Below are 57671 nucleotides of genomic sequence, written 5' to 3' on the forward strand. Positions count from 1 at the left end.
TCTCCGGCAACGTATTCTGTCTTATCCGCCGCCGCTGTCACCAAAAATTCCGGCGGGCGGAACTCTGCCACTTGGAAGGAGAGATAGCCGTATTCGTTGCCTTTCCAGTAAACCTGAATGCTGTAGTAGCCAAGCGGCGCTTCCCCTTGCGGAAGGAGGTCAAACTGCCCACTGAACGCGCCATACTCGTTGAGGATAACGTCCTTGCGGTTCACCTCGTTTCCGTTCGGGTCATTGATGGTGAGCGTGATCTTTTCCCCCGCCGGAACGGTATACGTCACATCGTCTTGCCCACGCACAATACCCCGGTAGTAAACAGGACGCCCCGGACGGTAGATTGGCTGGTCGGTATACAGGTAGATATTGCTCTTGCGCAGGCTGTAATCTGCCGGCTGCTCAAAATTCCATGCCTCGGCATCGCCCGACCACCCCGTGTTCGAGATACTAAAGACATCCCCGCCCGTTGCAACAACCCAATAGAAACGGTAGTCATTGGGCGTGGTGGGGGCTTTTATCCGGGCAATACCCGTTTCGTCCGTCGTCCCCGTGCCAGCAACCTGTCCACCAGCATTGTAGTAAAGCTGAACGGTCACATTCGGCAGCGGCAGCCCCGTCTTTAGATCGGTAACGAATGTCGTGGTGTTGCCGTAGACATCCATCTTCGTCACGAGGTTCGCCGTCGCCACCACAAGGATCGTCTTCGATGGCTGCTGGATGGGACTCTGCAAGAAGCGGGCAAACTGGGGCGAATTCGCTTCAAGGTAGTAGATACCCGCTGGCAGAGCGTCCTCGTTTTCGGCAAGGGGGATGCTGTAGGAGGCGGGTTTGTTCTTCTCTGTCCCCGTCTTGAACGTCCATTGGCGGGTGAGGCGCGGCGGCGTGTAGTTGGAAAGGTTGACGCCGCGATAGCTATCGCCTATGGCAACCAATTCAGCGGGCGTGAGCATTGCCAACTTCAGATCAATCTGATCGACATTCACCGATGAGGTCAGGATGCGCGTCAGTGACTTATAGGCGCTGGTCAGGTTGATCTGATCGCGCAGGGCAAGGCGCATATAGGGAAGGTAATCTTGGGTGGTGAAGCCAAAGATGAATGACTCGTTGATCGTGTTGCCGTAAAGGTCTTTCGCGCCAGGGGCAAGGGTGATTGTATAGCGCGTTGACGCAGCAGCAGCAAAGTTGATGTAGAGCGAGTCATAGCTTGGCGAGAGGGTGAACTCGGTTGGGGGATCAATGGTGATCTTGCCGGCGAAACTCTCGCGATCCATCGGCGTGTTGAAGTAAATCGCCGCGCCGCTGCCGGGATAGACCTGATCAAAGGGGCGGGGACTCACATCGCGCACCTTTGGGTAGGGGTAGGTGCTGAAGTTTTCGGTGCGTGGGTTCGTCAGCGTCGCTTCGCCGCTGGCGCTTTTTGCCACCCCTGTTACCGTGATTTGGTAGGGTGTTTCAAGACTAAGTAGCGAACTTGGCTTGAACACGATCACGCTGTCGTTCGATTCAAAGCGGAGCGCCCCGGCAACATCAACCCCCGTTTGGGCGTTGCGAAGGGTGAAGGCGGATCGCACGCTGTCGCGGTTCATCGGCTGGTTAAAGCTCACCTGAATCTCACGATCCAGAGCCACTATCTCCCCGCCGTAGGGATATATGCTAAGGATTTGCGGGCGCACCGTGCGGAAGGTCCACGAATAGCCTTCCGTCATCGGGCTGCCGTCCACATCCTTCAGATCGCCGCTGACGGTGACGGTGTATTCTGTGCCACCGGCAAAGGCTGGATCAGGGGTGAAGGTGTAGATTGCCGTGCCAAGCCATTCTCCCTTGCCCGTCACCGCCGGAGAAAAGGTCAGCGGTTGGGGAAGGTTTTTCTGATCGCCCGTCGTCACTAGGGGGACTACCGGACGGTCAAAAACGACGGTGATTGTCGCCTCGGCTTCTACTTCGGTGGCTTTTGGGGAGGGAATCACCTGACTCACGCTGAGGTTAGGGGCAACCTGAAAGGTGAAGGCTGCCGTATCCCCAAGCGCCACGCCCGCTGCTGATTGTGCGGCGGCGTCGATGCGCACGGTGTATTCAGCACCGCGTTGGAGTGCGCCAGTCGGATCGAATTGGAGGGTGGAATCATCTTTCCACGTCAGCGCTCCCTCAAGGGTAGGGATCGTATAAAAGGCGGCTTCGACGCTCCGTTTGTCCATCACCTGATCGAAGGTGATTTCAATCGTGGCGTCAGGACCAACCACCTCGCGGCGGGCGGGGTAGGTATTGATGATGCGCGGGGCGTTCGTTTCGCCCTCGCTGCGGGCGGTGAGCGTGGCGGGGAGTATCAATCCAACCACAATCACTACAAGGATTAATTTACGGAAAAAGGGGTGCATGTCCTGTCCTCGTTTCGTCTCCTGCACGGTGACCTAAAATCATTGTAGTACAAGTCCTGAGACGAAGGACGCTCCCAAAATGTTCCCATCCGCTTCCCTTAACCTTATGCACAGCCCTGACCTTGCGCAGTGGGCTGAGGGGGCGACAGCAGCGTTTACCCTCATTCCCCCCTACGACCCGCCTTCGGCGTGTACCTGCTCCGCCCTCATGCGGGCAAAAGGGAAATTGAGACTCTGATGGGTAACCCTCTCACACGACCCACTCTGGGGGTGTGGGGGGACGCCCCCCACACAATAATCCCCCTTCTCTCCCACGATGTGGGAGAGAAGGGGGCAGGGGGATGGGAGGGCTGTCGCTATCGTCTATGACGTGGTGTCGCCCCCTCAGCCCTCGAAATGAGGAGAACTGCCTAACCTCTCAAAACTTCCCTCTTGCCAAAATTTATTCGTATCCGTATCATTTGCATTCAAATCATTTGCCTGCGAAAGGATATTCATGACTGAGGAGGAACTACGCGCCATAGCGTTAGATGTACGCTTGTTGATGGTCATTAGTCTGAAGATGATGGGGCGAGACATGGACAGCCGCCTAGAAGAATACCGCGTCCCCGTCAGCGGCTTAGGGATCGGCGTGATCGGAATGTTGGAGCATTACCAACACTGCGCCGTGAACGAGATTAGCCGGAACATGCTGCTGACTTCGGCAACGCTCATCCCCGTCTTGGATGGTTTAGCGAAAAACGGTTACATCAGCCGCGAGCGCGACCCCCAAGACCGCCGCCGCGTATTGGTTTCTTTGACAGATAAGGGACGCAAGCTAATCCGTATTGTCCATGATATGTACACAAACAATGCGCTAGTGAAAACGATTCAGGCGATGGGTGGAGAGAAATGCCGCATCTTCATCAGCCTTTTGGATGAGTTTTCACAGCACATGTCCGAACACAGCGATTCGGGCGAGTTCTATCATAATTTCCAACAAAATCACCCCCTGAAAACCCGCCTAGAGGCGGATAAACCAACGACGGAAAACACAGGAGAGTAGGGCTATTATGCAAGGGTCTATGGCAGGGATGCCCTCGCGTGGCGCACGCGGGAAGCGCCCTAAGGGGAAGGGCGGACTCCGGCGGGCAATTGCCTATTTAGGGCGGCAGCGCCGCATCGCGTTTTATGCCTATGGAGCATTGGTGGTTGCTACTCTTGCTCAGCTTGTTGTGCCGCAGCTTGTCCAGAACATGACCGATACCATCACACGGGGCAGCACGGCAAACACCATTTTGGGGTTGCCCTCACTGGCGCAGGGAATTGCTGCCAACGCCGCCGGTACCACGATTGATCAATTAAAATTGGACGCCGCCAACGCGCCGAATTTCTTGATCACCGCCGCGCTGATCGTTGTTATTTTTGCCGCTGTGCGCGGTATCTTCTCCTTTATTCAGTCCTTCATGGGAGAGCGCACCTCGCAAGGCATTGCCTTTGACTTGCGAAACGAAATCTTCAGCAAGATTCAAACGCTCTCCTTCAGCTACTATGACCGCAACCAAACGGGGCAGTTGATGATCCGCGCCACCGACGACGTGGAAAAGGTGCGCTTGTTCATTGCCCAGGGGCTTGTCCTCGCCGCTCAGTCGATTCTGCTGCTGGTGGCCACGCTGATCATCCTTTTTGTGACAAACTGGCGGCTGACGCTCTCCATCCTGTGGATTCTGCCTGTCGCCTTTGTCCTGTTTGGGATTTTTGGCGCGGTCAGCACACCGCTCTTTGTCCAAGTTCAGATGCGCATCTCGAACCTGAACACCATCCTTCAAGAAAACCTAGCCGGAATCAAGATTGTCAAAGCCTTTGCCCGCGAAAAGTACGAGCAAAAGCGCTTCAACGTCTCTGTTGAGTCCGTCATGCGGCAGCAGTTGAAAGTGAGCCGGACGTTCTCCTTCTTGTTCCCGTTGGTCTTTCTTTTGGCGCAGATCGGGCAGGCGGTGATCATTCACTCTGGCGGTATCCAAATCATCAGCGGCACGCTGACGATAGGCGGCTACCTCAGTTTCAGCCTGTACCTTGCCTACATCTTCTTCCCCGTTGGTCAGTTGGGGTTCATCATCTCCCTCATGGCGCAGGCGTCCGCCTCGGCTGACCGGATTTTCGAGATTTTGGATGCCAAGAGCGATGTCACCGATAAGCCGAACGCTTCCGAACTCCCCCAAATCAAGGGCGATGTCACCTTCAAGAACGTCACCTTCCGCTACTTCAGCAGCAGCGAGGCAGTCTTAGGCGGTGTCAGTTTTGAGGCAAAAGCGGGGCAGACTATTGCCCTTCTGGGGGCGACGGGCAGCGGCAAGACGACGATCATCAACCTGATCCCGCGCTTTTACGATGCCACCGAAGGGCAGGTCTTGATCGATGGCTACGATGTCCGTGATGTGGTGCTGGAAACACTCCGCGAACAGATCGGGATCGTCCTCCAAGAGACAAACCTGTTCAGTGGCACAATCCGCGACAACATCGCCTTTGGGCGTCCGAACGCCACCTTAGACGAAGTGACAGCTGCCGCCAAAGCCGCTGCTGCCCACGACTTCATCATGGGCTTTCCCGAAGGGTATGATACGCCTGTGGGCGAGCGAGGGGCGACACTCTCTGGCGGGCAAAAACAGCGCATCGCTATTGCCCGCGCCTTGCTCTTGAATCCGCGATTGCTCATTCTGGACGACTCGACCAGCAGCGTCGATATGGTCACCGAATACAAAATTCAAAAGGCATTGGACAACCTGATGAAAGGGCGGACGAGCTTTGTCATTGCCCAACGGATCAGCACCGTCCTAAACGCCGATTTGATCCTCGTCCTCGACAAGGGGAAGGTCGTCGCCAGTGGGAAGCATGAAGACCTCATGGAAACCAGTGAACTCTACGCCGATATTTATCAGTCACAGCTTGTGGGCGATGCCGAAGTTGACGAAGCCGCCCTCGAAGCCGCGACTCTAGCGCAAGGGGAGGGTAAGTAGCTCCTATGATGGGAGGGTTAGACGGCGCACGCCGTCTCATGGAACGCGATGTGATCAAACCGAAGAACGTCGGGACAACCATCCGTCGTTTCGTGGGGTACATCGGCAAACAATGGGTAAACCTGATTATCGTTGTTGTGCTGATCGTGTTTGCGGCGTGGACGCAAGTCACCGCCCCCGATTTGATTGGGCAGGCGATTGACTGCTACGTGTTCGTTCGCCCGCAAAGCAGCGGCACATCGGCTTGTTGGTATGCCGCCGAGGATTCTCGCGCTATTGATGCCCGTGTCCAAGCCGATGCCAGCATTCCCGATGCCCAGAAGCAGGATGCAGCCAACAGCGCCAAAATTCAAGGGTTGGGCAGCATTGCCTTGCTCTTGGTGGGGTTGTTCATCGCCGCCTCGGTGGTGAATGGCGCAGCCTTTTACCTTATGGCGCGGACGGGGCAGCACGCCCTCGCCGGAATCCGCCGCGATCTGTTCAAGCACATGCACGAACTCTCTATCGGCTATTACGCCGAAAACGAGGCGGGCAATCTCATGAGCCGTGTCACCAGCGATACGGATACCATTCAGCAGGTTTTGAACTTCGCCCTGCTCAGCGTCTTTAGCGGCTTGCTACTGATGACTTGGATTGGGATTAAGATGCTCAACGCGAACGTCCCCTATGCCTTGCTCAGTTTGGCAATTGTCCCCCTAATGATCTGGGCGACCAGTTATTTTTCGGGGCAGGCACGGCGTGCCTTCCGCAAAAGCCGCGAGGTGATGGGCAGCGTCAATGCCGACCTTCAAGAGAGCATCTCCGGCGTCCGCGAATCACAGGCGTTCAACCGCGAACGCGAGAATATCGCGCAGTTCCAGCGGGTGAACGCCCAAAACCGTGATGCAAACGTCCGCGCCGCCAGTTTCACCGCCGCCCTGACGCCCGTCCTAGAGGCGCTTGGCTATGTGGCAATCGGCGTCGTAGTTGTTGTTGGTGGGCTGTCTGTCCTCCGCAACGAGCCGCTCCTCGGCGCGACAACGATCACCTTAGGGACGGTCTTTGCCTTCGTCCAATATGTTCAGCGCTTCAACCAACCGATCCAGCAAATCGCTATCTTGTGGACGAACATCCAAAGCGCGATTGCCGGTGCGGAACGGATTTTCAACCTGATCGACACTCCCGCTGAGATCACCGATAAGCCGAACGCCAAGCCGATCCCAGAGATCAAGGGCGATGTCGTCTTTGAGAATGTCACCGCTGAGTACAAACAAGGCGAACCCGTCTTGCGTGGGGTGAGCTTTGCCGCCAAGCCCGGCGAATCAATTGCCATTGTCGGACCCACCGGCGCGGGCAAGACGACGATCATCAATCTGATCCCCCGTTTCTATGATGTAACGGGCGGGCGGGTGACCATTGATGGGCTTGATGTGCGCGATGTCGATAGCGAAAGCCTCCGTTCCCAAATCGGAATCGTCTTGCAAGACAGCTTTCTGTTCAGCGATACGATCTTGAACAACATCCGTTATGGGCGCTTGGATGCCACCGATGAGGAAGTGATCGAGGCGGCGAAACTCGTCAGCGCCGACACCTTCATCGAGCGCCTACCCGAAAAATATCACACCGTTCTGGGTGAACGCGGCGGTGGGCTAAGTCAGGGGCAGCGGCAATTGATCAGCATCGCCCGCGCCGCCCTGAAGAACCCGCGCATCCTGATTTTGGATGAGGCAACCTCCAGCGTGGATACCCGTACCGAAAAGCTCATCCAACGGGCGTTGGAGAAGCTTCTGGCGGGACGGACGGCGTTTATCATTGCCCACCGCCTCAGCACGATCCGCAATGCGAACAACGTCTTGGTGATCAACGCGGGCGAGATTGTCGAAAGCGGCACACATAACGACCTTTTGGCAGCGAAGAGCGCCTACTACGACCTCTACATGAGCCAGTTCCGGCGCGAAGAAGACATGGCAGCAGTGAACACCAGCACCGAGATGGTCAACAAACGGAACGGGCAGTTAAACCCGCTCACGGCGGGCGGATAAAGACTCTGAGAAGGGACGCCCGACACAGGGCATCCGACAGGGTGTCCGCGTCCCTAGCGCGGGTGGGTTAAACCCACCCGCTAGACTACCCCTCGTGGCGTACCCCCGCCGATTCGGGGGACAACCCCACATCCCCCGTGATCAAGCGTGCCGCCCGATTCCGCGTGAGGTAGCTCCACCCCCACTGCATAAAGACGAGGATGCGGTTTTGGAAGCGCACCAGCGTCATCAGGTGAACAAAGAGCCACACCAGCCAACCGAGAAAGCCCGTGAAGTGGATGACGCGCAAGTCAACCACCGCCGCCGCCCGCCCGATGGTTGCCATCGTCCCTTTGTCGAAATAATGGAAGGGTTTCGCCTCCGATGTCCCCGCCGCCCGCGCTGCGATCACCCCCGCCACATAGCGCCCCTGTTGCTGCGCCACCGGGCAAAGTCCAGGCAAGGGCTTGCCTTCCTTGCCTTTGCAATGCGCCATATCCCCGATTACGAAGATGTTCGGGTACTTTGCTATGGTTAGATCGGGCTGGACAATTACCCGTCCGGCGGGGTCACGCTCTACGCCTGTCGCCCGTTGCAGCGCATCGGCAAGAGGCGTCGCCTTGATTCCCGTTGACCAAATCACGTTGCGGGTGGGGATCATCTCCACCCCTGCTCCCGTTTTCAGCGTCACCGCCGAGGCGGTCACCTCAGTGACCATCGTCCCTACTCGCGGCGTCGCTCCCAATTTTTCCAGGGCGCGGGCGGCGGTTGCCGAAAGCTCCGGCGGGTAGCTCGGCAAGATGCGCTCTCCCCCCTCGGCAAGAAGAACGCGGGCGGTGGCGGGGTCAATCGTCCGAAAGTTCCCTTTCAGCGTGTGGCGGGCAATCTCGGCGATTGCCCCTGCCATTTCCACGCCCGTCGGTCCCCCGCCAACGACGACGAAGGTCAGCCATTTTGCCCGCTCTGCCGCGTCGCTCTCGCGTTCCGCCGCTTCAAAGGCATAAAGAACACGGGCACGAATGCGCGTGGCATCTTCAATTGTTTTCAGACCCGGCGCGTGTGCTTCCCACGATTCATGCCCAAAATAGTGCGGGCGCACCCCCGCCGCCAAGACAAGCGTATCGTAGGGGATTTCTTCCCCATCGGTGAGGATCACGCGGCGGTTGGCAGCATCAATATCGGTCACTTCCCCCAAAATGACCTGCACATTCTTGTTTTTCTTCAGGATAGCACGCAGCGGGGCGGCGATGTTCGCTGGCGAAAGCGCCCCTGTCGCCACCTGATAGAGCAGCGGTTGAAAAAGGTGGAAATTACGCCGGTCAATCAAGGTAATTGCCGCCTTTGCCCGTTGGAGACGTTTTGCCACCTCCAAGCCCCCAAACCCCCCGCCAACAATCACAATTCGCTCAGTTGTCTGCTGTGTTTGCATGGTTCTCCCCTTCTTTTGCTGGTTCTCGCCTCTGCCTCGGCTGCCTGTGGTTGGTGGTGTTCTTCGTCATTTCTTTGACGCATCGCTCATCGTGAAATTTACCACAATATTGTGATAAAAGTCACTAGAAATAGTAATAAAGACTATAGCTACGATTTTAAGCTATGGTTGCGGTGTCTTTTCACGAATAGCCTTGCTGCCTTTCTATCTCTTTCAGGATCATCGGCTATACTTGCTAAGGATAGTGAGATGAGTATCCCTCAGAGCATCGATGGGCATGGAGATGTTTTGTTATGGCGCGTAGGACATACACGGGTAAACAGATAGGGGTGGCAGCGCTGATAGGAATCATGGCGCTCGTTTTAGCGGCGTGCGGCGGCGGTGGCGCGGCAACCCCCACAGCCGGTGCAGGGATTCCTCCCACTATTGATCCGGCGGCGACGCTCGTGGTGACCTCAGCTGTGCCAACGGCAGTGGCGATGGTGAACGAAGTTTTGCCCACGAACAGCCTGATTCTCACCCAACTGAGCCGCCCCCTTGCCCAACTCCCCGATGGACGGGTGGTCACGCTCAGCGAGGATCGCTTCGGGGCGCAAGGCTCTCCTGATGGGCGCTATGGCGTGCGGACAACCCTTATCAACAGCACCTTCACTCTTGAACTTGTCGATTACAGCGATGGGCAAGGCGGCACGGTGACAGCTATTCCCGAAGGGGCAAATTTCTATGGTCCGGGCATTACTTGGAAAGCCGATTCGTCGGGGTTTGCCTTTTTCGATTTTCCGCCACCAGGGGGAGCAAACCGCACCACTAGCAAAACAATCTTCTATTTTGACGTTGCCAGCAAACAAACCCGCCGCCTGATTCCCGACCTGAAAACGCCGGGGAAAATCGCCGCCTCGTTCGCCTTTGCCCCCAACGGCAGCCTACTGCTTTATGTGGTGGGCGATGCCAATGCCGAGGGGATAGGCGGTCCAGACTCGCAGCCCGTCGTTCTCGATTTGGCAACCAGCCAAAGCACATCGATCTCTACGGAATCGTTCTTAGGGTTTAGCCAATGGCTGCCCGATTCCAGCGGCTTTGTCACTCTGAAATTTGATGACACAGGCGCAAGCGGCGTCTATCTTTACAAGCTGAACGATACGGGCAGCCCCAAACGCTTGACTCCCACAACCGATTCGGATTTTCTGGTCGATGTCTCGCCCGATGGCAAGTTCATCGCTACCACCTCGGTGGGGACAAGCGGGAACGTTGTCAATGTCTACCGCATGGGGATTGATGGTGGCGGACGGACGCAACTGACGAGTTTTGAAGACCCGCAACAGACGATCACCGGGTTGGTGTGGGGTGTCGATGGCGTTTATTACAGCCTGACCGGGGGGGATGGCGAAGATACCATTTGGCGCGTTGACCTTGACGGGCGAAACCCTACGCAGGTTGCTACCGGAACGCTCTACCGCATCGTTGGTGTAGGTTAAATTAAAAGGGAGAGACGTGCTGTATGTCGGATGCAGAAAGCCGCTTTCGTGGGCTGTGGTTTGAGGAATTCACCCCAGGGTTGATGATCCAAACGCGGGGACGGACGATCACCGAGACAGACCTTGTGAATTTCGCTGGTGTCTCTGGGGATTACAACCCCATGCACACGAACGCGGACTATGCCCAAACCACCGATTTCAAGGCACGGGTCGCACACGGCGCGTTGATCTTCAGTGTGGCAACCGGGCTGGCATACCAACTGGGCATTTTAGAAGGAACGGTTATTGCCTTTCGGGAATTCGGAATGAAGCTAAGCCTCCCCGTGTTCATTGGCGATACGATTCATGTTGACCTGACGGTGAAGGAAAGCAAGCCGATGGCGCGTTTGGGCGGCGGTCTGGTCGTCCTTGATGTGCGCGTTATAAACCAGCGTGATGACGTGGTTCAGCGTGGAGATTGGGCAATTTTGATGAAAGCAGCCCCAAAAACACCGAAATGAGTAAAGGATGCCAACGCCGGATCAACAACACCTGATTGATGCCCTTTTTGATATGCGGCGCACGCCCCCCGAACGCGCCGAAATTGGCGTTCGCCTCGCCACATTGGGGGATTCGCGTCCCGGCGTGGGTGTTCGCCCCGATGGACTTCCCGATCTCCTTTGGACAGTCGTTCCAGAGGGAGTTTTTCTCTACCGCGCAGATCGGAAACGCGAGCATTTGCCCACCTTTCGGATCAGCATTTATCCCATTACGTACAGCCAATTTGAAACCTTTTTGGACGCTCCCGACGGTTTTAGCGAGCCACATTGGTGGATGGGCTTGGCGCGGACGGAAAAAATGCCCGGCAAAGCCCATAATACATGGGGAAATCACCCGCGTGAGTCCATCAATTGGTTTGAGGCAGCCGCCTTTTGCCGCTGGCTAAGCGTGAAAATGAACATGACCATCCGGCTTCCCCACGAGCGCGAATGGGAGAAGGCAGCGCGGGGCATCGACGGGCGCTTGTACCCCTGGGGCGGCGATTACGTCAGCGGCTATGCCAATGTGGACGAAGTGACCAGCCAAAGCGGAAGCTATCATTTAGGGCGTACAACGGCGGTGGGGATTTACCCGCCGACAAGCGCCTCCCCTTATGGCGCGTTTGACATGGTGGGCAATGTTGCCGAATGGTGTACCAACGGCTTTAGTGATGAGGATACGACGGGCGTCAGTGATCGAGTCGTTCGCGGCGGCTCATACGAGGATCAACCCCTCAATGCGACCATCCCAAGCCGTGCAATGGTGCCAAGCCGCTTACGCTATGAACGGATCGGCTTTCGCGTGGTGGCAGAGACTACCTAAGTGTATCGTCCCATGATCACTAGCACGACAAACCCCCTCATCAAACGCCTTCGCGCCTTACGCACCCGCAAAGGGCGCGACGAGGCGGGCGCATCGTTAGTGGAGGGTATTCGGCTTGTCGCTGCTGCTGCCGAAAGCGGTGCTATCTTAGAGTCAATCATTATTGCCCCGGATCGGCTCACCAGCCTCTTTGCCCGCGATCTCATCGCCACCCAAGCGGCACGAGACATCCCTATCGCAGAGGTTTCGGCGGCTGTTTTCGAGAGCTTTTCTGGCAAGGAAAATCCCCAAGGGATTGCTGCCATCGTCCGCCAATCATGGACACCCCTCACGGCGATCCAACCAGAGAATGCCCTTTTTTGGGTGGCGCTACGGGCGGCACAAGACCCAGGCAACATCGGGACGATCCTCCGCACCTGTGATGCGGTGGGCGCGGCGGGGGTGATTTTCCTTGACGGTGGCGCTGATCCCTATGACCCCTCAGCCATCCGCGCCAGCATGGGGGCGCTCTTTGCTCTGCGCGTGGCACGGGCATCCTTTGAGTCATTCGCGGCGTGGGTTCAGGGCGGCGGATGGCAGGTTGTTGGGGCGGCGGATCATGCCGCGCACAGCTACCGCGCCTATGCTTACCCCGCTCCCTTGATTCTGCTTATGGGCAGCGAACGGGAAGGGTTGACCACCGAACAACAAGCGCTTTGCACGGCGATGGTGGCAATTCCCCAAGTGGGAAGCGTCGATTCCCTGAATCTGGCGGTGGCGACAGGCATCTTGCTCTATGAGATTTTTCACCAGCGCCGGACTGTGCGTATCGAATGACCCCAGCGCGGGTTTTTCTTCCCGAATAATATAGACTGGAATACGTTAGCGAAACCGTGAACAATACGGAGACACTCTGTGCAGGTGGACGCAATCTCGAAACCCAATGCCTCGAAACTTCGGGGGTTACTCCGGCTTACGCGCTGGACAGAATTTGTCCCTTATGTCTTTCCCCTGACGACCTTCGGGGCGCTTATGGCAACAAAGGCGACAGGAACGGCGATTGATGGGCGATTGATCGTTGCCATTCTCGCCAATCTGTTGGTGGGCGCTTATGCCTTCATGATCAATGATATTGAAGATGCCCCTGACGATGCCTTTGATCCGGCGCGTGCGGCGCGGAATCCCGTTGCCGCCGGAGAGATCAGCGCCCGCGAGGGCTGGCTGGCAACGCTTGCCTGTGGAGCGCTTGCTCTCGTCTTGTTTGCCCTGTTGGGTCTGCCGGTGCTGCTCACTGGCGGCTTGAATCTTGTCCTTGCCCACCTCTATTCGTGGAAGATTATCCGCCTGAAGGCATATCCGGTGGCAGATGTCGTCTCCCACGCCCTCATGTTGAGCGGCTTGGTGTTCCTGATCGGCTATTTCACCTTTCACAATCAACCCGGCGCGGTGTGGTGGATTGTCCTCTCCATGACCCTTGTGTCGTGTTATGGGCAGTTGTATAACCAAGTCCGCGATTTCGAGGCAGACAAAGCCGCCGGCTTGCACAACACGGCAATCCTGATTGGGGAACGCGCCGCACACCTTTTGGGCTATGCCTTTGTTGGGGCGGCTGTCGTCATTTTGATCGGGGTGTTCATCAGCGGACTGATCCCTTGGTGGGTCTTGATCGCCCCGTTGGCTGCTTTGCCATTGTTCCTCATCATTCGCCCCCAACGCGATATGCGCGGCGGCGAGGCGGCAAATCTCAGCGGAAAAATGCAGTGGGCAACGATGCTGCTCTACAACCTTGCCATTGGTGTCTGGTTCATCGCCGCTTTGTTAAAATTGTGGTGATGGTATACCTCTCTCACCGTCACCCTCTGCTCATTCAGATGGTTCAAGGCACGTCATGATTATCGTCACTGGCGGGGCGGGTTTTATCGGGCGTCGGCTTGTGGCGCGGCTGCTCCGTGAGGGGTATACGGTGCGCGTGATCACTCCCCCCCTGCGAACGATTCTTGGTGGTCGCTCCCTCCCCGCCACCTTTGAAGGGCTGGCGGGCGCAGAGCGGCTAACCGTTGTGCCGGGCGCCTTGGAGAATGTTGAGGCGCTTCATCGCGTCATGCTGGGGGTGCATACCGTGTTTCATCTCGCCAGCGCGGGTTGGGAAGGGCGCCCCCGCGACCTGAAAACAGTAGACCTCGGCGGGATGCAGAATATCATCGCTGCCGCGCGTTCGGCGCGGGTGGGGCGGGTGATTGTCCTCAGCCACTTGGGAGCGTCGCCCGCCTCAGGCTTTGCCCTGTTGAAGATCAAAGGGGAAATTGAGGAAGCGGTCAAGACAAGCGGGCTTGCCTATACCATTTTTCGCTGTGGGGTTGTCTTTGGCGAAGGCGATCAGTTTGTCAATGGCATTGCCCGCCTGCTCCGCGCCAACCCGCTGCTTTATTTTCAGCCGGGGCATGGTGAGGGGCTGCTACACCCCATCTACATTGACGATCTGATCGAAGCCCTCATCCGCTCCCTCGATCACCTTGATACGGTCGATGCCCTTCTCTCCGTTGGGGGGCCCGAATACGTCACCTACAACGAGATGGTACGGACGATCATGCGTGTTACACGGGCGCGACGGACGATTGTGAACATCCCTCCCTATCTGCTCCGGGCGATCAACCGCCTGACACACCGCTTGTTTCCCGCCTTTCCGGGGTCGCCCCAATGGTTTGACATCCTCGCCGGAAACCGCACTGCGCCGATGGGGACGCTCTACAATGTGTTCGGTATCCATCCCGTCCGCTTTGAGGATACCATCCTCACCTACATGCCCAAACGCCGTTACCGCGCAGAGTTGATGCGCACCTTGCTGCGGCGGCGGGCATAAAGCGCACCGCCCCCCGCTAAGGATGAGTCGCCGTACAAGACGTAGTACAATAGAGGGCATGATACCCTACCGTCCCACGCTTGATTTAACCACACACCGCGCCCCCCTGCTGGCGATTCTTCGCGCCGTGATCGCTGCTCCCACCCTCTCGCGCCACGCCCTTGAAGGGCTTTTGCGCGTCCATTTAAAGGTGGTTGAGGGGCGGAGGGTGTTCTTCACCAACGATGAGCTTGTCCGCGCCTATCGTGAATTCACAGCGTCGGGCGACCTACCGCCCTTTGATTCTGCCGTCTTAAAACGCCTTCGGCTGAAACCAATCCGCACAGCGTCCGGCGTGACCACCGTGACCGTCCTCACCAAACCCTTCCCCTGCCCCGGTGAGTGTATCTTCTGCCCCAACGATGTACGGATGCCCAAAAGCTACCTTGCCGATGAGCCGGGCGCTCAGCGGGCGGGGCAAAACGCCTTTGACCCTTACCTCCAAACTCACTCCCGCCTGACGGCGTTGGATCGGATGGGCCACCCTACCGAGAAAATTGAGGTGATCATCCTCGGCGGCACATGGTCGTTTTACCCCGAAACCTATCAAATTTGGTTTGTGCGCCGTATTTTCGACGCGCTGAACGACTTTGGGCGTGGAGTTGATCAGAGCGCCGAGGTGCGAACGGCGTTGGCGGTGGGGTCGCAGTTTCAGCCGACGCTTGGCGGGCAAAGCGCCTCCCCCATCACCCTGCACGGGGAAACCCTTACTGAAAGCTACAATCAGGTTGTTCAGGCGCTCTACCGCGAGGAAATACATCGTTCGCGTCAGGGCGCTGAGGCGGTGGCGCGGGGCGACCTCCCCCGAACGCCGATCACCGAATACGCCACATGGTCAGAGTTGGCAGCGGCGCACCGAGCGAACGAAGATGCCCCTTCGCGCTGCGTTGGGCTGGTTGTTGAGACGCGCCCCGATCACCTCAGCGTGGAAGAAGTCCTCCGCATCCGCCGCTTGGGGGCGACAAAAGTGCAGATCGGCTTTCAAAGCCTCTCCGATGACATTCTCCGGCTGAACAAGCGCGGGCATACGGTTGCCGCCACACGCCGTGCGGTGCGTCTTTTGCGGGCGGCGGGCTTCAAGATTCATGCCCACTGGATGCCCAACCTCTATGGGGCAACGCCCGCCTCCGACGCCGGGGAATATCACCGCCTGTTTGCCGATCCCGATTTTCGCCCTGACGAATTGAAACTCTACCCCTGCTCGCTGATCGAGAGCGCCGAACTGATGACACACTACCGCGCCGGACGTTGGCGTCCCTACAGCGAGGATGAATTGATCACCCTGCTGGAGACCTGCTTTCGCCACACGCCCGACTACTGCCGTCTGACGCGGGTGATCCGCGATATTCCCGGCACGGATATTGTCGCCGGAAACAAACGCACCAATTTACGCCAGCTTGTCGAAGAACGGATGGCGGCGCGGGGCGAGCGCGGGACGGATATTCGCGCCCGTGAGATCAGGGGAGATCCCGTCGCCCCCGACGAGCTACGTCTTGACGTTCAAGCATATGATACCAGCATGGGACGGGATTACTTTCTCCAGTTCATCACAACAGATAGGCGCATTGCCGGATTTTTGCGTCTCTCGCTGCCAGACCGTCACACCGCGTCGCTCACCGAGGAACTGACCGACGCAGCGATCATCCGTGAAGTCCATGTCTACGGACAGTCGCTGCGTATTGGCGAGGCGGGCGAAGGGCGGGCGCAGCACACCGGATTAGGGACGCGCCTGATCGACCGTGCGGCGCAGATCGCCACCGAAGGGGGCTACCCACGCCTTGCCGTTATTTCGGCGGTTGGCACACGGGGCTACTATCGTGCGCGGGGCTTTGCCGATGGGTTGCTCTATCAGGTGCGGGCGCTGCATCCGGCTATCTAGGGCGTGTTCACCCCAGTGATCCCGCCGCTAAAGCAGCGGGCTGAAAACAGCCACCCCTTCGGGGCTTGGAAACTCCACCCTTCCCCATAAACAGAGAGGGGGTTAGGAGATGAGGGCAACGACGTGCCACCAGTTTGTAGGAAAACAACAAAGGACAAACATCTACCATGAACCGTGCTGAGGCTTGGGCGACAGTCTGCGAATTCGTTGCCTCCGATAGTCTGCGAAAACACATGCTCTCTGTAGAAGCCGCCATGCGCGGCTATGCCGATCATTATGGGGAGGACGCCGAAAGTTGGGGGCTTGTCGGCTTGCTCCATGATTTTGATTGGGAGATACATCCCTCTCTGGAGCAGCACCCCATGGACGGAGCGCCCATCCTGCGGGCGCGGGGAGTTTCTGAGGATGATATTCGTACCATCCTTAGCCACGCCTCCCGAACGGGCGAGGAACGAATCACCCTGCGCGATAAGGCGCTCTATGCCGTTGACGAACTGACCGGCTTGATCACGGCGGTCACGCTCGTTCGTCCCTCACGGAATATTGCCGATGTCGGCGTCGATTCGATTCGTAAAAAGTGGAAAGATAAAACCTTTGCAGCGGGCGTTATACGGGCGGATATTGAACACGGCGCAGCTCAGTTGGGCGTTGACCTCTGGGGCTTTCATGTGCCGCTCGTCTTGAAGGCGATGCAAGCCTGTGCTGCCGACCTCGGCTTGGCGGGGGATTCCTGACGATGATCGTGAATCCGGCTGAGATTGACAACACCCTTCGCTACAAGGTTTTGATCGGGAGCGTCGTCCCCCGCCCAATTGCCTGGGTGAGTTCGATGAACCGCGAGGGGGCGTTGAATCTTGCCCCCTTTTCCTTTTTCACGGTGGCGTCTACCGACCCCATGACGCTCATCTTCTGCCCACAGTTCGCCATCAAAGGTGGGCGTCCCAAAGACACCCTTTTAAACGTTCAAGATGTTCCCGAATTCGTCATTAACCTAACGAACGAAGACACTGCCGAGGCAATGAATCGCACCGCCACCGAACTCCCACGCGGGGAGAGCGAGTTTGCCTGGGCGGGGGTGACGCCCCTCCCTAGCCAGACCATCCGCGTTCCCCGCGTTGCCGAAGCGCCCATTGCCTTTGAATGTCGTTTGCAGCGGGTGGTGATGATCAGCGATCAGCCCGGCGGGGGGGCGGTGGTCTTTGGTGAGGTGCAGATGATTCACCTCCGCGACGATCTCTATAGCGCTAATGGACGGATTGCCCTCGATCTGCTCAAGCCCATTGCCCGTCTTGCCGGGGCAAGCTATGCGCGGGTGACGGATACCTTTGATCTCGAACGTATCCCCCCGCCCTTAGCCTAACGAACGCAATGCGGCGGGGCTGCCATACCCCCCGCCCGCACCCCTATGGGACTTAGAAGGCAAAAAACGCCCTTCGTCTTTCCCCCTCTCCGTCTGCGGGAAACGGATTAGGGCGTAAAAAGCCACCTGCGATAGGTTTGGAATTTGCCCAAGATTATCCGAACGCCTATACTTTTCTCAGCGTTTTCGGAGAAATTAACCAGAGGATAAGAAGCGACGTGGACGCACCAAAAACCGCCCCACCCCCACGCCAACCGTCATCCCAACCCGGGCAACCAGCCCCACGCCCCCCACAAGGGCAAAGTGGTGGCGAAGCGGATGTCTGGAACATCCTCCGCCCGCGTGAAACCCTGGAAGATTACGGCGTCCCCCCAACAATTATCTATGACCTGCTCATGCGGATGCTGTTCCAAGAAGGGGAAGTCAGCATCAAGCGCTTCATGGATGTGATCCGCATCAGTTTTCCGGTGGTTGATGCGATCATGCTCAAAATGCAGCAGGATCATCAGGTGGAAATTGCCCGTGCGGGCAACCTCGGACGCGCCAGTTACATTTACCGCCTCACCGACGAAGGGGCGGCACGCGCCCGCGATTCGCTGGATCGCAACCAATATGTCGGACCGATCCCCGTTCCAGTGGAAGTCTATAATCAGATGATTCTGATGCAAACCTCCACCCGTGCCAAGATTTCCCCCGATGATGTGCAGAAAGCGATTGCCCATCTGATCCTGCCCGATGGCTTTCACCGCCGTATCGGACCCGCCCTCAACGGCGGTTCGTCACTGTTTCTTTACGGTCCGCCGGGCAATGGCAAGACGACGGTGGCGCAGGCAATCGCCGGCATCCTCGCTGGCACAGACCCCATTTGGCTGCCCTATGCGGTCACAGCAGGCGGGCAGATCATCAGCATTTATGATCGCCTTGTTCACAAACCCTACGAACCAACGAAAGAACAGGCGGAAAACCTCGGTGAATATGACCGCCGATGGGGACTCTTTGATCGCCCGGCGGTGATGGTCGGCGGCGAACTGACGATGGAAGGGCTAGACCTTCGCTATGACGAGGTGAGCAAGTTCTATGAAGGACCGCTCCAATTAAAAGCAAACGGCGGCATGTTCCTCATTGATGACTTCGGACGCCAGCAGATGGAGCCGCAGCAGCTTCTCAACCGCTGGATCGTCCCACTCGAATCCGGGTTTGACTTCCTTCGACTGCGGACGGGGCAGACCATCCAAATGCCCTTCCGCCAATTGATCGTATTCAGCACCAACCTTGATCCCAATCAACTGATGGACGGGGCGTTTTTGCGCCGGATTCAGATGAAGGTGCAGATCGAAAGCCCCGATATTCGGATGTTCCACATCATCTTCGAGTCGATGTGCCGCCGCATGGGGGTTGAGCCGAACACCGATGTGTTCAAACACTTGGTAGAGGAATGGTATCGGAAGCCTAAGCGGACGCTCCAATCTGTCCACCCCCGCGATATTTTGAAGATCGTCCGTTCTCTGTGCGATTATGAAGGGAAGCCCTTCCAACTGACCCCCGCCCTCATTGACGAGGCGTGCCGCTGCTACTTCGTCTGATGGCTGCTCTGCCTAGCCTGCTCTCCCCTTGCCGCTGTGCGGGGCGAGGGTGAGTTAGACCGCTCTGGGAGGCTGTGCCTCCCACCCACCCTCACATAGATACCTGTTGACAGCGCACGCTCTTTTCCCTAAAATACCCCTTAGTGTTGGTGGATGTCTGTTTGAACATCTCCCGCACCTCTCAACCACAGAGTCAAGGATTACCCTCATGAGATTGCTCGGCACAACAGCTTAACCCCACACGGGTCTGCCTGTCTTTTGCCGACGATCTGGCGCGTCTTTTCGCGCCTCCCACCCATCACGCATACGATGCGCCACCTTCGGCATACGGCTAGGTCACCTTTCGTGGGGATCAGTTTCCTTTACCTGATCTACCTTCCCAAACCCGCGAAAGGACTCAGCAGCCATGCAGTTGACTGTTTCTAATCTCTCAAAATCCTACGGTGTTCACACCGTTCTTGATTCCGTCGGGCTAACGCTTGGCACAGGGCAGCGCATCGGTCTCGTCGGCGCAAACGGTGTCGGAAAATCAACCCTCCTGAAGTGCCTCATCGGGGAGATTGAGGCGGATAGCGCTGCGATTACGCTCACCCGTGCGGCGCGGATCGGCTATCTCGCCCAGACGATGGATGGCTTTGGCGGCGCGACTCTAGGGGATGTGATCGAGGCAGCCATTGCCCCCATCCGCGCCTTAGAGCAGCGTCTTCGCCAGCTTGAAGGGGAGATGGCGCTGCGCCCCGCCGCCCTAAGCACCATTCTTGATTCCTACGCCGAATGTCTAGAGGCTTACGAATGGGCGGGTGGGCATGACCTTGCCTACCGCATTGAGCGCGTTCTGAGCGGCTTGGGCGTTGCCCATCTCCCCCGCCAGCGCCTTGTGGAAACGTGTTCTGGTGGGGAAAAAGCGCGTGTCCGCCTAGCGATGCTGCTTTTGGGATCGCCCGATATGCTGCTCTTAGACGAACCCACGAATCATCTCGATGCGCTGAGTTTGGCATGGTTGGAGCGCTATCTGGCTGCCTCCCACAGTGCCATGTTGATCGTCTCTCATGATCGGCATTTCCTCAACCAGACGGTGAACGCCATTTTGGAAATTGATGAACACACCCATGCCCTAAAACGCTACAGTGGGAACTATGACGCCTACCTTGAGGCAAAACGGCTGGAACGCGCCCGCTGGCTTGAGGACTATGCCCGCCAAGAGGAACAAATCAAGGAACTCCGCCATGCAATCAAGGTGGAGGCGCGGCAGGTTGCCCACAACCGCCCCCCGAAAGATGGCGATAAATTGGTCTACAACGGGAAAAAGGCAAATGTCGAATCGACCATCGCCCGCCGCGTCCACAACGCGGAGGAACGCTTGCGGCGGATTGAGGCAGATCCCGTCCCCAAACCGCCCGATCCGTTGATCTTTGATGCCGATTTCGATCCCGCCGCTTTTGCTGGTCAGTTCCCGCTGATCGTCTCTGGAGTAGAGAAGGCATTTGGTGGGCGGTGCATCTTGCGCCATGTTTCCTTCGTCGTGGGAACACAAGCACGTATTCTGATCATCGGTGAAAACGGGGTGGGAAAGTCAACCTTGCTGCGCATCTTGGCGGGGGTGATGCCCCCCGATAGAGGGAGCATCACGCGCCACCCGCAAACACGACTTGGCTACCTTGATCAGGAATGTGAATCGCTCTCGCCAACGCTGACGCTCTTTGACGCCTACCGCGCCGGACTGCTCGGAACAGAACAGCAGCACAAGGCGGTCTTGCTCTCCTCTGGCTTGTTTCGCTATGCCGATCTCGACAAGCGGATCGCCGCGCTCAGCAGCGGGCAAAAACGGAAGGTGCAGATCGCCCGCACCATTGCCGAACGCGCCAACCTCCTGCTAGTGGACGAACCGACGAACTACATCAGTTTTGATGTCTTGGAATCATTCGAGGCGGCACTTCGTACCTTCCCCGGCGCGGTGATCGCCGTCTCTCATGATCGTCGTTTTCGGGAGGCATTTGCCGGAGAGGTATGGGAGTTGCGGGAAGGGGCGCTGCACACCCTTTCATAAGGACGAGAAACCCGATTGTATAGTCTATGGGCGGTTCGATACCGCCCTCCTATGCCTACCCCTTTTTCGAGGGATTCTGTTTAAAAAAGATTTCGCGTCCGGCTTCTTGGGCAAGCAGGCGCAGTTCCAACACTTCGTCATGATGAAAGACGTGTTCTAGGGCAGAAAGCGCGGCAGGGTCGCCCAATAAACGAAGCTGCTCAATTGAGTCTTTGCGAATATCGGGATTCTTGTTCTTCAACCGTTCGAGATGGTATTCCACCAAGCGGCGCGTTGCCATGAGGCTATTTTCCTTTCTTCAGTTGCGCCTTCGCCAAAATATCCGCAGCGCGGCGGCGTTCTTCTTCCGATGCGGGCGTTTCTGTCATCCGTCTTTCCTGTGCGTGGTAAATCGCTTTTCCGGCAAGCTGTGCCAAGCGACGCGTCTCCAGATCGGGATCAAGGGCGAACAAAACCGCCAGCTTTCCCAACGCAGCGGGATCGCCAAGCATCTCCAATTGGCGGATTGCCTCACGACGCACCGCTATTTCAGGGTCACTCAGCCTTCCCGTCCATAATTCCACAAGATCAGGCATCGTTCAACCCCTCGAAAAAATCGTCTGAAAGTCCCGCGTCCAAGAGCTCCAAAAGGGTCATATTCGTCCGCGTGGCAACGGGGGGGCGGCGCGGCTTGCCCGAACTGAGCAGCCCCGTCTGCCCGGTTTTGATCGTCGGGACGGGCGAGACAGGCGGGGGCGCCGGGCGGGGTGTGCTTGCCCCTCCGCGCAGTTCGTCCAAGAGTTCTTGTGCCAAAAGCTGCCCTTGCATCACGCCAAAGGTGCGATGATCTTTTTCCACAAGGCTGGCGAGGAAGGCTTCTTCTGCCGCGCTCATTTCACGAGGGGCAGTTGTTGCCACTTGGCTTTGCTGTTTCAGGGCAGCATAGACAATACGCCCCGCCCATTGGGCAATCTGGCGCACGCCGGGTTCAGGATCGTTCTTGAACACCTGCTCAATATCGCGTAGGGTGCGGGTTTCCTCAACCATCGCCAAAATTCGCAAGGCTTCAACCCGCGCCCATTGATCGGGATCGCGCAGTTTTTCGCGCAGTTCGTCCAGCAGCATGTCCACCCCTTCACACTCTATATTAGTATATGGAGGAATGTCCGGCACGGCAACTAGGGCAGCAGCCCCCGCAGCACTGTTGGCAAATAGGGCTTGAGAACATCAATAAAGAGCGGACCCATCAGCAGATCATTCCCGCGCAAGCCCGGTACATCGCCCCGCAAAATCACCCCTTCTTGCTTCAGGCACAGCCCCAAAATTGCCAGTGACCCATCGGGACGGCTGATCGAAAGCCGAACGTGATCGGGACACGCCGTATCGCGGGCAATGATGAAGTTGGCAATATTCAGCACCTCCACAAATTTCAGCAGTTCGGGCGTGTTTGCCACTAGCGTCACCGTTCGCTGGTACGATCCACTCAGCGGGTCAAGGACATCCAGCGCCAGACCATTCATATTTTCCAACTGGGCATTCGCGTAGGGGTTTAACACCGTCCCAATGACCGATGGATCGCTCACACTCGTTGTTGGCACGAGCGCATCAGGCGTGGAGGTGACGATCAGCACAATATCGGTGGGGGTCACAAAAACTGCTGGTGTGGGCGTTGCCGGAGCGGGAAGAGGGCGTCCGGCAATGAACAAGACGACGCACGCCGCCACAACACACAGCGTGGTGAATGCCCCTCCCGCCGCCAGTAGGGTCAAAATGTTGGGGTCGCGGGGGAACCATGGCGGCATACTATCCAGCCACCCCCGTGCAGGCGGGATAGGTGGCACATCGTTCCCCTGTGCGGGCTGCCCACCGTAGCCCGGCGTTGGCGGGTAGTTTTGGTAGGGCGCGTTCGGATCGCCAAAAGGACTTGGCACGGAGGATTCTTGATAGCGCGGGGAGATTTGCTGCTGTTGGTAACGATTCGGATCGTACTGTTCTGGCGGCGGATAATTCACATGGAGGTGCGGTTGGGTCACCGCCGCCTCTGGGCGTGGTGGTTGGGCGGGTGGCTGCGGCGTTGATGGCTGCGTAATTTGGGTCGGTTGGGGCGGCGGTGTTGGCTGTGATGGCGAATCGCCGCGCTCCTGTGCGCCTCGTTCGATCTGCCCACCCGTCCCTTTAATATGCGGCGAGAGTGGGGTTGGGCGCGGTTTTTTATCCTTATTCGGATCGTTTGGATCGTTGGGGGGCATGGTCGCCTCACTTTGCCATAGACAGTTCACAGATACCCTTCAAGGTATCCACCCAAACCTTAACCGATTTTTCTGTTTTTGGGCAATGGCGGTTTTGCCTTTTCGCTGATTCTGCGTATAGTCTTGGCACACACAGGCAGCATCTTAGATTAAGTGAGCGGAGGCGGGGACGTGTCAGATTTGAGCGGAGCGCAGATTGGGAATTATCGGATAGTCGGCTTGCTTGGCAAAGGCGGGATGGCAGCCGTCTATCGCGCTCAGCAGTTGAACATCAACCGCGAAGTGGCGATCAAGGTCATTAAAACAGAACTTGCTAATGACCCAGAGGCGATTCAGCGCTTCAAACGCGAGGCGGAGACTGTCGCTGCCATGCGCCACCCGCATATCGTCAAGCTGTTCGATTACGGGCAAGAAGGCGATACGATTTACCTTGTCACCGAGCTTATGCCCGGCGGCAACCTCGGTGATCTGCTCCGCCAAGAGAAACTCACCGCCGCCCGCGCCCTGAGTCTGATCCGGCAGATTGGGGACGCCCTTGATTACGCCCATATGCGCGGGGTGATCCACCGCGATTTGAAACCAGCAAATGTCCTTCTTGACGAGCAAGGGAATGCCTTCCTCACCGATTTCGGAATCGCCAAATTGGTCGATGTTTCCTCAATGACGCTTACCCAACCCGGAACGGCGATGGGGACGGCGGCTTACATGGCGCCTGAACAATGGGTAGGACAGCCTGTAGACGCCCGCACCGATTTATATGCCTTTGGGATCATGATCTACGAACTGCTTGCCGGGCGGATGCCTTTTGACGCCGACACACAGCACGTTTTCATGTTCAAGCATGTTAACGAGCCGCCCATCCCGATTCAATCGCTGAATACGAGTCTGCCGCCAGCCCTTAATGAGGTTATGACGCGGGCGCTGGCAAAACACAAAGAAGATCGCTATGCCTCTGCCCATGAGACAACAGAAGCAATCCTTGAAACTTTTGGCGCGGTAGGGGCAACAGGGGTCCGCCAGATCACCAGCAACCTTTCTCAAACTGCATTAGGGCAAATGGGCGCAGCAACGTCATTGCGCGGTCCAGCGCCAGCCATGCCCACCGCTGATGACGAGGTAGTGGCAAAGCGCGGAGGTTCACCGCTGCCTTTGATCCTTGCCGCCGTCGCTGCTATTGCCGTGATTGCAGTGGTGGGATTATTCGTCATAAACAACAATAACAATGCCATCGAAGCTGTTTACCGCTGGCAAACACAAACGGCGGTGGCGGCGTGGGAAACAGCAACCGCCGCCTTTGTCCCTAGCGAGACTCCAACACTCACCCTCACATCATCGGTCACGCCGACGGAGACTCCCACCGCCACCTTTACGCCCACCGAAACACCGACGATAACCCCCAACCTGACGGGGACGGCAGCAGCCCATGCCAACGAAACCTTCGCCGCGCAGAGTGGGCAAACTGCTACCCAAGCGGCGGCGCATCAGACCGACACCGCCCAAGTGATCCGTCTGACGGAACTTTTTCAGACGGCGCAAGCGGTGATCTTCCTTGACCTGACAAGTACGGCAACGCTTTGGACGGCAACGCCCACCTTCACCCCCACCCCGACAAACACATTGACCCCAACGCCTACCTTCACACCATCGAATACCCCGACAGAGACCTTCACGCCCACGCCTACGCTCACCTTCACACCCACCGCGCCGCCGCCCTTGCCCACCGATAAAATCGTGTTCACCTCGGATCGGGAGGGCGTTAACGCCTTATTCACCATCAACCCCGATGGGACGGGTCTAACGCGCATTCAACCACCCGACTCGGCACAGCCGGCGTGGTCGGCAGACCATACAAAGGTTGCCTTTATGCGTTGGATGGGGCGGGCGGAACTCTACATGGCAAACGCCGATGGCGGAGGACGACGCGGTGTTTTTGCCGGGCGTGTGGGGGCATGGTGGCCCTCGTGGTCGCCCGATGGGATGGCGATTGCCTTCACCTTAGGGAATGACCCAGCCTCTGGCGAGATTAACATCATTGATGCCGGGGGGACAGAGTACCGCCAGTTGACAAAGACAGGGAACACCGCTGGCTTTGCCGTATGGTCGCCCGATGGTCAGACAATTGCTTACGTCGCCCGCCCCGATGGGGTGGGGAGTATCTACACCATCTCCGCTTATGATCCCAATGCACAGCCGCAACTGATCATGCGCGATGCCGAAACGCCATCGTATTCCCCGGATGGATCGCAGATTGTCTTTTCTTCCAAGCGGGATGGACGCTCCGACATTTACATCATGAACAGCGATGGATCGAATGTGCGGCGCATTACCTTTAACGATCTGTATAATTACGAGCCGCAGTTCTCGCCGGATGGTAATTACATTGTCTACACTATCCTTGCCGGGCAGCAATGGTATCTAGTGATCTCAACAACGGACGGGGCATACGTGCGCACCGTGATCAAAGATGAATTCAAAAACGCCGAATCGGATTGGTAGCGCATCCCTTGCATATCGCCTTTAATGCTTGGTTTTGGAATCAGCCCTACTCTGGAAGCGGGCAATACCTCCGGGCGCTTGTCGCGGCGCTGCGGCGCTTTCACCCCGCGCTGCGGCTCAGCCTCGTCCTACCGGGGGAGCGTTCAGCCGATGTCCCCACTGAGGTGAACACTGTCGCCCTAAAGATAGGGCGCGGGCAGCTAGGGAAGGTGCTGTTTGAACAACGGGCATATCCCGCGGCTGTGCGCCGCCTCCGCGCCGATATTGCCCATGTCCCCTATTGGGGCGCACCGCTCAGCAGTCCGGCGCGGCTGATCGTCACCGTGCATGATGTGATCCCGCTCAGCCTCCCCGTCTATCGTGGTGGGCTGAGTGGGTCGTTTTACTTCAGCCTTGTCCGCGCCAGCGCAAAGGGTGCCGGACATATCCTGACCGACTCCACCTTTTCCAAATCGGAAATCATGGCATATATCGGCGTCCCCGCTGAGCAGATCACAGCGATCCCCCTTGCTGCCGGAGAGATGTTCCATCCCAAACTAGGGGCAGAGCGCGACGAGGCAATTCGTGTCAAATACACCCTCCCTAAAGAAGGTTATGCCCTCTACTTGGGCGGCTACGACATTCGGAAAAATGTCCGTGCGCTAATTGCCGGCTATACCTTTGTGGGTCCGTCTGCGGGCGATCAGTACCCGCTCATCCTTGCCGGAAGCCCGCCGACACAATGGGGATCCGCCCGCTTCCCTGACCTTCCAGCGGAAATCGCTGCCCGCCCCGGATTGGATCAATGGGTGCGTTGGATTGGGGCGGTAGCAGAGGAGGATAAGCCAGCGGTCTACCGTATGGCGCGGGTGTTTGTGTTCCCAAGCCGTTACGAAGGCTTTGGCTTGCCACCCTTAGAGGCAATGGCGTCGGGAACGCCCGTCGTCGCTGCCAATGCCTCCTCCATCCCAGAGGTCGTCGGGGAAAGCGCCTATCTAGTCGATCCCGACGATGCCCGAAAAATGGGCGGGGCGATCATCGCCGTGATGATTCAAGATGATCTGCACGCCAGCCTGCGAGCGGCGGGCTTGGCGCGGGCGACGGCGTTCAGTTGGGAACGCACCGCCCGCGAGACCGTCGCTGTGTACGAGGATGTCATGCGGCGGTAGCGTCCATTCAAACACCAGAAAGGGTGGATGGGTCGTGACTGATCACCAAAACTACGAAGCCATTGAAAAAGTTCGTCAGCAAATCATGCGCCTCCGTGAACTGCTGGCAATACTGACCCAAACCGTGCGCGACGGTGAAGGGCGCTATGCCCAGCTTTTTTCGGCTTGTTCCGAGGAGGATAAGCAGCGTTTGAAGGAAAAAGACTTGCAGTGGAAAGCTGCCGAGCATCTTCTGACGAATCGCGCCGCCCTGAGCCGAACCGCCTTACACCTTCGTATAGCCACCAGAGATATATCGCGCAGTTTTGAGGAACTCTACGACATTATCGAGAGTCCCCCCGACGCACTAGACGAAATAGACAGCTAGAAAAGACTCCGCTGTCCCTACACCGCTGCACCCTCCAACACTGGGGCAAAAATCGCTACAACATCTGCCATGTTCTCCGCCTGCATCAGCCGATCTCGCATGAGGGCGGCATGGGGTGTCCCTAAGTGGTATTTTGTCAACTGCCCGCGCAGTTCATGGACGGTGCGCTGCTCGCCAATCCGCGAGGTTTCCACCGCCAACCGCGCATGGCGAAGCGCCGCCGCCGCTAAATCGAGCGCTGTTGGTGGGGGGAGGTGTTCGCCCGTCCGCATGTAATGGGCAATCTGCCGGAATATCCAGGGGTTGCCGAGCGCCCCCCGCCCAATCATGACGGCATCACACCCCGTCTGGCGGAACATCCGGGCGGCGTCCTCCGGTATCTTAACATCGCCATTCCCAATCACCGGAATCCCTACTGCCGCCTTCACCTCCCCAATAATTCCCCAGTTTGCCTGCCCGCTGAAGCCCTGCTGCGCCGTCCGCCCATGGACAGCAATGGCGCTGACGCCGGCTTGTTCCGCTGCTCGCGCAAAAGGGACGGCGGTCAAGGTGTCGTCATCCCAACCAGCGCGAACCTTCACCGTGACGGGGACATTCACCGCCCGCACTACCGCCTCAACCACCGCCGCCGCCGTGCAAACATCACGCAAGAGCGCCGCACCTGCGCCCGTCTTGGCAACCTTTGGCACCCAACAACCCATGTTGATATCCACAATGTCCGCGCCCAGATCGACCACGAAGCGTGCCGCCTCTGCCATAATGACTGGATCAGCCCCGTAGAGTTGGACGGCGAACGGGCTTTCTGTGGGATGCCAATCGAGCATGTCGTTCGTTTTTTTGCTTTTGTAATGGATTGCCTGCGAACTGATCAGTTCGGTACAGACCAAGCCGCAGTCGCCCATCTCCCGACAGAGGGCGCGGAGGGGGTATGCCGTCTGCCCTGCCATGGGGGCAAGCGTCAGCGGCATTTGAATCTGAACAGCCCCAATGGTGAAAGGGGCAAAGGGGGTCAATAGGGAGAAAGGAGTCACTGTCATGTCCTGAATACCATCACCTTATGCTGTTAGGTGAACACCGTTAAGATTTATGGTTAAAATATCCATCATTCCCTTAACGGTGCAAACCGAACGATGGCAGAGGCGCATCGGGCTTAGGGCGAGTTCCGCCACAAGAAGCGGTTTAGGCGGAATTCCAGCAAGCGAAAGCCAATGCGTTGGTAGGTGCGAATGCCCATCTCGGAAGCGAATAAGACACCGTAACGGTAGCCCTCGGCACGCGCTTCCAGCAGCGGCTTGAGCGTAATCGCCCCGCCAATGCCCTTGCCGCGTGCCTCGGCAATGGTTCCCACCCCATAAACAGCAGCAACTCCAGCCCCATTAAAGAGGATGTTGGAAGCAACGGGCTTGCCATCTAGCTTGCCAATAAAGATGCGCCAGGGGGTGCGCCCGATCCCAATATGGAGGGTGGCATCTACCCATGCTTGTCCTGCCCATTCGGGTATTTCGTAACTTTCGAGGAACACCTTTTTGAAAGCGTACAGGGCGGTTTCGTCCTGCACTTCCTCAATGACAAACCCTGATGGGACTTGGGTAAGGGCGTCTTCGTTCATCTGACGAAGGTCGGCAGCCATGCCCGGTGCGCCCAAACTGGTCGATTTGATCCCCGGCGCCAGCGCCTCCATCTGCGCTTCCATCGAGAGTAAGCCGCGCCCTGTCAAACGCAGACCCAAATCGCCTGGGGTGGTTAGGGAGCTTGTCCACCAAAAGAAGAAGGGGGCATTTCGCGCCTTGAACCACGCAATCGTTTCGTCAATGGCGCGGTCAGCCTGATCCGCATTGAGGCGTGTTCCCCAAACACCCTTAAACATGGGATTTGTGGGAGCGCTGAAATGACGACAAAGCACCTCTGATTCGTCTAGCTGCCCTTCAGGTAGGTTAACAGCCATTGCCCGAAAGAGATCATAGAGATTTTCCTCAACGGCAGCCGAAAGTTCGGCGTCTGAGGGGGAGGCTAGGATTGTATGTGTAGGCATTACTTTAGTTTATCCTTGCCTTTTTCTATGCCTAAAACTGAGTGTTTTTGTGAATGTTTTGGCAATCGAACTGTCTATCGATTGCTGTGCGACATGGGAAAAGTATAATACCAAAACGAGAGGGAGAGGGGGCTTCCCCCTCAAACCCCTCTTTAGATTTAGAATCCCTACCCCTCCCTCTTCCTTTACCTGTGGGCGAAGGGAAAGGGTCGGACGACTTTTTCCTTCAAGCCCCGCAGAGGTAGTTGATCTCACCCCGGCGCTTTGGCAGGGGGTCACTCGATGCGATTCACCGCGTAGTGCTGTTGCAAACTGCGCACCCGCAGAGGCTTCCGCCGGAGGGCGGTGATCCCCAACACAGATGCTTGTGCCGCCGTCAGGGTGGTGATGATCGGGATGCGGAAACGGTAGGCAGCGTTCCGAATGGCGATTCCATCATCGTGGCTTTGCCCTCCATACGAGGTGTTGATCACAATGTGGATGCGCCCATCGCGGATCATATCCAAGATCGCCGTTGAGCCTTCGCTCACCTTCCCCACAGACTCAACGGGCAAGCCGACTTGGGTGAAGTAAGCCGCCGTCCCTTTGGTGGCAATGATCGTGAAGCCCATCCGGTGAAGATCGCGGGCGATCTTCGCGGCGGCGCTTTTATCAAAATCGTTCACCGTGATCAGCGCTGCGCCTGAGATGGGGAGAGTCATATCCGCCGCGATCTGCGCTTTGGCAAAGGCATGTCCAAACGACGAGGCGTGACCCATCACCTCGCCCGTGCTGCGCATTTCAGGACCCAAGCGAGCATCGGCGCCGGTGAGCTTGCGGAAGGGCAGCACTGCCTCTTTGACAAAAAAGCCATCAATGAGCGGCTCACGGGTAAAGCCAATCTCGGCAAGCGTCCGTCCGGCGGCAATCATCGCCGCATAGCGAGCAAGGGGGATGTTCGTCGCCTTGCTGACGAACGGTGTCGTCCGGCTGGCGCGGGGATTCACCTCTAGGACGTAAACGACATCCGATTTGATTGCCAACTGAATGTTGAACAAGCCGCGCACGCCCAACGCCAAGCCGATCCGCTCGGTGTATTCGCGGATTTGATCAAGGTAGTAGTAGCTGATTTTGTAGGGGGGCAGCACACAGGCGCTATCGCCGGAGTGAATCCCCGCTTCCTCAATATGCTGCATGATCCCGCCAATGACGACGCGTTCCCCATCACACAGAGCGTCTACATCCACCTCAAAGGCATCGTCAAGGAATTCATCGATGAGGACGGGTTTTCCATCCCACTCAATCTCATCCTGCGCCAAGACCGCATCCAACGCCGGACGGTCAAAACAGATTGCCATACCTCGCCCGCCGAGGACATAACTGGGGCGCACCAAGACGGGGTAGCCAATCCGTTCGGCGGCGGCGGTCAGTTCTTCTTTGCTCTGCGCGGTAAAGCCAAGCGGCTGCGGAATATCCATGCGGCTCATGAAGGTGTTGAACAGGTTGCGATCTTCGGCGCGTTCGATTGCCTCAATGGGCGTTCCCCAGATTGGCACACCAGCATCGTGCAGTTGGCGGGCAATGTTCAGCGGGGTTTGCCCACCAAAGCCGACCAGCACGCCGACGGGTTTTTCTTTCTCGATGACGTTCATCACATGCTCGAAGGTGAGCGGTTCAAAATAGAGCCGATCTGCCGTGTCGTAATCGGTGCTGACCGTCTCCGGGTTGCAGTTAATCATGATCGTCTCGTAGCCGAGATCGCGCAGGGCGAAGCAGGCATGGACACAACAATAATCGAACTCAATCCCTTGCCCAATGCGGTTTGGTCCGCCGCCTAAAATGATCACCTTCTGGCGTTCGGTGGGGGCGGCTTCGCAATCGCGTTCGTAGGTGCTGTAGAGGTAGGGGGTGAATGCCTCAAACTCCGCCGCGCAGGTATCGACGCGGTAGAAATTGGCGACGGCATGGGGCAGGCGCAGACGGCGGATAGTCTGTTCATCGGTCTTGAGGACTGCCGCCAAAAAGCGATCTGAAAAGCCGAGTTCTTTGTACCGCCGCCATTCCGTCGCGATGAGCGATTCCGCCGTTCGTGCGGCTGATTCCAAGGCCGTCCGTGCCGTTTCAATCGCCGCTAACTGCTGGACAAACCACGCATCGTATCCGGTCAAGCGGCTGATGGTCGCTTCGTCCGTCCCATTGCGGAGCATAAGGGCAACCTGTTGAAGGCGCTGCGCCGTTGGCGTGGCGATCTCGGCAAGAGGAACGTTGTAGGCAGCATCGTTGGGTTTTGCCCCAAAGCCAAAAACGCCGATCTCTAAACTGCTGATTGCCTTTTGGAGCGCTTCAGGGAAGGTGCGTCCAATCGCCATGACTTCCCCAATTGCTTTCATTTGGGGTCCGAGGGTGTTATCTGTCCCCCGAAACTTTTCAAAGTTCCAGCGGGGAATCTTCACCACGACGTAATCTAGAGAGGGTTCAAAACTTGCCTTTGTCTTGCGGGTGATGTCGTTGGTGATCTCATCAAGCGTGTAGCCAACGGCAACCAACGCGGCAATCTTGGCAATGGGGAAGCCCGTCGCTTTGCTTGCCAACGCCGAGGAGCGCGACACACGGGGGTTCATCTCGACAATCAAGACCTCACCCGTCGCCGGATTGATGGCGAACTGTACATTTGCCCCGCCCGTCTCCAGTCCTACACGGCGGATGATCAGCCGTGCCATATCGCGCAGGCGCTGCATCTCGCGGTCTGTGAGGGTTTGGATGGGGGCAACAGTGATGCTATCCCCGGTGTGGACGCCCATCGCATCAAGGTTTTCGATAGAGCAGACGACGACGAAGTTATCCTTCCTGTCGCGCATGATCTCCAGCTCATATTCCTTCCAGCCGACGACAGATTGATCGACCAAAATTTGGTGGATGGGGCTTTCGACCAGCCCAATATCGGCAAGGCGGTGCAGGTCTGCGGCGTTTTCGGCAATCCCGCTGCCTGTCCCGCCTAAGGTGAAGGACGCCCGCACCAAGACGGGGTAACCCACCCCCTCGGCAAACGCCAAGGCCTCCTCAACGCTTGTCACAGCGCGGCTGGCGGGCATGTTCAAGCCGATTTCCGCTATTGCCCCTCGAAAGCGATCTCGATCTTCGGCAATATCAATCGCTTCCGCCGTCGCCCCGATCATCTCGATTCCATAGGTATTGAGTGTTCCATCACGAAAGAGCGCCATTGCCAGATTTAGCCCCGTTTGCCCGCCCATTGTGGGGAGGATGGCGTCTGGCTTTTCTTGTTCGATGATCAGGCGTAAAACATCGGGGGTGAGCGGTTCAATGTAGGTGACATCGGCAAAATCGGGATCGGTCATGATCGTTGCCGGATTGCTGTTGATCAAAATGACACGGTAGCCTTCGCGCCGGAGTGCTTTGCACGCCTGTACCCCACTGTAGTCAAACTCGCAGCCTTGCCCGATCACAATCGGACCTGAACCGATCACAAGGATCGTGTGAATGTCTGTACGTTTTGGCATTGCCCCTCAAGCGTCTAACCCAACCTAAAACCCGATCCCTTAGGATAACGCAAAGCGGGGGAAAAATCCGCTCCCATTTGATCGGCACATTTGTGCATGGTACACTATGTACGTCGTTTCACAAATACAACTTTTCGCGCACAATGCGCAGCATTTAACGAACGAAACGTTCCCCAACCCGAAACGAACCATCACATGGTAAAGGCAAAAGCATATGGCCACGCCAACGAAATTTGCTGATATTCCCGATATTGTGATCGGGCGCTTGCCGATTTACCTCCGGGCACTGACGCAGATGCAGAGCGCCGGACAGCAGATTACCTCGTCCCACGAATTAGGGCAGCGGCTTGGCATTAGCTCAGCACAAATCCGCAAAGACCTCTCCCACTTTGGGGAATTTGGCAAACAAGGGACGGGCTACCAGATCACCCATCTGATTGCCCAATTAAAACAGATTTTGCAGGTGAATCATGAGTGGGGGATGGTGATCGTTGGGGCAGGTGATCTGGGGCGGGCGCTGGCACACTATCGGGGTTTTGCCGCACGCGGGTTTCGCGTTGTGGGTGTCTTTGATAACGACCCAACGAAGCTGGGGACAGGCAACAGCGAATGGCAAGTGATGCCCATTGACAGCATGGCGGAGTTTGTGCGAAGGCACAAGATCAAGATTGCTATGCTTGCCGTCCCTGCCGAAAGCGCTCAAGCGGTATGCGATACATTGATTGAGTCGGGGGTTCGCGCCATTTTGAATTACGCGCCGATTACGCTCGTCGTGCCGTCCGATGCCTACGTGGAGTACATCGATCCGGTGATGCACCTGCAACACATGACCTACTACCTGAAGCCAGATTAGCCCTTCGTTCCAAATGGGATTAGGCTTTAGGCGTGAGTGTGTCCGTCAAAGGGATAGAAGAAATGATAAGAGTTATTATCGGAAAAAGCGTCAAGCCCGATGTGGGGGAGATGCTGGCGATCAACACCGATCTCGCCCATCAGGTGCTTGTTGAATTCATCCGCGATGCGGTGAGGAAAGTGGGATTCTCCAAAGCAGTGATCGGGCTTTCAGGGGGAATTGATTCGGCGCTTTCGGCGGCGTTGGCGGTGGAGGCGCTTGGGGCGGAAAATGTCCTGTGTATACGGATGCCCTATAAGACCTCCTCGGAGGGCAGCCTGATCGATGCCCAGACATTGATTGACCAACTGGGGACGCCTGCTGACACAGTGGATATTTCGCCTATGGTCGATCCCTTGATCGCCCGCTTTTCCGATATGGACGGGCTGCGGAAGGGCAATATCATGGCGCGGATGCGGATGATCGTCCTCTACGATCAATCCGCTGCATGGCGAGGGTTGGTCATTGGGACAAGCAACAAAACCGAGGCACTCCTCGGCTACACCACACTTTATGGCGACAGCGCCGCCGCCCTTCAACCGATTGAGGATTTGTACAAGACCCAGATTCGGCAGCTTTCCGCGGCGATGAACATCCCTGCCTCTATTCTGACGAAACCCCCCTCGGCGGATTTATGGTTAGGGCAAACCGATGAGGGTGAGCTTGGCTACACCTATGCTGAAGTGGATAAGGTTCTCTATTTGCTGGTTGAGGGACGTTACAGCGTGGAGGAGATAGCCGAACAGGGCTATGATCAAGCGTTCGTGGCGAAGGTGTGGCGGCGGGTACGGCTGAATCATTTCAAGCGGACGATGCCGAATGTGGCAAAGCTAAGCCGCCGCAGCATTGGGCATGATTTTCTCTATATGCGTGATTGGTCGGGGTGATTTGCCCACAAGAAGATTGCCCTGTTGGGTGATGATTGTTTGTTGAAAGGATTTTTTCTGATGAAACGGCTTGCTTTGATTCTTGTTCTGCTGTGCGCGGTGTGTGTCTTAGGCGTTGTCCCTGTTGCCCGCGCCGATGATCCAACCTCGTTCGTAACGACGGAGATTGTTATCCCTGCACCGGATGCCGAGGGTCCGACCTACTTAAAAATCACCGTCCAGATGGATGCCCCACCTCGCGCTCGTTTTCGGATGGAATTTCCCAATTTGATTGATGGCGACGGGGTGAATGGTTTCAACACGGCGATCAATGGGTTGATCACGGAATCATTCAGCGCGTTTAGCCAGAGTCTGGCCGAAAACGACACCAACATCCCACTGACAGATGTTTCCAGCGGCAGTTTTTTCCAATTGACAACGGAGAATCTGTATTGGGCGGCTGATCTGCTCAGTGTCAAACTCACTTTTGGCTACTACTATGCGGGGGCAGCGCACCCTTCCAGTTTTAGCCGTACCCTCACCTATAGCCAAACGCTGGACAAAGCGTTGGCGCTGAGTGATCTATTCATCGCCAAGAGTGATTACCTTCAGCAGATAGCTGCGTTTTGCCAAAATGATCTCAAGGCACAGGATTTCTTAGTGTTTCCCGATGGGGCAGAACCCAAAGCGGAAAATTACCGGAGTTGGAATCTGACGGGGGAGGGGCTGCAAATTAACTTTGACGACTATCAGGTTGCACCGCACGCGGTGGGTCCGTTGACGGTGGTGATTCCCTACTTTGACTTGGCGCAGATGGGGATTGTCGATCCTGAGGGACCCATTGGGACATTTGTTCAATAATCACAGCGCCCATCGTTAACACTCTCTCTGGCAAAGAGAGGGGCAATCAGAACGCCTAAATACGCCTCGCCCCTCTCCACAATGGAGAGGGGAAATGAATTTTCTCTGCCGCACCTGTATTCTGTTTTAAGCCCCAATAGAGCGGATCACCCCCAGCACGGTGACCTTAAGTCCTGCGCCCTCCAGACAAACCCCGTCCACCCATTCTCGTCCCATTTCAAACCGCCCTCGTTTCATGTTCCCGCAAATCATTGCCGGTTGGTACAATGTTCCTAAAGACCTGTTTTTTGTCTTTTGAAAGTAGGGTTTATGCCTTTTGATGTATCTGAGCATTTGAAAACGCTGATCACGCTCCACGCGCCGTCGGGATTTGAAATGCCCGTCGCCCAGGCATTGCGTGAGGCGTGGACACCTTATGCCGACTCGCTGACGATAAGCCCTTTAGGGGCGCTGACCGCTCTACGGCGCGGCACACAGACAGAGACGGCGGAAACGCCGCGTCGCCGTGTGTTGATCACCGCCCACATGGATGAGATCGGGATGCTTGTCCGCAAGGTGCGCGATGGTTTTCTACAGGTCGTCTCCTTAGGGGGTATTGACCCAAGCACGCTGCCTGGGAGTTCCGTCCTCGTTCACGGACGGCAGACGCTTCCAGCGGTGATCGGTGCGCCACCGTCATGGGCGCTCCCCATCGATGCCCGCAAACGTTTTCCCACCCTTGATGAACTGTACATCGACACGGGGCTACCGGCGGCGGACGTCGCAGCGCTGGTGCGAATTGGTGATCTGGTCACCCTTGAACAGACGCCATTTTCGCTTGGGGAAAACCTTTTGAGCGGTAAGGCAATGGATGATCGCGCCTGCCTTGCGGCGATCACTGTGATGCTCGATCACCTTTCGCGCCGCTTGCATGAATGGGATGTCCTTGCCGTTGCTGCCGTTCAGGAGGAAGTTGGGGCAAATGCGATGGTGGTGGAAACCGCCCATCTAAAACCGGATATTGGGATTGCCCTTGATGTCACCTTTGCCACCCAACCTGGGGTCATTGGGGAGGGGGCATTCAAGCTAGGTGCGGGTGTGCCGATCAGCTTGGGGGCAAACTTTCATCCCGCCCTATACGAAGCGATCCGAGAGGCGGCAAAGCGCCTAGAGATGGAACTGCCCGTAGACCCTCTGCCTATGCACAGCGGAACGGATGCGTGGGACGTACAGGTTGCCGGAGAGGGCGTCCCAACGGCGCTGTTAAACCTCCCCATTCGGAACATGCACACGGCAATTGAAACTGTTCATCTGACCGATGTGACGCGCTTGGGGCGCTTACTGGCAGAATTCGTCTGCGGGCTAACGCCTGAGTTTATGGCGACCATCGTTTGGGAAAAAGCGAAAGAAGAAAACCCCTCATGAGCGACCTAAAAACGCATCTCAAGGCGCTTTCCGAAGCGCTTGCCGTGAGTGGGGACGAGGCGGAAGTACGCACCTTGATCCGCGAGTGGATCACGCCCCATGTCGATTCCTACACGATTGACGCACTGGGCAACCTGACAGCAGTGAAAAAAGGGACGGGCGACTCAGCGCTAAAGGTGATGATCGCCGCTCATATGGACGAGACAGGCTTCATGGTCACAAGCTGCGATGCTGGACTCTGCGATGTGAAACCCATAGGCGGGCATGACATGCGTTTTGCCGCAGCGAAGCGGGTTGCTGTGAGTGGTGCGAAAACACCGGGTGTCATCCTGCATGTGCCGATTCATAAAACACATGGGGAGGGAAGCCCACCTGACCCCGATGGAATTACGGTGGATTTGGGATCGGGAAGCGCGAAGGCGGGAGACCGAATCGCTTTTGTGGGCGATTATGCGGAACTTGGCGAGACGGTGATCCGAGGGAAGGCGTTTGAAAGCCGTGCCGGATGCGCCATCTTGCTTGAACTACTGGCGGGTGAGCCACTGCCCGTTGATCTGATCGCCGCTTTCACCGTTCAGGCACACGTTTATGGACGGGGGGCAAAGGTGGCAACACAACGTTACCGCCCTGATGCAGCGATCATCCTGCGGGGATCGGCATGTAACGATTTTCCCGCCGAGGAAGACGCCACGCCGGATGATGAGAACGCCCCCCGTCTGCGGCTTGGGGGGGGCGTTATCTTGGTGGGAAAAGAGAGTTGGATCATCACTAGCCGCCCACTGGGAACACACCTTCGCCAAACGGCGCTCACAAACGGGATCGCTGTTCAAGCGGAGGCAGCCCACACGACTTTTAGTGAGATTCAAAGCGTTGCCAACAGCCCAACAGGGACGCCCACGATGGCCGTAGCAATTCCCATTCGCTATCCGCAGAGTCCAAACGGCTTGATCGACAGCCGTGATATGGACGCTGCTGTTCACCTTTTGCGTACCGCCCTTCGCACGTTGACCGCCGAGTCCTTGAAAGAGTAACCCAATGACGATTGATCTTAACTTAATTCGCAGCCTTGTCGAAGCGTGGGGTCCCTCTGGACGGGAACAAGGCGTGCGGGCATTGATTGAAGGCTATGTGAGCGACCTTGCTGATGAAATGCGGGTGGATACCGCCGGAAACCTAATCTGTCGGATGGGACGGGCGGGCGAAGGCGGCAAGAAGATTATGGTTGCCGCCCATATGGACGAGATCGGGATGATTATCAGCCATGTCGATAGCAAAGGCTTTGCCCGCTTTGTGAATGTTGGCGGCTTGTTGACGAACACCCTGCACGGAAACCGTGTCCGTCATGAAAACGGGATGATCGGTGTGATCGGCTTGGACGATGGCTTGAACTTCGGACGGATCACCGTCCCTCCCCTCGCTGAATTTTTCATCGATTTCAGTGATGGGTCGGGCGTACCACAGGTACAGGTTGGGGACATGGCGACGCTCTGGCGAACGATGGATGTCAATGGGACACGGGTGATCGCCAAAAGTTTGGATGACCGCATCGGCTGTGTTGTAGCAATTCAAGCGATGCGGGCGTTGAAAGGAAAGACCGTCCCCAATGAACTTTACTTCGTCTTTACCACCCAAGAGGAAGTGGGGATTCGTGGGGCGCGGGTGGGGGCATTTGGGATCATGCCTGATTTGGGCATTGCCCTTGACGTGACAAGCTGTGGACACCTGCCTAAGCAAGGGCGCGGCTCATCAGCGCGGATGGGTGGTGGTGCATCAATCAAGGTCTTTGACGTGGGGCATATTGTCCCCGTCTCCGTGCGTGATTTGTTCATTCGCCGTGCCGAAGAAGGGGGCATCCCCTATCAATTGGAAGTGCTGACCGTTGGTTCAACGGATGCAGCGGCAATTCAGGTGACGGGTGGGGGTGTTCCCAGTGGGACGATCTCGATTCCCTCGCGCTTTGTCCACACGACGAGCGAGACAGTGGATGTGCGGGATGTGCAAGCCTGCGTTGATCTACTGGTGGCGGTGACGGCAAATCCTATTTAGTTCCTAACCTCAAAGATTTCTAGAAGAACCTCTAACCCCCGTCTCCTTTCCTCGCTGGTAGGGGAAGGGGGTGAATGCCTTCTCTCTCTGTGTACGGAGAGAGTGCTAGGGAAGTATAGTCAAGCTCAGTGGGGGTTATTTCTAGCCCGATGGTGTAACCTCTGACGTGTTTTTACGCTACGAAGCAGTCTCACGACGGGCGAGAAACTCCATCAAGGTTTGGCGGCTGCGGTCAATATGCTCTTTCATCAACCGTTCGGCGTTGGCTGGATCGTTGTGGGCAAGCGCTGCCAGAATGCCTTGATGTTCGGCATTGTCTTTTTGTTCGCGGTCTGGCGGATCACTCTCCATCGGCAGGTACTGACTCCACAACATAGTCGGAAACCACGTCCAAATCGCCCGCATAGTGCGGATCAGGTACTTTCGTCCAGAAGCTTCGACAATTCCCAAATGAAAACGCTGGTTCAGTTGGCGCACCTCTGGCAGGCTCTCACGTCCCGAAAGGGCAGTCATCTGCTCATGGAGTGTGCGTAATTGGGTAATTTCTATTGGCGTGATGCGCGTCGCCGCTGTCGCCGCCGCCAAACCCTCCAAGTCGATTCGCATCGTGTAAATATCAAGTAAATCTTCCATGGTGAACTCGACGACCCGCACCCCACGATAGGGGATATGTTCTACCAAGCCTTCTGCCTCAAGCTGTTTCAGCGCCTCCCGAACCGGTGTAAAACTCGTCCCTAGCTCTCGTGCTAGAGGGTCTTGCCGAATCCATGTTCCCCCTCGTAGGCGACCCTCTGCAATCATCCGCCGAATGGCATCTGCCACCCGTTCCCGCAGTTGGACATGATTTCCGCTCTCGGTCATGGAGTCGCCTCGTTTCGCCTTTCCCGTTATTTATATATATATTATATATAATTTCCAGAGACAGGTGGAGTAGGAGAAAAAATCGAGTGACCGCATTACGACCTCTCATTGACGCAGAGGGAATCACCATTGGAACGGCGAAAAGCGCCCCCGGCAGCTATGCTTATGGGGAGTTTCGCGCCTTAGACCTTCCTAGCGGCGGGACGGAGGTGTTTCCCGTCGTCATTGCGCAGGGGGAACAGCCCGGCCCGATTCTGTGGGTGACAGGCGGTATTCATGGCGATGAATACACCGCCTTGGGGATCATCCAGCGCCTTCTGACGCCCGAGCTTCCCAAGCAGATCAGTGGGGCAGTCGTCTTTATTCCCACCTTGAACCCCGCCGGCTTACGGGTTGGCGAGCGCTACGCCTATTATCAAAAACGGCAAGACCCCAACCGTCTTTTTCCCGAACCGCGCCACACCCCCCCCGCCGAAGATGAAGACTCGCTTCATCTTTTAGAAGGCGCTTACGCCCGTCTTTTTGAGGTGATTAAAGCAACAGCGTCCGCCTTGATCGACTTTCACAATTACTCTATCCAATCGATCCCTTTTGTCTTTCGTGATCCTGTCTACTATTTCAAAGACGATGAGAGCGATAAAGGCGCGGCACAAACGCTTTGGAATCAAACTGAAGCCCTTATTCAAGCCTTTGGTTTCACTGCCATCAATGAATTTGCCTCTCGCTCCTACCTGCGCAAGAGCCTGCATCGCTCGGTAAGTGGGGCTGCCCTCCAAGTGGGGCGAATTCCCGCCTTCACCGCCGAGATGGGCGGCTATCTGACGATTGATCCAATTATTGCCGATGCCGCCGCTGCCGGCACTCGCAACGTGATGCGCCAGATGGGTATTCTTGGCGGCGCACGGGAAACTCTGACGGGCATTACCCCGCTCGCCCTTGATTACTCCGTGCGCCGCACGCAAGCCATCCATGTACCCCATACGGGAATCGTCCGCTTTCTGATTCGCCCCGGCGTGTTTCTGCGGGTGGGCGATCCAGTGGCAGTTCTGACCGATATTTGGGGGCGTCCGCTGACGAGTGAGGCGGGGGTGATTTGTGCCGATGAGGAAGGCTATGTCATTGGGTTGTCACAAGGGGCAGCCTTTTATGAAGGGGAACATCTTGTTAGTTTGGCAATCCGTGATGAGAGTAACCCCGTCTTGCTTTACCCAGATTAGGGCGCATTGCCTTTCCAAGCTCCAAAGGTGAGCGATAGCCCCATGCTCAATGGTGGGGTCGCCCCTATGGGGGTGCTAGGGTACGATTGTGCCGGAACGAGAGCAGGCTGTGCCTTCGCTGGAAGCGGAACAGGGAACACATCATCATGAACGGCTTACCATCGGAAAAGCGGGATCGGTTCGTCACTGTTGGCGTCTTTCTCGCCGCCCTGATCGTCCTCTTTCACCGCCTGCTGCTTGGTGAGGTGCTGTATTGGGGGCTACCCTCCCTCCAATTTTACCCCTGGCGCGAATTCGGCTTTAGCGAAGTCCTCGCCGGACGCCTGCCCCTGTGGAATCCCTACAATGGGGCGGGGGCGCCGCTCTTGGCAAACTATCAAAGCGCCTTGCTCTACCCCCCTCATTGGCTGCATCTGCTCATTCCCGACCCCCGCCTGATGGGGTGGATAGGGATCGGACATACCCTTTGGGCGGCGCTTGGGATGTGGCGCTTTGCCGGACGACTTGGCGCAGCCCCCTTAGGGCGCGGCATAGCCACGTTAGCCTTCCCGCTCAGCACGGCGCTGATCACCCGCTTGGGGACGATCCCCATGCTGGAGGTTGCTGCGTGGCTGCCCTGGCTGATGCTCTGCGTTGAGGGCGTCCTCAGCGAGGAAACGCCGCAAACCCGCCTCAGCGCATGGTGTGGGCTGGCGCTCAGCGCGGCATTCATGCTGCTTGCCGGACACGCCCAATGGGCGTTCTATGGGCTGCTCTTGGCGGGCGGTTATGCCCTCTGGCGAACACCCCTTGAGCGACGCCCCCTTCGACGCCTCACCCTCTGCGGCGGCGCGGTGGCGCTGGCAGTGGGCATCGCTGGAGCGCAGCTGCTCCCCACTGCGGAGTTGCAGCGGCTTTCCCAACGGGCGGAGGGCGTCACCGAGGCATTCGCCCTCAACTTTTCATTCTCCCCTTTTCAGATATTCACCCTCCTCTACCCCGATTTTTACGGGAATCCCGGGAAAGGTGTTTACAAGATCGGCGGGGCATTTTTCGAGGTTGCCGCCTATATCGGCGTCTTTCCGATGCTGCTCATCCTTGTCATTGGTTGGCGAACCATGTGGCGAACGGTATGGCGCGGGGGGCGGCGTCCTAAACAGGCGGCGGGAGATGGCAAAGACGCCCTTCGTCTCTTTTTCGGGGGCGTCGCCGCGCTCTCGTTCCTCTTGGCATTGGGACAGTTCACCCCCGCGTTTCCCTTTTTATATCGCCATGTGCCAACCTTTAGCCTGTTTCAAGCACCTGCCCGCTGGCTTTTGCTAACCGTCTTTGCCCTTGTCATGATCGCTGCGCTCGCCCCCTTAAAGGGCGGGCGGCGCGTCCGCTTTTGGGGGCGCTTGGGCGTCGTCTTGGGGCTAGGGATGGCGCTCATCAGCCTGATTGCCGCCAGCCTTGCCGCCCTCAGCGGCTTCGCGGCGGATATTGCGATGGGTGTGTTTGGGTTGGGAGCGGCAGTTGCCGTTGGCTCGCTTGTCTTTGTGGCGCAGCCCCTCCCCGCTGCGCCGGAGCAGGCGCAGCAGCGCTGGCGGTGGGGCGTTTTGGTGCTGCTTGCCGTTGATCTCGTCTGGGCAAATTGGGGGGCAAACCCAACCACCGCCGCCGCCTTTTACTCCCCCCGTCCCAACACGAGCGAGGGGCGGGGCGTTTGGCTTGAAGCGGACATCAGGGCGACTCAGTTTGATACCTACCTACGTCTTGATAATTACAGCGCCGTGAGCGCCGCCGAGAGCCTAGACGCCTACCGAGGGGCAGGACTTCCCAACCTGAATCTTCTGGATCGCCACCCCCTGCTCAACAATTTCGATCCCCTCCGCCCCTCGTGGCACGAAACCTTCATGGCACAGTTCAACGATCCAGCACAGCGCGAGCAACTAGAACCCCTCGCCGGACTTGGCGGGGAGCGCCTTTGGATCGTCCCTCGCGGCAACCCCACCGAGGATCGGTTGCCCCCTGTCGGCTATGGTAGTGCCGCGATCATCACTGAAACGCCGTTGGCGCTGACGATCACCGCCGACTCCCCCGACGGGGGCTGGCTGATCCTTGCCGATACCGATTATCCGGGGTGGGCGGCGTGGGTCGATGATCACCCCACACCTATCCAGCGGGCGAACGGGGCATTTCGGGCGGTGGCGCTCCCCGCTGGCAGGCATACCGTCCTCTTTCGCTATGAGTCCCGTCCCTTTCAGGTGGGGGGTATCCTCAGTGGCACGGCACTGGCGGTTTTGATTGTTGTATGGGCGGTGGGACGACTGATGATCCGTCGCACCCCGTAGGGACGCCCCCTACGCCCGCCCTTTTAGAAATTGGTGTGGCAAGGGCGCACAAGGCAAGGGATACTCTGCCTGTTTCCCTTGCCCACCTGAGTCTAAGGAACGTCCCGCCATGCGTTATGATTCGATGCACGCCCCCATTGCCTTGCAGCTTTATTCCGTCCGTGATCGCCTCAGCGCCGACTTCGAGGGGACGATCCGCACCATCGCCAGTTATGGCTACCGCGCTGTGGAGACGGCGGGTGTCTACGGCGAATCGCCCGCCCGTGCCGCCGTCCTTTTCAAGGAGTTAGGAATTCAGGTGGTCAGCCTTCATGCGGCGGTTGATCCTGACGATGCGAGCAAACTGGCACAGGTTGTCGAAAGCGCCGCCGCGTTTGGGGCGAAAACGATTGTCCATCCCTGGTATCCCGCCGAACACTTCACCACCCTCGATGGCGTAGAGCGCATTTGCGAGCAGTTGAACCGCAGCCATGCGCAGTTGGCTGCGGCGGGGCTGACATTGGCATACCACAACCACCATTTCGAGTGCCTTTCCCTCCCCGATGGGCGGCTGCCCCTGTTGCACATGAAAGAGCGCCTCGATCCGGCAATCCTCTTTGAAGTGGATACCTATTGGGTACAGACTGCTGGCGTAAATGTGATTGCCCTGTTGGATGCGCTTGGGGATCGTACCGCTCTGCTGCATATCAAGGATGGCTCAACCGAACTCGATCAGCCAATGGTGGCGGTGGGCGATGGGGTGATGAATTTTCCCGCGATCCTTGCTGGCAGGCAAGTTTCCGCCTTGATTGTGGAGTTGGATCGCTGCGCGACAGACATGCTGGCGGCTGTTGAAAAGAGCTACCGCTATGTAAGCCAACTCGTCGGGCGGTTGGGAATGGGGGATGGGGCATAGGCAGGTGTTTTTTTTGACAATTTTTACTATGCGCGGTGCTGTGAACGCCCCAGGGGGCGACCCTACGGGGTGCGGGGGTTAGGCATTGGGCAATGTCGTTTAGACAGCCTTATCATTAATCATGATTGCAGCGGGCAAGTTGCTTGACGGCAGCCGTTCTAATCACTATACTGTGCGCCCATTCGCTGAGGTCTGATCGTAGTCGTTCGTTGCAGTCGTGGGATAAGGCGAGTTATGCATCGTGAGCGCGTCGCAGATGACATTTATGTATTCACCAGCGAACGGTATGCCCAAGTTACCGCTGGCATTGTTCTCACCACCGATGGCGCCGTTCTCATAGATACCCTTCTTTTTCCCGAAGAAACGCTGGCACTTAAGCAGTATGTCGAAACACGCCTTCGCCAAAAAGTCCGCTATGTGATCAATACCCATTACCACGCTGATCACACCTATGGGACGTATTTGTTTCCCAACGCGACGGTTATTGCCCACGCCAAATGTGCCGATCTGCTGGAAACACGCGGGCGGGCGGCGTTGGCTGAGGCACGGGTGGGAAGCACCGAACTGGCAGAGGTAGAGGTGATCCTCCCCCAAGTTGTTTTCAACGAGAGTGAATTCTTACTGACTATTGGCGATAAATCCTTTCAATTGACCCACACCCCCGGACACAGCCCCGATTCGATCTGCGTCTTGGTGCGTGAGGATCGCGTCCTCTTTGCGGCGGATACACTCATGGCGATTCCCTTTTTCGTGGATGGTGATTACAGCGCCTTCCGCGAGTCTTTGCGGGCGATTCCCTATCAGCTTTTGGAAAATATTGTTCAAGGTCACGGTGAGGTTGTTTTGCGTGGCGAGATCGAGGGCAAGATTCGCAGCGATCTGCGCTATCTTGAGGAAGTTCGCAAACATGTTGAGATCGCCCACAGTAAGGCAGACCCTGAGAAATATTTCGATGGCATTGACCTTGAAAAGTTTGGTAAAAGCCGGATTCTGTTGGGCGGCAAGGTGCGTGCGCTTCATAGAGCAAACCTACAAGCACTCTACCACCGCCTCTATGATCACGCCTCAGCGGGCTGATCCCTCACACCCCAAACGAGTGCCGACGATGGGCGACAAACCGAATCCAAAGGATCCGAGCCTTCCACCAGATTATCGGGCAGCCTTTTTTACCGCTTACCACACGACAAACGATCTCCCCACCACCGCGGATCCCGCCACCTATGCGGCGGCGGCGCGACAATATGCCGGACGCTGGGCGCAGTGGCTGCCCTCCGAAAAAAATGTCCCCATCCTTGATCTTGGCTGCGGGGCGGGGGAGTTCCTTCATTTTCTGTGGGGGCGAGGCTATCATACTCTCTATGGCGTTGATTTGAACGCTGAGGGGCTTGCCTTAGGGCGGACCATGGGCTTGCCCAACCTTAGCGAGGGCAACCTGATTACCTATTTGGTGAATCACCTCGCGGCGGAGCGTCCCCCCTTTGGGTTGATCGCCGCCTTGAACGTTTTTGAGCATTTGCACAAGGCGGAGATCATCACCCTCTTGGGGCTGATCCGGCGGGCGCTGACGCCTTCGGGTCGGCTCATCGCTGTGACCCCCAACGGACTCTCCCCTTTTGGCGGGGCAACACGCTACTGGGACTTCACCCACGAGACGGGCTTCACGCCAGCCGCATGGCGTCAGTTAGCGCGTCTGACGGGCTTTTCCGCGCCGATTTTTGAGGAATATGGGGCGATCCCTCATTCATGGCGAGGGCGGCTTCGGGCGCTTTTGTGGCAGCTGATCAAAACCGGAATCACCCTCTATGATCGGGTGGAGATCGGCGCCCCCCGCGATGCCAGCCGCGTCTACACGGCGGATATGAAGATCATCCTCTCCTCCCGTCAGGGTAGCGGTGCGGACGCGCTGTAGCGTGTCCCTACAGGGGATGCGGGGGGGTAAAACACGGGGCGACGAGCGCATACAATGCGCCGCTACCAAAAACAGGGTTTCGGTCTTTCCTTGCTTTCAGCCCCGTCCTTTAGGTCTTGTCCGTAAATAGAAAAGGACCATCTGCCAAGAAGGGGAACCCTCAAAAGAGACCAACTAGGTTGTGTTGACGTTTTTGGTTCAGAACCCCTATCCGCCCCGGTTACTGCGCAGCAGTCGCCTTTTCCCGCAGACAGGGAAAGGGGGAGAGAGGCCCGGTCTCTGTTTACAAAGTGGGGGTTAGGGCTTCCAAGCCCCGAAGGGGTGATTGCTTTCAGCCCGCTGCTTTAGCGGCGGGCGCTCACGGGTGGCGATGGGCGCAAGCATTGCGCCCCTACAAGAATTACCCGATCACCAGAACCTAGCCTGTGGTAACGTTCTAACCCGCCATTCCGCCCGCACCTTCGTAGGGACGCCCCCTCAGTCTACGGTGATGCGCGTCCCTGTCGCGGCGGAGTGCAATGCCGCCTCCAAAACCTTGGTAGCGACGACGCCATCCTCAAAATTGGGGCGAATTTCCGTGCCGGACGCCACCGCCTTCAAAAAGTCAACGACGGCATGGGTGAATTCATGCTCATAGCCGATGATATGACCGGGGGGCCACCACCCCTCCATATAGGCATGACCGCGCTCTGTTGCCAGAATGTCACGGAAACCCTGTGCATAGGCGGGGTCGTCGGCAGAAAAATACTGAAGTTCGTTCATCCGCTCAAGGTTGAACAGCAGACTTCCCTTGCTCCCGTAAATCTCGAAGGCGTTGTAATTTTTTCGTCCAGTGGCAAAGCGCGTCGCCTCAAAGGATCCCAACGCACCATTGGCAAACTTGACGACGAGGAAGGCGGCATCTTCCACGGTCACCTCGCCCCTCGAGGTAGTCTCCCCGCTGCCCGCGCTAAAGGTTGCCGCCCCCTTGCCGGGGAGTGGGCGCTCCTTCACAAAATTTGTGGTCATTGCCATTACGGTGCTGATTTCCCCTACCAAAAAACGCGCCAGATCGATGCTGTGCGAATTCAGATCGCCGTGTGGTCCCGATCCGGCGGTTTCTTTGCGTAAATGCCATGTGAGCGGAAAATTGGGATCGACCACCCACGATTGAAGGTAGCAGCCCCGCCAATGAAAAATCCGCCCGATTTTGCCCTCGTCAATCAACTGTTTTGCCAACATAACGGCGGGGACGCGGCGATAATTATGATTCAGGTAATGGACGATTCCGGCACTCTTTGCCGCCTCATACATGCTCTCCGCTTGGGCAAGGTTCAGCGCCAGCGGTTTTTCGCAGAAAATGTGTTTGCCCGCTTTTGCCGCTGCCACCGCCACCTCATGATGAAGGTGCGTTGGGAGGGCAATATCCACGATATTCACATCATCGCGGGCAATCACCTTCCGCCAATCGGTTTCCACCGCTTGCCAGCCCCACCGCGCAGCAAAAGCGGCAAGGGCGTCGCCATCTTGCCCACAAGCAACCTTCAAGACGGGGTGAAGGGGAACATCGAAAAAACGGGGCGCGTTCAGCCATGCGCTGCTGTGCGCCTTGCCCATAAATTTTGTGCCAAGAATGGCGATATTGATTTCGTCCACATTCCCTCGTTGTAACACCTACAGCATTTTTCAAGGAGATTGACCCCTTAGTGGTTGACAGTCCCGCTTATCACGATATACTTACCAATGGGCTAGGCGGTGGTGATCTAAAGCGTAAACGAACGACGCCCGCCCTTCTTGTAAGAAGGCTGGTTGCAGCCCAACCAGTGAGGGTACTGCAATAGAAACACTGACTACCTCTGTAGGGGCGACCCCACGTGGTCGCCCGCCTGCTATCTCCCCACCACACCCCTGTAGGGATGCCACCTGGGGGCGTCCCTACAGAGGGCTGGCTTTCCCCCTCAGCCTTGCGGGCTAGGGGGTGAGGGCGTTAAATGGAATGCGGATGATGGGCGACTACTCCTTGAAAGGACACATCTCGGCAAGGCTGTAGGTACGGTTGGCATAGCCATAGCTGTTCAAATAGATCAGGGTTTCAGGGCGGGCGGGCAGCGCGGCAACTGCGGCGGCGCACGCCTTTCCCACATTCCGCGTTTTGTTCAGCGTATCAATGAAGGCTTGCCCAATCACAACGTAGCCCTCGCCCGGTGTGCCGGGGGGATTTTCCGTTTTGATCCGCTCTAGGGTGAGCGTTGCCGTCCGGCGCTGCTCGTTGAACGCCTGAATCAACATTTTTCGATAGGTGGCATATGCCTTCAACATGATCGCCTCGTTGGGGAGATTCCATGCTTGAAGATTGCGCCCCAAACGAACGGCATCATACTTTTCTAAGGCTTCTTCCCATGCTTGCAAGGTGAACAGCGTATCGGCATCGTGGACGGCGTGGATCAGGTAGGCAGCCGGTGGGAGCGCCGTCATTGCCATACGGTAGACACTCCCATCCCAATCCCAATAATCCACCGCCTGCCGCGTCGGTCCAGAGCTTGCCGTCAGCGCCGGATTGTAGGTGACGGTAAGTTCCAACACGCCGTCCCCGTCGGGGTCGCCAATGCCGACTTTGCCCCCCGTCGCGTTGATGGGAATGGTGTTCAGCGTCTTAAAGACGCCGAGCGTCGCACTCCACGAATAGATGTTGGCGATCAGGTCGCAGCCAAGCGCCGTACAGGTGGCTTGGGTAAACACGAGTTCGGCGCGGGCATCGCCGTTCATATCGCCCACGCGCTTTAATTCGGGGAGGATCACCGTTGGGCTATAGACGGTGTTGAACAGCAGCCGATAGCCCCCCTGCGCACAGCCATAGACAAGCAGCACGCCGGGCGATGCCTGCCCTTCCACAAACGCCAACGGGTCATAGAGAGCGATCACGATCTCGGCAATACCATCCCCGGTGAGGTCAGTATCGGCTTGGACGAGCGCCCCCTCGCGGATTGACCCCCAACTGCGCAAAACACCCTCCAACAACGCGGGCGAGCCGCCCACCGAAAGGTATTGACCGATTGCCTCTGGGTACTGGGTGAAAGAGACGGGCTTATCCGGCGGGAGCGGCGACGCTGGATTTGGGCAAGCATCCGGCACATAAAAGGGGAGGTTTGGGGTGGCGTTTGCCGCCGCCGTCGCCGCGATGACGGTTGCCGCCAAGACGGTTGCTGTTGCCGCCGGAGCGACAATCTCCCCGAATGGGATTGGCGTTTGGCGTCCGGGGGCGGCGTTTGTCCCAATCATCACCGAGACGCGCCCGCCGGGGGTGGCGGTGGCAAAAGGTTCAGGCGTGGGCGTTGGACGGGCAGGGCGCTGCCCAACGACATCGTTTAGCCCGCTGCACGCTAAGCCTGTCGCCACCATGAGCGCCACCAGCATGGCAATCCGCCGGCGCTTCCCGCCAATCATGTGCTTACCACGATTTGACATAGATCATCCCAATCGGGAGCAGGGTATCCGGCGTCACGCCCGGCGCCGTCACCCGCACCCCATCCCACCACTGGTAAACGGAGAGCATGATTGCATAATTCCCTGTGAGCAGGGGATAGGGAAGGGTCAGGGGGCGTTCTTCTACATAGTATTGCCCCACCGTCCAGCGCGAGGTAGCCGGATCGCCACTGAGCAGCGCGGGTGCGCCGTCGGCTTGCGCGGTGACGCCCTTGCCTTCCTCCCAGAAATACACGCCGATGCTGAAATCGCGCTCTTGCGGGGCGGCGGCTGACCACCACAGGCGCACCCGCACCGTATCACCCTCCCGCCAGACAAGGGGGAGTCCAGCATCATTGAGCAGTTCTGCCCCGTGAAAGCGAATCCCGTTCACAAACATAATCCCCTCTGGGTTGGGCGGGGCTTCGTAGCGGGTGAAGGTGAACACCACATCGCCAAAGGTTTCCCCTTGGGCGCGTCCGTTTTCAGCCCGAAGGCGGTAGTCCTCACGCCCTTTTCCGGTAAAGGTGACCAGCCACAGGCGCGGATAGCGCTCTGGGGTGGCGTCGATCTGCTCCGCTGTGACAAAGGTCAAGCCGCCGTGTGGGAAGTAAGCGCGGGTGAAGTAATCCCATTCCTCGGCGTCAATAGGGATGCAGCCAGCACAGGTCAGGTCAAGCAAGAGCGCATCCCCATCGCGGTGACGTCCTTGCAGTTCGCTGAACATGGTAACGAAGGGGAGGCGCTGTACGGTCTCGTAACGCTCATCGAGCGGCAGACGGTCAAACATCCCAACGGCAAACACGGCGGCACAGGCGATGAGCGCCGGACGCGGCAAAAGCGCCAACCCCGCCCCAATCCACAAGGCAAAGCCCACCATAACCCACGCAAGGTGGCGCGCCTGAAAGCCATCAATCCCCGCCGCAATCCACAACAAGGCAACTGGCGCCAGCACCCATGCGGTCATGGCAAGCATGCGCCGCCGAACTCCCCACCGATCCCAAACCAGCGCGGCGGCGATCAGGAAAAGGGCGATCCATAAGGCGGGCTGCCCACCAACATAATCCAAATAGTGATTGACCAAACGCTCTCCGGGGGGTACATAGGGAATGTATTTTTCGACAATCTCACGCTTTTGGCGAATGGCATCCAGCTTGGAAAGCGCCTCCGGCAGACACAAGAACGCCGTGATTGCGGCGGGGATCAGCCAGCGGCGGATGAATTCCCACAGTGGGCGGCGGTTCGTGATCAGGGTATAGAGTCCGATCATTGCCATGCCGAAGATCGCCGTGTTATGGACGTAAAACATCCCCGCCATGACGACGCCGAGGCACACCCCCCGCAGCCGCGAAGGGTGCGCCTTTTCCATATAGCGCAAGGCAAGGATCATCGCCCACACCCACACCGTCAGGTGTAAGACGTAGCCGCGCACCACCGTGCTGAGCAAGATCATGTAGGTGAAGGCGCTGAACGCCCCCGCCGTGAACACCCCTGCCCGCGTCCCAAAGAGCCGCATCCCCAAGCGGTAGACGAGGGCGACGCACAGCAGCATCGTGAGGATCGTTGAGAAGCGCATGGCAAAGGGGCTGATTCCGGTCAGGACGCGCCAGCCATGAACAAGGAGGAAATGCGCGGGGGGCCAATCATAGCCGACCCAATCGAGGGTTTGACGTACCGTCCCAAGCGTGATCCAGACCGTCCATACCTCATCTTTTTGGAGGTTGAGCGTCTCAAGGCGCAAAATACGGCTAGCAGTGACCAACAGCAAGATGCCGACCATCGCCCACAACGCCCACCGCGCTCGCTGCGGGGAGAGTGGGGAGGTAAAGGCTAAACGGAGATGGGGAAAAATTGCCTTGCTCGTGAACATATCATTGCAGTACCCTCGCTGGTTGGACTGCAACCAGCCTTCTGACAAGAAGGACGGGCGTTTATTACTTTCCCCCTTGATCACTGCCACATGCCCATCGGTAAGTATATCATGACGATCAGGGGCGTCAACCAATAAGGGGGTCAGTTTCCTTGAAAAATGTTGTAAGCGATTCCGCGGCGATTCACAAGAAAACCATTCCGCCTTCGTTATTGACTGTTCAGGAGGATTAATCATGGTTACCAAGCGTATTTTCCTTGTTGTAGCGGCATTTGTGGTGCTGGCTGCCCTCTCCCTGTTTCCCTCGGCGCGGGTGGGGGAAGCCCTTGCACAAGGGGGAACATTCGACGAACCGGGGGTGATTACCGTCACCGGAAGCGCCGAGATTCGCGTTGTCCCCGATGAGGTTGTTCTGACGTTGGGGGTAGAGAGTTTCGCCAAAGATTTAAAACTGGCGACATTAGATAACGATACGCGGGTGGCAGCGGTGCTGAAACTTGCCGAGACATTCGTCATTGCCGCCGAGCAAGTAAAAGTTGATTTCATCACTGTTGAACCGCACTACGTCTACAACAGCGGCGAGGTCAAATACCGCGATGGCTATTTTGTCCGAAAGACCATCGTCTTTACCTTGAAAGATATTTCAAAATTTGATGCGCTGCTCTCAGCAGCGCTTAACGCCGGCGCGGATTACGTCCATGGGATTGATTTCCGCACGACGGAACTGCGCAAGTACCGTGACCAAGCGCGGGATTTGGCTATCAAAGCGGCGCAGGAGAAGGCAGAAGCGCTTAGCGGGGCATTGGGACAGACGATTGGACGCCCCACCTCGATTCAAGAGTATGGCGCGGGGTGGCAGTCCTTTTATGGCTCATGGTGGGGGAGAGGAAACACAAATAACATAAGTCAAAACGTGATTCAATCGGTGAGCAGCGATCCTGCCCCCGAAATCGAGGGGACATTTGCGCCGGGGCAGATCGTCATCAGCGCGACGGTGGGCGTCACCTTTGAGATGCACACAAACGCCAAATAGGACGGTATATTGGGGAGTGTTGCCCGCCGCTAAAGCAGCGGGCTAGGGCTGTCCACCCCTAGGGAGCTTGAAAGGTAATGTGCTGCGCTGCTTCAGGCTGCTTGGGGTAATTTTTTCACCCTGCCGCCATCGCCTCTACCTCTAACTTCCAGCGTGGGTCAAGAAGCTGCGCACAGACGACAGTTAGGGTTATGGCGTGCGTCCCTAAATACTTTTTCCGCAGCCGGACATTAGCGTCATCGTACTCCGGGCTTGCCAGATAGGTTCTGACCGAGATCAAATTTGTGTAGGTCATCCCTGCCGAGGCAAGAATTGCCCCCAAATACTGCCAGATGATCTCACCTTGTTCCTCAAAGGTTTCGGGCATCGTTTGCCCATCCGCTAAATAACCGTTGAGTCCACTGATAATCAGAAGGCGTGCGCCGCTCGTGATTTCAACAGCATGGTTGTAACAGGTGTACTGGGGATACAGCCCCACTGGGTTGTGAGTGATGATGGACATTTCTGCATCTCCTTTGTTTAGATGTTTAGAGAGTAAATCGCCGCACTGACAGGGCATCTATTGGTAGGGTTGGGGTTTCCCCCCGCGCCAACTGCGCGGCAACTTTACCACTCAGAATCCCAAACTTGAACCCATGCCCCGAACAAGGCGAGGCGAGGATCACGTTGGGATAGGCGGGGTGACGATCCAACAGAAAATGGGAATCGGGCGTCATTGTGTAGAGGCAGACGCGCATCTCCTTCACCGAGGTATCGACAGCGGGCAGGTATGCCCGGACGAACGCCGCCACCCGTTCGGCATAGGCGGGGTCGCCGCTCCGTTTCACGGCGTCGGGATCGGTATCTTCGTGGTTGCAGTGAACGCCAACCTTCATCCCGCTTCCGCGCACATCGGGCAAGCCATAGAAAAAGCCATCATGCCCAATAAACACGGGCAGTTCGCCAAGCCGGTAGCCCGCTCTGGTATCAAAATAGACAACTTGTTCGCGGGTGGGCTGAAAAGGGAGTGCCAGATCAAGCCCGCGCAACAATCCGCTCATCCATGCTCCCGCTGCCATGATCACCGATCCCGCCTCGAACGCTCCGCCCGTCGTCTCCACGCGGACATGATCGGCGCCGGGGAGGATGCGCGTCACCTGTGTGTCGTAATGGAGCGCCGCGCCATGTCGTGCCGCCATTTTCGCCAGCGCATGGACGCACTCCGAGGCGATCAGGACACCCGTTTCCGCTTGGTAGAGGGTCTCCATGGTTGGTGGAGGGCGAAACTGCGGGACGCGCCGTGCCACCTCCTCAGCCGTCAAGACCTCGAAGGGGACGCCTTCGGCACTCATTGCTGCCCGCGTTGCTGCATACGTGGGAATCGACTCATTGCCGAAATCGTAGCCGCCGGTGATATGCAGTAGCCGCCGCTCGGAATCCTGTTCCATGGCTGCCCACGCCAGATATGCCTCGCGCACCCATTGGATGTATAGGGGCGTGTCATAGGCATAACGGATGATCCGCGATTCGCCGTGCGAACTGCCAAAGGTGTGATTAGGGTGGAACTGCTCCAGTCCAACCACGCCGACTCCGCTGCGGGCAAGCTGATAGGCTGCCGCTGAGCCAACAACGCCTAAACCAATGACAATCACATCAAATGACCCAGCGGATGTACCCATCATTCAGCCTCCATGTAACGCCCGTTCATAGGCGCTCAGAACATTCTCGGTTGCCCCATCGTGCTGGATGCGCCCCTCGTGCAGCCAGATGCTCCGTTCGCAAAGCGCACGCACGCTCTCTGCCGCGTGGGAGACGAACAAAATCGTGTGACCATCTGCCTTCAACTGCGCCACCCGTGCGAGGCATTTTTCTTGAAAGGCAGCATCACCCACCGCTAGGACTTCATCTAGAAGGACGACATCGGGCAAGATGTGAACGGCGACGCTGAACCCCAAGCGGGCGATCATCCCACTGGAATAATGCTTGACGGGTGAATCGATGAAGGGACGAATCTCAGCAAATTCAATAATCGCCTCGATAATTTCGTCGGTCTGGCGAGGGGGGACGCCGTGAATAGCGGCATTCAGGTAGATATTCTTCCGCCCAGAAAGATCAGGCAGGAAGCCCGCCCCTAACCCTAAGAGCGCAGCAAAGCGCCCCCGTATGCTGACCGTCCCCTGTGTGGGGGGCATGATTCCGGCGATTAGGCGGAGCAGCGTCGTCTTGCCCGAACCGTTGCGCCCAACAATGGCGACGCACTCGCCGGGCTGGATGCTGAAATGGACATCTTCCAGCGCCCAGAACAAATGGGATTCTAAGCGCTCCCCGCCCCGGTTGAGCAGGCGACGAAGGGCGGTTGCCGCCTCGTGGCGCAGGCTAGGGCGTGACTCCCGACGGGCATAGCGTTTATAGACGTGATCAATGGTGATAATCGGCACACACTCAGCGGCACGTTTAGGCATAGTCGGTTACCCGATCTTTGTTGGCAAGGAAGAAGGCATAGCCCGTGTAGAGCAGAGCCGCCGCCACCACCGCCGGATAGTAGAGCGTCAGAGGATCGGGCGGGCGGGCGTAGAGGATCACATCACGCACACCCTGAATGACCCCCGCCAAGGGGTTGATCAAGACCAGTACGCGGAGATGGTCAGGAATGCTTGCCACCGGATAGAGAATCGGCGTCAGGTAGAAGAATAATTGCAGGATGACGGACACCAGTTGCGGCATATCGCGGACGATCACCGTCAGGCAGCTAACGATGCACATAATCCCTAAAGTGAAGGCGATGAAAATAGCGAGCAGCGGGATCAAGTAGACATAGTAAGCGTTGGGGAAAATCCCATTCAGGGCGTTGACGATGAGCATTGCGCCAAAGGTGAAGATCAGGTCTACCAGTGCCTCCCCAAGTGCCAGTAGAACGGGAATCTCGCGGGGGAGGGGGACTTGGTTTAGCAAGCCCATCTTGGCGACGAGCGCCGTCAGCCCGTTCAGCGTCCCCTGACTGAGCAAACCCCAAAAGACCAAACCAGAGAGGAAGAACGAGACGAACGGCACGCCGAATTCCACCCGCAAAATTTGGGAGAACGCCAGCGCCAAAACAAGCGAGGTTGCCAGAGGCAGCAAAATGATCCACAAAATGCCCAGGAGTGTCTGGCTGTAGCGGGCTTGGATGGTGTAGCGCAGCCACAGCCCCACCAGCGCTCGATTGGTGACGAGAGTACGCAGGTTTGCCCACAACGCGCCGGGCGGCTTGTGGCGCATAAGGCGGTTGGGGTAGGCGACGGTGAGGAGTGCCAAAACAACGCCGGTTATCCCAAAATAGATCATCTGCAATTGGGAGACATCTGGCAGCAGGACGACCACGCCGAGTGCCATCAGCACTAACGAGGTGAGGGTAGGGAGGAGCGTCAGGCGATAACGGGACAGCGGATGCGTCCCTAAGCGATGCGCCATTGCCGTAATGAGGAAAGTCAGCAGCGCCGTGCCGAGGGCGATCCCATAGATCAGCGGCGGGTCGCCTTGATACTCTGCGCCGAGGGAGTTTCCCCAAGGAATCCGCAAACGAATCTGAAGGGCAACGAGGTGCGCCCCAACTAAAAGAGCAAGGTTGGCGAGGAGGGCGATCATAGGGAGGGGATTCTACCATACCTCGGAAAAATCCCCACCCCCTGCATCCCCGTAGGGACGCCCGCCGCTGAAGGCGTGGGCTAAGGCTAACCACCTCTATGGGGCTAGTCATCCGTCAGAAAGATTTCTAAAAGACCCCCTATCCCCCACCCCCTTTCCCCGTACACAGGGAAAGGGGAGAAATTCTGCGGGCGAGGGGGTGAGGGGAAGCCCCCTCAAAGACGTGATTCTCCCTTCTCTCACAGGGAGAGCGGGTACACACCGAAGGTGGGTCGCAGGGGGATGAGGACTGTCTCTCTCTATGATTACCTTCTTGATGGTCTACTAAGTACAAACAAAAAAGCCCTTTGGGGTGGGGACGACGGAAAAGCCCATACGGATATGCCTTTTAAGCCCCGAAGGGGTGGCTGTTTTCAGCCCGCTGCTTTAGCGGCGGGATCATACGTCAGCCCGCCTTTTCAATGTGGTGGTACTTAGGAAGCCATTTCCCCTCAACTTTGGGGGTTTATGCACAACGCCTAGTCAATCTTGCACCTTTGTGGTATGCTAATGGACGTGGTTGTAGACAAAATCAAGAAATAATACATTTGAAATGTCAAAATAAATAAAGCGCTATTAGTCTTGCCTGTGTCTGGGAAGTTTATGTCTCTCAAGGGAGATAATCGAAGAAGTCTATGACCACCCTTGCTACGAAGCCACCGCGCACCATAGCCGGAAAACTGTGGCGCTCCATCGTTGGGAAACCCTTAGCCACGAAAGACCTGCCCCATCAGGCAATCAGCCGTTTTGTGGGGTTGGCAGTATTCGCCTCTGATGCGCTCTCCAGCACCGCCTACGCCACCGAGGAAATTCTCGTCATCCTCGCCTTCGCGGGGACGGCAATCGGCGCGAACTCCTTTGGAGTCTCCATTCCCATTGCCATTTGCATCGCCGTCCTTCTAGCGATTGTGACGATCAGCTACCGCCAGACGATCATGGCATATCCCAACGGTGGTGGAGCGTACATTGTCGCCCGCGATAACTTTGGAGAAACCGCTGCGCAGGTGGGTGGGGCAGCACTGCTCACCGATTACATTCTGACTGTCGCCGTGAGCATCAGTGCGGGAGTGGCGCAGATTGTCTCCGCCGTGCCAACCTTATCGCCCTATCGCGTCCAGATTGCGGTAGCGGTGATCGTCCTCATGACGCTGATGAATCTGCGCGGCGTGAAGGAATCCGGGCGGGTATTCGCCGTCCCCACTTATTTCTTCGTCAGCATGGCATTCCTCATGCTCATCGTCGGCGGGATCAGCGCGGCAAGCGGCAACTTGGGAATGATGCAGCCCTGTGCCGA

Annotated in this window: 47 protein-coding genes (2 of these 47 running past the window's edge); 30 read left to right on the forward strand and 17 right to left on the reverse strand. The window is 57.3% G+C overall.

From position 1 onward, the window contains the following. Positions 1-2372: the 5' end (the start) of an Ig-like domain-containing protein gene (locus HS103_18195; GenBank protein MBE7514726.1), read on the reverse strand. 3571 nt of this gene lie to the left of the window's left edge; 2372 of the gene's 5943 nt are visible here — the first part of the coding sequence; it begins with the start codon at positions 2370-2372; the stop codon falls past the left edge of the window. A 496-nt stretch (positions 2373-2868) separates the two neighbouring features. Here HS103_18195 and HS103_18200 point away from each other — a divergent pair, with 496 nt between their 5' ends. The 3 genes from HS103_18200 to HS103_18210 are packed head-to-tail and all read left to right on the forward strand — an operon-like array spanning position 2869 to position 7389. Next, positions 2869-3417: a MarR family transcriptional regulator gene (locus HS103_18200; protein ID MBE7514727.1), complete on the forward strand. Its 549-nt coding sequence runs from the start codon at positions 2869-2871 to the stop codon at positions 3415-3417. Between the two features lie 7 nt (positions 3418-3424). Continuing rightward, positions 3425-5368 (forward strand): ABC transporter ATP-binding protein, encoded by a 1944-nt coding sequence (locus tag HS103_18205; protein ID MBE7514728.1) that lies wholly within the window; start codon positions 3425-3427, stop codon positions 5366-5368. Between the two features lie 5 nt (positions 5369-5373). Continuing rightward, positions 5374-7389, forward strand: coding sequence for an ABC transporter ATP-binding protein (locus tag HS103_18210; GenBank protein ID MBE7514729.1), 2016 nt, complete (start codon positions 5374-5376; stop codon positions 7387-7389). Positions 7390-7474: 85 nt separating this feature from the next. Here the strand turns inward: HS103_18210 and HS103_18215 are convergent, their stop codons facing one another. Continuing rightward, positions 7475-8797, reverse strand: a complete 1323-nt coding sequence (locus HS103_18215; GenBank protein MBE7514730.1) for an NAD(P)/FAD-dependent oxidoreductase — start codon at positions 8795-8797, stop codon at positions 7475-7477. A 293-nt stretch (positions 8798-9090) separates the two neighbouring features. Between HS103_18215 and HS103_18220 the strand changes: the two genes are divergently transcribed. From HS103_18220 to HS103_18270, 11 genes are all read left to right on the forward strand, one after another. Further along, a complete protein-coding gene (locus HS103_18220) occupies positions 9091-10272 on the forward strand; it encodes a hypothetical protein (protein MBE7514731.1) in 1182 nt (393 codons plus the stop codon). A gap of 23 nt (positions 10273-10295) precedes the next feature. Next, on the forward strand, positions 10296-10772 hold the full coding sequence (locus tag HS103_18225) for a dehydratase (GenBank protein MBE7514732.1): 477 nt from the start codon (positions 10296-10298) through the stop codon (positions 10770-10772). Between the two features lie 7 nt (positions 10773-10779). Next, on the forward strand, positions 10780-11613 hold the full coding sequence (locus tag HS103_18230; GenBank protein ID MBE7514733.1) for an SUMF1/EgtB/PvdO family nonheme iron enzyme: 834 nt from the start codon (positions 10780-10782) through the stop codon (positions 11611-11613). 12 nt (positions 11614-11625) lie between these two features. Further along, complete coding sequence (locus HS103_18235; GenBank protein ID MBE7514734.1) at positions 11626-12429, forward strand: RNA methyltransferase; 804 nt, start codon at positions 11626-11628, stop codon at positions 12427-12429. Between the two features lie 78 nt (positions 12430-12507). Then, on the forward strand, positions 12508-13425 hold the full coding sequence (locus tag HS103_18240) for a UbiA family prenyltransferase (protein MBE7514735.1): 918 nt from the start codon (positions 12508-12510) through the stop codon (positions 13423-13425). Between the two features lie 55 nt (positions 13426-13480). After that, positions 13481-14452 carry an NAD(P)H-binding protein gene (locus HS103_18245; protein MBE7514736.1) on the forward strand — a complete coding sequence of 324 codons (972 nt, stop codon included), beginning with the start codon at positions 13481-13483 and terminating at the stop codon, positions 14450-14452. 58 nt (positions 14453-14510) lie between these two features. After that, positions 14511-16370, forward strand: coding sequence for a tRNA uridine(34) 5-carboxymethylaminomethyl modification radical SAM/GNAT enzyme Elp3 (locus HS103_18250; protein ID MBE7514737.1), 1860 nt, complete (start codon positions 14511-14513; stop codon positions 16368-16370). A gap of 167 nt (positions 16371-16537) precedes the next feature. Beyond that, positions 16538-17104 carry an HD domain-containing protein gene (locus tag HS103_18255; GenBank protein MBE7514738.1) on the forward strand — a complete coding sequence of 189 codons (567 nt, stop codon included), beginning with the start codon at positions 16538-16540 and terminating at the stop codon, positions 17102-17104. Between the two features lie 2 nt (positions 17105-17106). Next, positions 17107-17730, forward strand: a complete 624-nt coding sequence (locus HS103_18260) for a flavin reductase family protein (protein ID MBE7514739.1) — start codon at positions 17107-17109, stop codon at positions 17728-17730. A gap of 218 nt (positions 17731-17948) precedes the next feature. Then, positions 17949-19313 (forward strand): ATP-binding protein, encoded by a 1365-nt coding sequence (locus tag HS103_18265; GenBank protein MBE7514740.1) that lies wholly within the window; start codon positions 17949-17951, stop codon positions 19311-19313. A gap of 406 nt (positions 19314-19719) precedes the next feature. After that, positions 19720-21360 (forward strand): ABC-F family ATP-binding cassette domain-containing protein, encoded by a 1641-nt coding sequence (locus HS103_18270; GenBank protein ID MBE7514741.1) that lies wholly within the window; start codon positions 19720-19722, stop codon positions 21358-21360. A 55-nt stretch (positions 21361-21415) separates the two neighbouring features. On the opposite strand, the gene HS103_18275 is transcribed toward HS103_18270, so the two are convergent. The 4 genes from HS103_18275 to HS103_18290 are packed head-to-tail and all read right to left on the reverse strand — an operon-like array spanning position 21416 to position 23618. Continuing rightward, positions 21416-21640, reverse strand: a complete 225-nt coding sequence (locus HS103_18275) for a HEAT repeat domain-containing protein (GenBank protein MBE7514742.1) — start codon at positions 21638-21640, stop codon at positions 21416-21418. A gap of 4 nt (positions 21641-21644) precedes the next feature. Continuing rightward, a complete protein-coding gene (locus HS103_18280; GenBank protein MBE7514743.1) occupies positions 21645-21935 on the reverse strand; it encodes a hypothetical protein in 291 nt (96 codons plus the stop codon). Continuing rightward, positions 21928-22464 carry a HEAT repeat domain-containing protein gene (locus tag HS103_18285; GenBank protein ID MBE7514744.1) on the reverse strand — a complete coding sequence of 179 codons (537 nt, stop codon included), beginning with the start codon at positions 22462-22464 and terminating at the stop codon, positions 21928-21930. Before HS103_18285 ends, HS103_18280 begins: the two co-directional genes overlap by 8 nt. A gap of 53 nt (positions 22465-22517) precedes the next feature. Next, positions 22518-23618 (reverse strand): hypothetical protein, encoded by a 1101-nt coding sequence (locus HS103_18290; protein ID MBE7514745.1) that lies wholly within the window; start codon positions 23616-23618, stop codon positions 22518-22520. Between the two features lie 141 nt (positions 23619-23759). Here HS103_18290 and HS103_18295 point away from each other — a divergent pair, with 141 nt between their 5' ends. Genes HS103_18295 through HS103_18305 form a run of 3 tightly spaced genes read left to right on the forward strand, consistent with a single transcriptional unit; the run spans position 23760 to position 27599 of the window. Beyond that, positions 23760-26084, forward strand: coding sequence for a serine/threonine-protein kinase (locus HS103_18295; GenBank protein ID MBE7514746.1), 2325 nt, complete (start codon positions 23760-23762; stop codon positions 26082-26084). Positions 26085-26092: 8 nt separating this feature from the next. Beyond that, positions 26093-27232 (forward strand): glycosyltransferase family 4 protein, encoded by a 1140-nt coding sequence (locus HS103_18300; GenBank protein MBE7514747.1) that lies wholly within the window; start codon positions 26093-26095, stop codon positions 27230-27232. 34 nt (positions 27233-27266) lie between these two features. Beyond that, positions 27267-27599: a hypothetical protein gene (locus HS103_18305; protein MBE7514748.1), complete on the forward strand. Its 333-nt coding sequence runs from the start codon at positions 27267-27269 to the stop codon at positions 27597-27599. Positions 27600-27616: 17 nt separating this feature from the next. On the opposite strand, the gene dusB is transcribed toward HS103_18305, so the two are convergent. The 3 genes from dusB to carB all read right to left on the reverse strand — a co-directional run bounded on the left by dusB (position 27617) and on the right by carB (position 33128). Beyond that, a complete protein-coding gene (gene dusB, locus HS103_18310; GenBank protein ID MBE7514749.1) occupies positions 27617-28636 on the reverse strand; it encodes a tRNA dihydrouridine synthase DusB in 1020 nt (339 codons plus the stop codon). Positions 28637-28749: 113 nt separating this feature from the next. Continuing rightward, positions 28750-29631, reverse strand: a complete 882-nt coding sequence (locus HS103_18315) for a hypothetical protein (protein ID MBE7514750.1) — start codon at positions 29629-29631, stop codon at positions 28750-28752. A gap of 275 nt (positions 29632-29906) precedes the next feature. Then, positions 29907-33128 (reverse strand): carbamoyl-phosphate synthase large subunit, encoded by a 3222-nt coding sequence (gene carB, locus HS103_18320; protein ID MBE7514751.1) that lies wholly within the window; start codon positions 33126-33128, stop codon positions 29907-29909. Between the two features lie 214 nt (positions 33129-33342). Here carB and HS103_18325 point away from each other — a divergent pair, with 214 nt between their 5' ends. The 6 genes from HS103_18325 (at position 33343) to HS103_18350 (ending at position 39197) form a co-directional block, all read left to right on the forward strand. Next, positions 33343-33981 carry a redox-sensing transcriptional repressor Rex gene (locus HS103_18325; GenBank protein ID MBE7514752.1) on the forward strand — a complete coding sequence of 213 codons (639 nt, stop codon included), beginning with the start codon at positions 33343-33345 and terminating at the stop codon, positions 33979-33981. A gap of 110 nt (positions 33982-34091) precedes the next feature. Further along, positions 34092-34907 carry an NAD+ synthase gene (locus tag HS103_18330; GenBank protein MBE7514753.1) on the forward strand — a complete coding sequence of 272 codons (816 nt, stop codon included), beginning with the start codon at positions 34092-34094 and terminating at the stop codon, positions 34905-34907. 60 nt (positions 34908-34967) lie between these two features. Further along, complete coding sequence (locus tag HS103_18335; GenBank protein MBE7514754.1) at positions 34968-35747, forward strand: DUF3298 domain-containing protein; 780 nt, start codon at positions 34968-34970, stop codon at positions 35745-35747. Positions 35748-36056: 309 nt separating this feature from the next. Beyond that, positions 36057-37151 carry a M20/M25/M40 family metallo-hydrolase gene (locus HS103_18340; protein MBE7514755.1) on the forward strand — a complete coding sequence of 365 codons (1095 nt, stop codon included), beginning with the start codon at positions 36057-36059 and terminating at the stop codon, positions 37149-37151. Then, on the forward strand, positions 37148-38182 hold the full coding sequence (locus HS103_18345) for a hypothetical protein (protein ID MBE7514756.1): 1035 nt from the start codon (positions 37148-37150) through the stop codon (positions 38180-38182). Before HS103_18340 ends, HS103_18345 begins: the two co-directional genes overlap by 4 nt. 4 nt (positions 38183-38186) lie before the next feature. Continuing rightward, positions 38187-39197, forward strand: coding sequence for a M20/M25/M40 family metallo-hydrolase (locus HS103_18350; GenBank protein ID MBE7514757.1), 1011 nt, complete (start codon positions 38187-38189; stop codon positions 39195-39197). Between the two features lie 177 nt (positions 39198-39374). Here the strand turns inward: HS103_18350 and HS103_18355 are convergent, their stop codons facing one another. Further along, the gene (locus HS103_18355; protein MBE7514758.1) at positions 39375-40058 is read right to left on the reverse strand and encodes a GntR family transcriptional regulator; all 684 of its coding nucleotides are present in this window, start codon (positions 40056-40058) and stop codon (positions 39375-39377) included. Positions 40059-40144: 86 nt separating this feature from the next. On the opposite strand from HS103_18355, the gene HS103_18360 reads away from it, so the two are divergent. The 5 genes from HS103_18360 (at position 40145) to HS103_18380 (ending at position 46391) form a co-directional block, all read left to right on the forward strand. Further along, a complete protein-coding gene (locus HS103_18360; protein MBE7514759.1) occupies positions 40145-41275 on the forward strand; it encodes a succinylglutamate desuccinylase/aspartoacylase family protein in 1131 nt (376 codons plus the stop codon). Between the two features lie 146 nt (positions 41276-41421). After that, the gene (locus HS103_18365; protein ID MBE7514760.1) at positions 41422-43587 is read left to right on the forward strand and encodes a YfhO family protein; all 2166 of its coding nucleotides are present in this window, start codon (positions 41422-41424) and stop codon (positions 43585-43587) included. Positions 43588-43696: 109 nt separating this feature from the next. Continuing rightward, entirely contained in the window at positions 43697-44482 is a 786-nt protein-coding gene (locus HS103_18370) for a sugar phosphate isomerase/epimerase (GenBank protein ID MBE7514761.1), read from the forward strand. A 234-nt stretch (positions 44483-44716) separates the two neighbouring features. After that, complete coding sequence (locus HS103_18375; GenBank protein ID MBE7514762.1) at positions 44717-45559, forward strand: MBL fold metallo-hydrolase; 843 nt, start codon at positions 44717-44719, stop codon at positions 45557-45559. Between the two features lie 28 nt (positions 45560-45587). Then, entirely contained in the window at positions 45588-46391 is an 804-nt protein-coding gene (locus tag HS103_18380; protein MBE7514763.1) for a class I SAM-dependent methyltransferase, read from the forward strand. Between the two features lie 477 nt (positions 46392-46868). On the opposite strand, the gene HS103_18385 is transcribed toward HS103_18380, so the two are convergent. From HS103_18385 to HS103_18395, 3 genes are all read right to left on the reverse strand, one after another. Then, positions 46869-48026: a Gfo/Idh/MocA family oxidoreductase gene (locus HS103_18385; GenBank protein MBE7514764.1), complete on the reverse strand. Its 1158-nt coding sequence runs from the start codon at positions 48024-48026 to the stop codon at positions 46869-46871. A 357-nt stretch (positions 48027-48383) separates the two neighbouring features. Then, positions 48384-49835, reverse strand: coding sequence for a hypothetical protein (locus tag HS103_18390; GenBank protein MBE7514765.1), 1452 nt, complete (start codon positions 49833-49835; stop codon positions 48384-48386). Beyond that, complete coding sequence (locus tag HS103_18395) at positions 49819-51837, reverse strand: glycosyltransferase family 39 protein (GenBank protein MBE7514766.1); 2019 nt, start codon at positions 51835-51837, stop codon at positions 49819-49821. Before HS103_18395 ends, HS103_18390 begins: the two co-directional genes overlap by 17 nt. 100 nt (positions 51838-51937) lie before the next feature. On the opposite strand from HS103_18395, the gene HS103_18400 reads away from it, so the two are divergent. Further along, positions 51938-52735, forward strand: a complete 798-nt coding sequence (locus tag HS103_18400) for an SIMPL domain-containing protein (protein MBE7514767.1) — start codon at positions 51938-51940, stop codon at positions 52733-52735. 115 nt (positions 52736-52850) lie between these two features. Here HS103_18400 and HS103_18405 read toward each other — a convergent pair whose 3' ends face one another. The 4 genes from HS103_18405 to HS103_18420 are packed head-to-tail and all read right to left on the reverse strand — an operon-like array spanning position 52851 to position 56338. Continuing rightward, positions 52851-53237, reverse strand: coding sequence for a RidA family protein (locus tag HS103_18405; GenBank protein ID MBE7514768.1), 387 nt, complete (start codon positions 53235-53237; stop codon positions 52851-52853). Between the two features lie 25 nt (positions 53238-53262). Then, on the reverse strand, positions 53263-54396 hold the full coding sequence (solA, locus tag HS103_18410) for an N-methyl-L-tryptophan oxidase (GenBank protein ID MBE7514769.1): 1134 nt from the start codon (positions 54394-54396) through the stop codon (positions 53263-53265). Continuing rightward, a complete protein-coding gene (locus HS103_18415) occupies positions 54397-55176 on the reverse strand; it encodes an ABC transporter ATP-binding protein (protein MBE7514770.1) in 780 nt (259 codons plus the stop codon). After that, complete coding sequence (locus tag HS103_18420; GenBank protein ID MBE7514771.1) at positions 55169-56338, reverse strand: ABC transporter permease; 1170 nt, start codon at positions 56336-56338, stop codon at positions 55169-55171. The genes HS103_18415 and HS103_18420 overlap by 8 nt, the downstream gene beginning before the upstream one ends. A gap of 674 nt (positions 56339-57012) precedes the next feature. Here HS103_18420 and HS103_18425 point away from each other — a divergent pair. Beyond that, positions 57013-57671, forward strand: the beginning of a protein-coding gene (locus HS103_18425) for an APC family permease (protein MBE7514772.1). It continues 1417 nt past the right edge of the window; the window shows 659 of its 2076 coding nt (coding positions 1-659); the start codon lies at positions 57013-57015; its stop codon lies off the right edge, out of view.

The sequence above is a fragment of the Anaerolineales bacterium genome, assembly GCA_015075625.1.
Lineage (GTDB): Bacteria > Chloroflexota > Anaerolineae > Aggregatilineales > UBA2796 > UBA2796.

Coding starts and splice junctions, on each gene's coding strand:
- HS103_18330 (MBE7514753.1), top strand. CDS start 34,092: ATGCTGGCGATCAACACCGATCTCGCCCATCAGGTGCTTGTTGAATTC.
- HS103_18210 (MBE7514729.1), top strand. CDS start 5,374: ATGATGGGAGGGTTAGACGGCGCACGCCGTCTCATGGAACGCGATGTG.
- HS103_18225 (MBE7514732.1), top strand. CDS start 10,296: ATGTCGGATGCAGAAAGCCGCTTTCGTGGGCTGTGGTTTGAGGAATTC.
- HS103_18270 (MBE7514741.1), top strand. CDS start 19,720: ATGCAGTTGACTGTTTCTAATCTCTCAAAATCCTACGGTGTTCACACC.
- HS103_18420 (MBE7514771.1), bottom strand. CDS start 56,338: ATGATCGCCCTCCTCGCCAACCTTGCTCTTTTAGTTGGGGCGCACCTC.
- HS103_18335 (MBE7514754.1), top strand. CDS start 34,968: ATGAAACGGCTTGCTTTGATTCTTGTTCTGCTGTGCGCGGTGTGTGTC.
- HS103_18260 (MBE7514739.1), top strand. CDS start 17,107: ATGATCGTGAATCCGGCTGAGATTGACAACACCCTTCGCTACAAGGTT.
- HS103_18340 (MBE7514755.1), top strand. CDS start 36,057: ATGCCTTTTGATGTATCTGAGCATTTGAAAACGCTGATCACGCTCCAC.
- HS103_18405 (MBE7514768.1), bottom strand. CDS start 53,237: ATGTCCATCATCACTCACAACCCAGTGGGGCTGTATCCCCAGTACACC.
- HS103_18415 (MBE7514770.1), bottom strand. CDS start 55,176: ATGCCTAAACGTGCCGCTGAGTGTGTGCCGATTATCACCATTGATCAC.
- HS103_18345 (MBE7514756.1), top strand. CDS start 37,148: ATGAGCGACCTAAAAACGCATCTCAAGGCGCTTTCCGAAGCGCTTGCC.
- HS103_18370 (MBE7514761.1), top strand. CDS start 43,697: ATGCGTTATGATTCGATGCACGCCCCCATTGCCTTGCAGCTTTATTCC.
- HS103_18285 (MBE7514744.1), bottom strand. CDS start 22,464: ATGCTGCTGGACGAACTGCGCGAAAAACTGCGCGATCCCGATCAATGG.
- HS103_18400 (MBE7514767.1), top strand. CDS start 51,938: ATGGTTACCAAGCGTATTTTCCTTGTTGTAGCGGCATTTGTGGTGCTG.
- HS103_18375 (MBE7514762.1), top strand. CDS start 44,717: ATGCATCGTGAGCGCGTCGCAGATGACATTTATGTATTCACCAGCGAA.
- HS103_18325 (MBE7514752.1), top strand. CDS start 33,343: ATGGCCACGCCAACGAAATTTGCTGATATTCCCGATATTGTGATCGGG.
- HS103_18220 (MBE7514731.1), top strand. CDS start 9,091: ATGGCGCGTAGGACATACACGGGTAAACAGATAGGGGTGGCAGCGCTG.
- HS103_18255 (MBE7514738.1), top strand. CDS start 16,538: ATGAACCGTGCTGAGGCTTGGGCGACAGTCTGCGAATTCGTTGCCTCC.
- HS103_18200 (MBE7514727.1), top strand. CDS start 2,869: ATGACTGAGGAGGAACTACGCGCCATAGCGTTAGATGTACGCTTGTTG.
- HS103_18280 (MBE7514743.1), bottom strand. CDS start 21,935: ATGCCTGATCTTGTGGAATTATGGACGGGAAGGCTGAGTGACCCTGAA.
- solA (MBE7514769.1), bottom strand. CDS start 54,396: ATGATGGGTACATCCGCTGGGTCATTTGATGTGATTGTCATTGGTTTA.
- HS103_18245 (MBE7514736.1), top strand. CDS start 13,481: ATGATTATCGTCACTGGCGGGGCGGGTTTTATCGGGCGTCGGCTTGTG.
- carB (MBE7514751.1), bottom strand. CDS start 33,128: ATGCCAAAACGTACAGACATTCACACGATCCTTGTGATCGGTTCAGGT.
- HS103_18380 (MBE7514763.1), top strand. CDS start 45,588: ATGGGCGACAAACCGAATCCAAAGGATCCGAGCCTTCCACCAGATTAT.
- HS103_18275 (MBE7514742.1), bottom strand. CDS start 21,640: ATGGCAACGCGCCGCTTGGTGGAATACCATCTCGAACGGTTGAAGAAC.
- HS103_18215 (MBE7514730.1), bottom strand. CDS start 8,797: ATGCAAACACAGCAGACAACTGAGCGAATTGTGATTGTTGGCGGGGGG.
- HS103_18205 (MBE7514728.1), top strand. CDS start 3,425: ATGCAAGGGTCTATGGCAGGGATGCCCTCGCGTGGCGCACGCGGGAAG.
- HS103_18390 (MBE7514765.1), bottom strand. CDS start 49,835: ATGTCAAATCGTGGTAAGCACATGATTGGCGGGAAGCGCCGGCGGATT.
- HS103_18355 (MBE7514758.1), bottom strand. CDS start 40,058: ATGACCGAGAGCGGAAATCATGTCCAACTGCGGGAACGGGTGGCAGAT.
- HS103_18350 (MBE7514757.1), top strand. CDS start 38,187: ATGACGATTGATCTTAACTTAATTCGCAGCCTTGTCGAAGCGTGGGGT.
- HS103_18315 (MBE7514750.1), bottom strand. CDS start 29,631: ATGCCTACACATACAATCCTAGCCTCCCCCTCAGACGCCGAACTTTCG.
- dusB (MBE7514749.1), bottom strand. CDS start 28,636: ATGACAGTGACTCCTTTCTCCCTATTGACCCCCTTTGCCCCTTTCACC.
- HS103_18250 (MBE7514737.1), top strand. CDS start 14,511: ATGATACCCTACCGTCCCACGCTTGATTTAACCACACACCGCGCCCCC.
- HS103_18235 (MBE7514734.1), top strand. CDS start 11,626: ATGATCACTAGCACGACAAACCCCCTCATCAAACGCCTTCGCGCCTTA.
- HS103_18365 (MBE7514760.1), top strand. CDS start 41,422: ATGAACGGCTTACCATCGGAAAAGCGGGATCGGTTCGTCACTGTTGGC.
- HS103_18230 (MBE7514733.1), top strand. CDS start 10,780: ATGCCAACGCCGGATCAACAACACCTGATTGATGCCCTTTTTGATATG.